Genomic DNA, 57,462 nt, shown 5'->3' on the forward strand with positions numbered 1-57,462 from the left:
CAGCGCAAGTAGAGTTATTACTCGTATACGCATGAATCCCGGTCACATGTTCATATGTGACCGGGATTCATGCGTATACGGCTCCCGACGATGTCCTGCTCGCCGGGAGCCGGCTTGGAGCCGCTTCTACTTATTGGAGTTGGTGAGAATACGTGGTCCGTTGGGGTCGCCGACTATCACCGTGTTCACCATATTGAGGAACAAGCCGTGCTCGACCACACCGACGGTGGTGATGAGGTCCTGCGCCAGCTCCTCAGGATGCTCGATACGCTCCAGATGCAGGTCGACCACATAGTTCTTCTCATCGGTGCGGACCGCTTGGCCGTCGGCATCGAGGCGCAGCACGGGTTTGTATCCCTTGGATTCAAAGAGCTTCACCACATGCCCCGCACCGAATGGGATGACTTCCACAGGCAGGGGGAAGGCCCCGATGGTGTCGACGACCTTGGATTCATCGACGATCCAAACGATCTTCGATGAATTGGTCGCCACGATCTTCTCCCACAGCAGTGCGGCGCCGCCGCCCTTGATGCCGTTGAAATCCTTATCCACCTCATCGGCCCCATCGACCGTGACGTCGATGTGGTCCACGTCATCGACGTCCACGATGGTGATCCCGTAGCCTTCGGCCTGTTCCTTGGTACGCACCGAAGTGGTCACCCCAGTGAAGGTCAAGCCTTCCTCCTGGACTCTGCGACCGAGTTCATCCACGAAGAAACGAACCGTTGAACCGGTGCCCAGGCCGGCGATCATGCCCGGCTCGATGAGTTTGGCCGCTTCGATTCCGGCAGCTTTCTTCAAAGCGTCCTGTTGTGCCTTGTCCATAATCATTCTCCTTGACCGTGATGATTACCGTTGTTCTGTGACATCAACAATAGTCACCATCGTTGTGTTGCACGCCCGCCGCGCATATGACCGAGGTCTCGTACCGGGCGCGCGGTGAAATCTATTCCGTCTGCGCTTCGGTAGCGCTGAACCAGTCCATGATGAAAACCGCGTCATGCAGATCAATATAGCCATCCGCGTCAATGGGGGCGTCGATCTGCAGATTCCCCGAAACATGCAACGAGGCTTGGGCGTATCGGCCACCGGAGGATGGGGGAGGTGATAAACGCAATCTCCCCGACGCTTTCAGATGGGGTTTGCGTTGCGCATCCCGCCGGATCGAGGGCTGTGTGCCATGCGAGGGTGCTGACTGTGCAGCCTCCCGCACCTGTGGGCGTTCGGAGGTATCGGAGGATGACGGAATCGGCGTCACCGGGTCTGTGACCTCGCCCGGCTCACGTGGCTGGGCGGAAGGGGTTTCGGATGTTCTTTCCGCATGGTGTTCGGCGCTTGCGCTCGTGGGGGCACCCACGGAAGACCTCTGCGTCATCTGTGACGCCGTGCCTCCACTTGCGCCCGACAGCTCCTGCCTGATCTCGTCCGGCAGGTCAAGACCCTCGGCATACGGTGATTCAAGCAAGGACTGCCACCCCTCGAGTGGAAGATAGCCGGATTCCTTGCCCTCACCGACGCGCGAGGCGTAGCCGTGGGCGAGATCATCCACCTTCTCGTTGAACTCGTTGCCCGCATGTCCCTTGACCCATTTGAACTTCACCGATCCGGATCGGCCCGATATCTCCGCATCGATGGCTTTGATCAGTGGCGCGTTCTTCACGCTCTGCTTCTTCGAGTTCTTCCAGCCGTTCCGTTTCCAGCCATGCACCCATTTGGTGGAGCAGTTGATCGCGTATTGCGAGTCGCTTTCGATGATCAGATCCTGGGATCCCGGATGGGCGCGGAGCGCCTGGAGCACGGCGCAGAGTTCACCGATCTGGTTGGTGCCGTTACTCGCACCGCCGGCATCGCTGCCGCCACCCTGATGATCGGCCCATCCCCAGCCCATCGGTCCGTTCGGATTCCCCAGCGCACTGCCATCCGTGGATACCGTCAGAGGTGAATCCGAACGGACCGTTCGCGACCCGTCGGGGCCGCTCACCTCTGCTCGGGAAAGACCGCCGGTCTTTCCCGTTGACGCTTCGGCATTCGGATTCCCCAATGCGCTGCCATCCGTCGATACGGTGAGTTCCCCCATGCGTCCAAATCTCCTCGTCTGCTTGCCTGCGGCGACGTCTGCCCGGTGCGGCCCACTGCACTGCTGCGCTGTAGCGCGAGCAGGTGTACCGCCCCAGGTTCTGACGGTAGCTATATAAAAGGGCCTGCCGTGCGTCTCGGCCTGGTGATGGTACCAGCTTCGAACACGCACACGACAAGCCCTCGGAATCGCTTGAGGCGCGAATCAGCCTTCCAACGCGGTATCGACGACCTGCGTCGCCTCATCCAGCACGGTGTCCAAGGCCTCGGGGGAGACGAAGGATTCGGCGTATACCTTGTAGATGTTCTCGGTGCCGGAAGGACGTGCGGCGAACCAGTTGTCCTTCGTGGTGACCTTCAGACCCCCGATCTTGGCGTGATTGCCCGGGGCTTCGGTCAGCTTTGCGGTGATGTCCTCACCGGCGAGCGTCGAGGCCGTCACCGCGTCACCTGAAAGACCGGCGAATTTCTGCTTCTGTTCGAGTGTGGTCGGTGTATCGACCCGCTTGTACCAGCTCTCGCCGAAACGCTGCACCTGCTCCTCATGGAGCTGGGATGGGTTCTTGCCGGTTTTTGCGGTGATTTCGGCGGCCAACAGATCCGGGATCAGACCATCCTTATCGGTGGTCCAGACACGACCGTTCTTGCGCAGGAAACTCATGCCGGAGCTTTCCTCGCCACCGAAGGCCACTTCGCCGCTGAAGAGCGGATCGACGAACCATTTGAATCCGACGGGGACCTCGACGAGTTTGGCGCCGATGGATGCGGCGACACGGTCGATCAGTGAGCTGGAAACCAGGGTCTTGCCGATGCCTGCACCCTCGGGCCATCCGGGGCGGTTGCCCGAGAAGAGGTATTCCACGCACACCGCGATGTAGTGGTTCGGGTTCATCACACCCGTGCCCGGGCACACGATGCCGTGCCTGTCCGCGTCGGGATCGGTGCCGCCGACGAGGTCGTACTTATCCCATGCGCCGGCGTTGAGCCTGTCGACCAAACCCTTCATCGCATAGGGGGAGCTGGGATCGATGCGGATCTTCCCATCATGGTCGATGGTCATGAAGCGCCAGGTGGGATCGGTCTCGGGGTTGATGACACCGATGTCCAAACCGTATTTTTCGTTCATCAGCGGCCAGTAGTGGACGCTTGCACCGCCGAGGGGATCGATACCGAGACGGACGCCCGAGGAACGGATCAGATCGAAATCGATGACGTTCGCCAGATCGGAAACATAGTGCTCGCGGTAATCGAAAGACTCCACGAGTTCGGATTTCACGGCCTGCTCAAAAGGTATGCGCTTGACCGAACGGTAACCGTCAAGCAGCTCGTTCGCACGGGTGGCGATGGCGTTCGTCGTCTCTTCCGGTGCGGGGCCGCCCGTCGGCGGATCGTATTTGAACCCGCCATCGGTTGGGGGGTTGTGCGATGGGGTCACCACGATGCCGTCCGCGATATCGGCACCATTGAAACGCTGCGTTCCGTCCGCCGCGCGGTTATGCGTCAGAATGGCCTGCGAGATCGTGGGGGTGGGGGTGAAGTCGTCATTGGCGTCGATGCGCACGCGCACGCCGTTGGCGACCAGCACTTCAACCGCGGTCTTCCATGCGGGAAGGCTCAGCGCATGCGTGTCGCGACCGATGTACAGCGGTCCGCTGATGCCTGCCGCTTTGCGATGCTCGGCAATCGCCTGGGTGATGGCTACGATGTGGGCCTCATTGAACGACGTTTTGAGGCTCGAACCTCGGTGACCGGACGTGCCGAAAATCACACGTTGGGCGGCAACCGCGGAGTCGGGGACGGCATCGTAGTATTTCCCGATGACGTCGTCGACGTTGATCAGATCTTCCGGGGTGGCGGGTAGTCCCGCATTGTTAGCAACCATGACACTTATGATGCCACAATTAAAAGACAACAAAAAAACACGCAAATGCACGAAATCTCACATTGCGGCACAGTATTGCTCAGCTTGGCTTCGTCGATTCGGAAACCATAGCGGACAGGCGCCTTACTATGCACCGTTCGTGATGTGCGTGCCCGTATGGATGCGGGCAGGGTATCAGCGGGAGTCGGCCTCGGGGACGCGGACGCAGAGTGCACGTGCCTCGATGGTGATGGCGATGTGGCGCGTCTCGCCAAGGACATCGCCATCGACCTGTGCCAAGGCGGGTTTCTCAAGTCGCAGCTCGGCCTTGGGCCCTTGCATCTGCTCGATGGTCGAATTCGTGGACAGGGGACTCTGCTTCGCTTTGCCGGTGATCGTCTGGTGAACCACATCCCCGAAAAGATTCGCCCAGCCGATCAGCCCGCCGGAGGTGTCGATGATTTCGAAATCCAACAGACCGTCGTCGAATGAGGCTTCCGGCATCAGCGAGAATCCCGGGATCTCACCGCAGTTGCCCGCCATGAAGGTTCTGAACGACAGGTCGGAGACCGAATGATCGTTGCCCTCGCTGTCAGTGAGGCTCAGGGAGGCTTTGAACTTGGGTGCGAAAAGATGCTTGACCCCACTGACGAAATATGCCAGCCAACTGATGTTCTTCTTCAATGTGGGATCGGTGTCGTCGATCATCAAGGCATCAAAGCCGATGCCGGCAATAATAAGGAAACCGTGCTTGTGGTCGGGCTCATCGGCATCGAGGAGGGCCACCCTGCCCATGTCTATCTGACGTGAACCGTGGGAGGTCGCCACGGCCAGGGCCGCGTCGACATCGTCCACGGGAATGCCCACATTGCGCGCGAATAGATTGCCGGTACCGATGGGGATGATGCCCATCGCATGATCGGTGGCGGCCAGCGCGCTGGCGACGGTGCGCACCGTGCCGTCACCTCCGACCGCGACCACCACTTCCGCACCCGCATCCAACGCCTCCCTCGCACACTCGGAACCGTCCTTTTCAAGTGTGGTCTCACTGAAATGGACGTCGTCGATGCCTTTGGCCGAGCAGTATTCGATGATGTGCTGCCTGAGTTCCTCGGCACGCGGTTTCGAAGGATTGATCACAAAGGCATACTGGACCTGATCATCGTTCCGTTGGGCTTCGTACCGCGTCCGTTTGCGGCGTTTGGCATCGCGGAGGAGGAATACGATCACGACGAGAATGATGATAAGCGCGACACAGGCACTCAGGGCTATGATCGCAGAAGTCGGCATGCCATCCATTGTGATATCCACCGCCCCGGTAGTGGCGGCACTCAGCCAAACATGAACGAATCCTGCACGATTTGTGGGAAGACCTCATCTCCGTGGACCGATGCACGCTCGGCAAAGCGCGCTGCCGCCACCAGGACGCGGCTTGGTGTCTCCTTGGAGCATTAGGCTTGGGGGCATGCTTGATATCCAATTTATTCGTGAACATACCGATGTCGTCAAGGAATCGCAGCGTAAACGCGGCGAATCCGTAGAGCTGGTCGACGAGGTGCTGAATTCCGACGCGGCACGCCGTGACGCGCTCAAGGATTTCGAAAGCACCCGCGCCCAGCAGAAGACCATCGGCAAGAAGGTCGCCGCGGCGCCCGCCGATCAGAAGGCAGCGTTGATCGCAGAGACGAAGGAACTCGCCGCAAAGGTCGGCGAATACAAATCCGCCGCGGATTCGGCCTCCGAGACCTTCACCACGGCGATGTGGAAACTCAGCAATATCGTCGAGGACGCCGCTCCCGAAGGTGGCGAGGACGATTACGTCGTGGTCAAGAAGGTCGGTACGCCGCGCGATTTCGCCGCTGAGGGTTTTGAGCCGAAGAACCATCTTGACCTGGGCGTCGGGGTCGCGGGCATTGATATGCGCCGTGGTGTGAAGGTATCGGGCTCGCGCTTCTACTTCCTGCGCGGCGCTATCGCCCGTATGGAAATCGCCATGTTGACGATGGCCGTCGACCATGCGGAGACCAAGGGCTTCGTAACGACGATCACACCCACGCTCGTCAGGCCTGAAGTCATGGCGGGAACAGGATTCCTGAATTCGCACGCAGATGAGATCTATCGTCTTCGCGAGCCAGATGAGCAGTATCTGGTCGGGACTTCGGAGGTCGCGCTCGCAGGCATGCATGAGAACGAGATTCTCGATCTGGGCAATGGTCCTCTGCGTTACTGCGGATGGTCAAGCTGCTACAGGCGTGAGGCGGGAGCCGCTGGGAAAGACACCGTGGGCATCATCCGCGTGCATCAGTTCAACAAGGTTGAGATGTTCGTGTACTGCCGTCAGGAGGATTCCCTCGATCAGCATCAGCAGTTGCTGGGGATGGAACAGGAGATGCTGGCGAAGGTCGAGGTGCCGTACCGCATCATCGACACCGCCGCAGGTGATCTGGGTTCTTCGGCCGCACGCAAATTCGACTGCGAGGCTTGGGTGCCGACCCAGGAACGCTACCGCGAGCTGACCTCCACTTCCAATTGCACGGAATACCAGGCGAGACGCCTCAATATCCGCGAGCGTCAGGAAGAGGGAGGCACCAGGCCTGTTGCGACGCTGAACGGCACACTCGCCACCACCCGCTGGCTGGTCTCGATTATGGAGAACCATCAGCAGAAGGATGGCTCGATCACTATTCCCAAGGCGATGCAGCCCTATATGGGCGGCCGTGAGGTCATCGAGCCAACCGCCTGGGAGGCCTGAGCCGCCGGAGCCGGACGCACCACGTTTCACGACGTGCGGCGTTTGGCAAAATCGCGTAGGCGGGTTTATGATGAAACTCGTGCCTGAGGGCTGTGTTGCCCGGCAGGCGCCATGGACGGGTGTCTGAGCGGTCTAAAGAGACGGTCTTGAAAACCGTTGAGCGAAAGCTCCGCGAGTTCGAATCTCGCCCCGTCCGCATTCAAGGGTTTTGGACTTCGGTCCAAAACCCTTTTCTCATTTCCGGGTCCATATGATTGCCCATCGATGAGCCGAGCCCTCTCTGAAATAAACCATTAATAAAGCACCGTCGCTTCGTAACTACTCCGTAACAGTGTGACCGCGATTCAAGCCCCGCCCTCTGCAAGAATTCAAATCACAGACGGCAATAGGGTGTGTGCACCGTTCTCAACAGGGGGTTCACGGGCGATGCGGGGTGATGGGCAGTATGCGTTCACCGTCGCTCCCAAAGGGCTTGATACCGAGGTACGGAGCGCAGCCCGGAGGGCTGGGGCCGGGTGGAACCCCGCATGAGCCGTCTGCATGGAATGGTCCGCACGAGACCGTCTGCACAGAATCGTCCATACAGAATCGGGGTCACGATGTCAGAAGTTATGCGTGTGCTTGATGAACCGGAGCAATCCGTCAGTCTCAATGCATTCAGCGATCTGAAGAAGGGGAACCCTGCGCCATACTGGCTCTTCCGAGGGGTGTGCGCATGCTGGGGGCTTGACACCGCGACTACCACACTGGATCTGATCACGGTTTCGGAAAACGCCACCTTCCTATTGCGCATAGACGGGGCCGACGAAGGCGTTGTCAGGGTATCCCAGCCGGGATATGTCGGCGGGCCGGAAGCGGTGGCGTCGGAGATCCTATGGCTGAACGCCCTGCACGACGTCGATGGGGTGAATCTGATCAACCCGGTGCCGACCATCCGTGGCACCTTCGTCGGTACGGTGCGCGACGGCAACGGTGTGGGCTGGACGGTCATCTCCACGAAATTCGTCAAGGGGACCGTGCTGGAGGACATGGACAACCCGGCACCGTATTACACCACCATCGGCGCTTGGGCCGCCAAATTCCACGAGCATTCCCGCCACTGGAAGCAGCCCAGGGGATTCAAACGCTTCAACTGGGACATCTCCGATATGGTGGGGCCTTCGCCTCGCTGGGGCAGGTGGGAGAACGCCGATCTCAACGATGATGAGCGCGCGTTATGCGAACAGGCATTGTGGAAGGCGATGGATGTGGTGATGAAGACGCCACGCACGCAGCAGACCTGGGGTCTGATTCACGCCGATCTGCGTCCCTCCAACATCATCAAAGGGGAGGATGGCACGCTGACCATCATCGATTTCGACGATGCCGGATACAGCTGGTACCTCTATGACTACGCCTCCTCCCTGAGTTTCATTGAACACATGCCCTACGCACCTGAACTCGCGAAATCCTGGGTCAAGGGATACACGGAGGTATCCGGGGCTTTCAGTGGTGCACAGCTTGAGGTGATGTCCGCCCTGTCGATGATCCGTCGTCTGCAGATGCTCGGATGGACGACCAATCACCGTGAGGATGCACTTCCCGAGGAGCTGGCCACCACACAGGCCAGCGGATCCGTGCAATGCGCCCGCAACTATCTCGGAAATTCCCTGTGGTTGCTTCAGTGAGGGGATTGCCGGCTCTCCCGGGCGGCATCCCTCATGACGGCGGCGGGCAATCCTCGGCGTCCTCCAACGGTCCGGCATCAATGAGCGTCGATGCGCGGCTACTCCAACACAACAGCAGTGACTACAAGAGCAGGGGAAGGTGAAGGCATGTCGACAACAGTGAGCGAAGACACGTCAAAAGGCCTCGGTGGCGTCACATACGTGACCACCGATAAGGATTACTTCAAGAAACGGCAACTGAAGCGGACCACAGGTGCATTCGGACTGTGGGCAATAGGTATCTCGGCCGTGATCTCCGGTGATTTCTCCGGTTGGAACGGAGGCATCGCCCAGGCGGGCTGGGGCGGTATGCTGATCGCCGCGCTGGTGGTCTACACGATGTATGTGCTGATGCTCAATGCGATCAGTGAGATGGCCTCGGCCATGCCCCACACGGGTGGGGCGTATTCCTTCGCCAGGGCCGCCATGGGTCCTTGGGGAGGGTTCTTCACCGGATTGGCCGAAACGATTGAATATGTGATGACGGCTGCCGTCGTCGTCTATTTCTCATCCGCCTACGCCGACGCGATCCTCTCCGACCTGGTCGGATACTCTCTTGACGCCCACGGTCTGATGTGGGTCTGGTGGCTTGCGCTCTATGTGATATTCGTGGCGATCAACTGGGCTGGTGCCGAGACCTCATTCCGTTTCGCGCAGATCGTGTCGATAGCCGCCTTGGCGATCGTGGCCATTTTCGGCATCGGTGCCTTTATCGCGGGCAAAGTCGATTTCGGCAGCCTGCTGAATATCGCACCCACTGCTGGTGGCTCGGCATTCCTTCCCTTCGGAGTGGGTGCCATCTTCTACGCGATGCCTTTCGCGATGTGGCTGTTCCTTGGCATAGAGCAGCTTCCTTTGGCGGCTGAGGAAGTCAGGGAACCTGAGCGCAACATTCCGAAGTCCTCGCGTCTGTGCATCTTCACGCTTGGCCTTTCCGCCCTGATCATCGTCTTCCTCAATCCTGCCGTTGTGGGCTCCAAAGCGCTCGCCGCTTCCGACGAACCGCTTCTGGATGGGTACCGTGCCATTCTGCCGGGCAATCTTGCGGCTGTGCTGTCAGCCTTCGCGCTGATCGGTCTGCTCGCCTCGGTGCAGGGCATCATGTTCGCCTATGGACGCAATCTCTACTCGCTGTCCCGTGCCGGTTACTATCCGGCCTTCCTCTCGCTCACCGGCAAGAAGAAGACGCCGTATTGGGGTCTGATCGTTGGCGCCGTCTTTGGGTTCGCAGCCCTGTTCATCGTCGCGTATGGTGGTCAAGGAGCAGGTTCCGTGGTGTTGAACATCGCGGTGTGGGGTGCGGTGCTCGCGTACCTGTTGCAGATGATCTCCTATGTGATACTGCGTAAGCGCATGCCGAACATCAAGAGACCATTCGTCAGCAGATTCGGCGTCCCCGGCGCGGTGATAGCGGGACTTGTCTCTTTGGTGATCTTCATAGCCGTGCTGCTCAACCCTGATTATCGTCTGGCCGTGTATGTGATGGTCGTGATCTATGCGATCGCTCTGGTGTTCTTCGCGGCGTATGGACGCAAGCATCTTGTACTCTCACCGGAGGAGGAGTTCGCGGCATCAGGAGGGGAAGCGGTGTATAAAACCGAAGAGTAGACATCATCCGATGTGTGAGCGGTGCATGAGATGCGTCTGCCGCGCAACGATGATCATGATTTGCAATACCAACGAGACAGAGAAGGCAACATGGCAGTTCGTTCGACGATTATGGATACGAATAGCTTCAGACCGGGGATGGAAGAGGGACTCGATCCGGAAACACGGGCAATGGCCCACGAGCGGGAGGTTCTGGGACCGGCTTACCGCTTGTTCTACCGTAAGCCGGTGCATCTGGTGAAGGGTAGGGGAAGCAGACTCTGGGACGCGGACGGCGTCGAATACCTTGATGTGTACAACAACGTCGCTTCGGTCGGGCATTGCCACCCGAGGGTTGTGGAGGCCATCACCCGCCAGGCCTCGATGTTGAACACCCACACCCGCTACCTGCATGAGAACGTGCTGGGTTATGCCGAGGACATCCTTTCGACGATGCCCGATGAGGTCAATCGCATCATGTTCCAGTGCACGGGCTCCGAGGCCAATGACCTCGCGATCCGGGTCGCACAGACCTATACCGGCGGTGAAGGCGTGATCGTGACACACGAGGCTTACCACGGCAATTCGGCGTTGACGTCGAAGCTCTCACCGGCTTTGGGGACCGCCCAGACCTTGGGTCTGACAATGCGGATGATTCCGACTCCGGACACCTATCGCGTCGATATCGATGGCACGACGGGCGGAGACTGCACTCCTGAGGCCTTCGGTGCGTGGATGGCCGGTGAGCTCAAGAAGCAGGTGGAGGATATGCAGCGTCACGGCATACCCTTCGCCGCCTTCCTCGCCGATTCCATCTTCTCTTCGGACGGCGTGTATCCCGGTCCTGTGGGTTATCTGAAGCCGGTCATCGATATGGTCCACGAACTCGGGGGCGTCTTCATCGCCGATGAGGTGCAGCCCGGATTCACCCGCACCGGGGATGCCTTCTGGGGATTCCAGCGCCATGGTGTGGTGCCCGATCTGGTCACGTCGGGCAAGCCGATGGCCAATGGTCTGCCGACATCGCTGATGGCCGCGAGGTCCGAGGTCCTCGAACCTTTTGCGGGCTCGATTCCGTACTTCAACACCTTCGGCGGCAATCCGGTCTGTATGGCGGCCTCGCAGGCGACCCTGGACGTCATGCGTGATGAGGATACGATGGGCAACGCCAAAAGGGTCGGCGGCATATTCATGCAGGCCCTTCGAGCCTTCCAGGCCGAACATCCATGCATAGGCGATCTGCGCGGTACCGGTCTGTACATCGCATGCGAAATCGTGAAACCCGGCACCAAGGAGGCCGATCAGCAGACGGCCCTGGATATCCTCGAAGCGCTCAGGGACAATCACGTGCTGACCTCGGTGTGCGGCCGTTACGGCAACATCCTCAAACTGCGGCCTCCGCTGGTGTTCAGCGAGGATGATGTGGACTGGTTCTCCGATGCATTCACCACGACATTGCGCCAACTCGGCATCTGAGGTGACGCAAGGGCCGGTCTGGTCAGGCAGGCTGGACCGACATCGATTCGGGCGATACAGATGGCATGGCGGCGTAAGGCCCTCAACCGTCCGCACCGCCTGGTGCCATATACAAGCCGTCACCGTCCGCCGTCATGAAGGATGCCGCCGTGTCGTCTGATGGTAATGCGGTCGTATTACCGTCAGAGGGAACGGGAATCGCATGCGGCGCGTCGGCTCGGTGCACCGGGCTTGTTCGCTTCGAGCTCGGAAGGGGGCGGTGGCTGCGATTATGACGGCATCATCACGTATGGAACCGGGCGGCGTCCCGCAGGGCAAACGCGGTCGGGCGAAGCGCTCGGACAATATCCGTCTGCTCAGGAATCTCATTCAGGAGAGGGAGCTGCTGCCCGGTGAGCGTCTGGGCTCCGAACGTGAGATCGCATCACTGCTGGGAACGACCCGCGCCGATCTGCGGCTTGCCTTGGCGGCGTTGGAATCCACCCATGAGGTGATTCGTCGCATCGGACGGGGTGGCGGCATCATCGTGTCGGACAGCCGGCTTGAACGCAATATCAATACCGTTGAGTCCCTGCCGATCATCGCCAGAAGGCAGGGGCTCGTACTGCAATCGGAGGTTCATTCGGCTGTTATCGCGCCGGCCTCCCAGTCCGATGTGCGCTTACTGGAACTCGACCGTTATGTGCAGGGCGGTATGCAGAACATCTACGACATCACCCGCGTGAGGTATGTGGACGGGCGCCCATTGTCTCTTGAGACCAGCCATCTGCCATCGGATATCTTCCCCTCCTTTCTGACGAAGGATCTCACCACCTCCTTCTACGCACGTTTCGCCTCCGATTATGGGATCCACCCTTCGGTCGTCGATGAAACCCTGGAATCCATCGAAGCGTCCGAGCAGCAGGCACGGCTGCTGCAAGTCGATGGGGGCACGCCGCTGATACGCATCCGTCGCATCGCACGCACCAGTGACGGCCGACCCTTTGAGCGGGCCACCGATGTCTATATCGCCTCGCGCATGCGCTTCACCATGCATCACTCGGGGTATGTGCGGCTATCGGCCACATCGGGATCGGATGCATCCGCCGAGCAGATGCGTAGACAGCAATGAAGCAAGATTCCCTCATCGGGTCGCTCCCGCCAACGGAGTTTTCCGGCGGTGCGGTTTGCGGGGTCTGGCTATGATGGGCGGCATGCGTGATGTGATCTTCGACTTTTGCGGGGTGCTGCTGGATTGGCGGCCGCGACTGACGCTGGAAGGCCAGTACCCCCAAGGCGTCATCGATATGTTCTTCGACGACAATGATCCAAGGGGTTTTGACTATTACGACCGCAAGTCGGATGAAGGGTGGACGCAGGAGCGCATCCTGGAGGAATACGAACAGTCGCACGGGCCTGCCGTGGCCTGGGTGTTCCGCACCTATTTCGAGCATTTCCGGAAGTCCCTGTACGGCATGATCCCCGGCATGCCGGAGCTGCTCACGGAACTCGACGCGCGGCACATACGGCTTTGGGGCCTGACGAATTTCACCACCGAGTATGTGGACGAGGTATATGGACGATTCCCCGAGTTCTCACTGTTACGGGATGTCGTGGTCTCCTCGCAGGAGCATCTGGTGAAGCCCGACCCGAGGATCTTCGAGCTGGCGGCCGAACGCTTCGGCGTGGCGGTCGAGTCATGTGTCTTCGTCGATGACACCCTCGCCAATGCCGAGGCCGCGGACGAGGTCGGCATGCAGGGCATCCACTTCACCGGTGCCGATGATCTGCGTGCACGTCTGCTGGGCGCCGGGTGATTCCGCACGCCTGGTGGATGGGCGCACCAGGCCGGTGCTGAAAGGACCATCGGACCCGACGGCTGCTTCGCTGCGTCCATGCGGGTCCATGGGTATCTATGCGGGTCTATACGGCCAGGACACGAGCGGGTTCATACGAGGCGGCGATCGGCGGCCCAACGGGTGAGTTCATTGCGGTTGGACAGCTGGAGTTTGCGCAGCACCTTGGATACGTGGGTCTCCACCGTCTTGATCGATATGAAGAGTTCGGCAGCGGTCTCCTTGTAGGTGTAGCCGCGTGCGATCAGGCGCATGACGTCCTGCTCCCGGGCGGAGAGGCTGTCCAGCTCGTCGTCACCGGCATCGCCGTAGCCTGGCGTCGTGCCTTGGAAGGTGGATAGGACGAAACCGGCCAGTTTCGGTGAGAACACGGCATATCCCTCATGCACCTGCCTGATTGACGACACCAGATCATCACCCGAAATCGTCTTGGTCACATAGCCACGGGCGCCTGCGCGGATGACGGATCCGACATCCTGCGGGGAATCGGAAACCGATAACGCCAGAAAGACGGAATCGGGGGAGAGGGGCTGGGATTTGAGCAGAATCTCCGTGCCGCCGCCGCCCGAACCGCCCGGCACATGCACATCCAGCAGTACCACGTCGGGCTTGCTGTCCGCGATCATCTGCTGGGCGCCTTCAACGTCCGCGGCCTGGGCGACCACATCGAAATAGGGTTGGAGGGTCGAGATGACACCGGTGCGAAACATCTCATGGTCATCGATGACAGCCACCCGGATGGAGGCGTCATCACTGTGCTCCATCGTGGTGTCCTTTGCGTTCATGATCCGTCCTTCCGGCTGGTGTTCTTCCGCATGCGCTGTTGCATATCGGTCTGTGCGGTCTTCGTCTGTTGGGCACCGTCCCGTTCCGACGGCTGCTGACGCTCATGGTCCGGCGCCAAGGGCATACGCATACGCACCTCAGTGCCCCAACGCGGTCGCGACACGATTTCAACAGTACCGCCTTTGCGCTGCACCCTGCCGATAATCGATTCGCGTATGCCAAGCCTGCCTTCGGGTATGTTCCTGACGTCGAAACCCACGCCATGATCGCGCACAAATATCTCCACCGCATCATGCTGAGCCTCGCAGTAAACGGATATGGGCTCTCCGCCGTGCGTGACGGCATTGAGCAGGGCCTGCCTGGTCGCATCCAACAAGGCCTCGGTCCGTTCTGATGGCTGGGCATCGGCAACCGTCACCACCTCGATGGCCTTTCCGCGCTCCACCTCGATGCCTGCGGCGATATCGCGCACACCCGAACTGACCGAGCGATCCGCCGGCGGTCGATCCTGGTACAGCCAATCGCGCAACGACCTCTCCTGCGAACGCGCGAGTGTGGAAACGGTCTGGGCATCGTCGCTATGAAGCTGGATCAGAGCCAGTGTCTGCAATACCCCGTCGTGCAGGTGGGCGGCCATATCGGCTCGCTCCTCCTCGCGTTCCTTCATTGCGCGTTCGGTGCTCAGGCGGCGTATCAGCGAATTGGCCCAGGGGATCAGAGCCACCGCGATGCCTGCAAGCAGCAAGGCCGCGACGAGTATGACCTGACCCGCCTGTGCGAATGGATAGGTGGTGAAGGCGTAGAGCGCCAGCGAGGCGACCATCAGCGCGATCCCGACGATCAGGACAGTCAGATCATTGCGTTCGGAATCGAATCTCAGCCAGGAGACCGCCATGCCGCATGCGGTAAGCAGCAGAGGCAGAATGATGTTGGCGGGAAGACCCGCCGCGGCAAGCAGCGTACCGAAGGACAGCAGTGCGAGCCCTGCGCCGAGGAGCAGCAAGGGTACCGGTGTCCGCCGTAATATTTCCGACAGTCCATTGTCGGAAGCTTCGTCATCGTCGTTGGGCAGGTTGCCTTTTGACAGCGGCTTCTCGCGCTGGGGCCGTCGATCCGATGCCTGCGTTCCCCGGCTTCCCCGAGCGTCGTCATACGGCTGTGGGTCTCCCGCCGGAAGCGCGATCACGAGGATGATGTATGCCACCGGGCCCGCACCGAAAAACGGTGTCAACGCCATTGCAAGCAGTCGTACCAGCCAGACCGGGATCCCTATATGCAGTGCTATGCCCCGGCACACGCCACAGAGCACCCGGCCGTGTCTGGGCCTCATCAACGGCAGTTTGGCGGGCATGATCGGCTGTGGATCGTAAGAAGGCACTGATGACTCCCACCCATTGCGGTTCGGTGGCGAAGCCTGATCGGTATCTCGGTGGAGAGGTGTCTGCATGAATGTCATTATCCGCCGAAGAACGATGGGATGAGGCTCTTCGACTGTTTTTCTGAGAGTTTTCAGGGAAGAATCAGGGTGTTCCCGGATGCTCCACGCGAAGCGGGTTTGCTGTAATTGAACTATGAACAATATGCATAATCCTCAGGATCATCCTCGCGACGGTCAACAGGGCAATCCACAGACACCTCCCAGCGCTGATGCCCGCTTTTTCGCATGGGTACGGGCATCGGGCATCAGACGATCCGATCCACGCTGGATCTCTGGCGTATGCGCCGGCTTGGCCCGGCGTCTGGGTTGGAATGAAGTGCTGGTCAGGGCCTTGATGCTGGCTTCGATACTCTGTTTCGGCATCGGAGCCGCCTTGTACGGTTTCGCCTGGTTCGTACTCCCGGACGACCGTAGTGATTCGATTCTCTTGGAGGACCTCATTGCGGGGCGTTGGGACTGGAGCTGTGTAGGTGTGTTCCTCTGCTTCGGAACGGCTCTGGTCTTTCCCGGTGTCGGTCTTTTCGTGCTTGCGCTCGCGGCCTTCGCGCTGTTCCTGCTCATGCAGTGGGGCAGACAGTCCGATCAGCGGAGGCAGCGGTCATCCGGACAATCAGGACCGGAACCGTATGGAAACCAGGGTTACGCTACATACGCCAACAATCCGGCCCGGAACGGCGGCGTGCCAGGCAATGGTACCGCACCTTCCACGGACGATGGCTATGATCCCTCCGGATACACCGGGGCGGATCGGAGCTCCTCGCCAGCGCAGCCCGCTGCGGACGGGGCTTCAGGATACAGGCCGTCTGAGCAGCGGGGATTTGTCGGACCGGATACGAATAGGCCTGGCCCCTCGTATGCTTCGCCATATTCCTCGGCGACACCTTCCTCCCAGCCTCCGATGGCAGCCGCGCAACCATATCCAAGCTATCGTTACCAATACCAGCCCAGGACGGTGTACGCACGCCGCCGCCCGGCGGGGCCGGTCATCGTGAGCGCGGTCGTCGGCGTGCTGCTCGTGTCGGCGGCAGCTATGTTGGTGGTGGCTTCCCGAGGGTCCTACAGTGTGGATCAGACCTTGGCGGTAGCCACGATGTGGTCATGCGCGGGCACCATCCTTCTGGGAGTCGTGCTGGTGCTTCTGGGGTGTGCGGGCCGACGTTCGGGTGGGCTCATCCCCTTCGCGCTGATCTCCGCACTGGTATCGATAACGCTGATGGGCATCTCAGGGGCATACGGGTACACGAACCTGGTCGCCCAACGCAACACCAGCGGGTACGAGCGCGTGCAACTCAGCTCGAACACCACGCTGGGATCCACTTCGGCCGACATGCGGCGCTACGCACGCGGGATCCTCATCGACGCAAGCGCCACAGGCGATGCGAAGGGGGATGTGGCCACCATCGATCTGAGTGGGTACCGGAACAACAACGGAACGCACGAAGTCACATCCGCTGATGGGAAAAGCATCCAGTCAGCCTGCCCGACAGGGAATGTGCGCCTGGCGGTCGTCCATGCGCAGGCCGTCGTCGTGATGCCCAGGAACTGCACATACAGCGTCAACGGGAACAGGGGGACGTCATATGCCGAGACCCATCTGAGTGGGACCTTCGTGCGGATCGGAGACTCCGGCTCGCTGTCGCTGAACGAGTCCTTCAGCATGAGCGATAACGGGGAGTCACAATCCCTCCCAGGGGATCTCGATACGGCCGAACTGAACATCGATGCCACAGCGCTCCTCGACGGGGAGGTGTCCGTTGTCTATACACGGTAACGAGCACATCGATGCGCGTAAGCACGGATGCCGGCGCGGCTGCGACGCAACAGCGCCAGGGATACGAATGACATGTGAATTGCAGAATCTGCGGGAACCAGACAACGGAGGACGGTCATGATGAACGACAAACGCGACGAGGACACCATCAGGCTTGGTACGGTGGCCGATGAAGACATCGAGGACACGGTCAGCATGGAAAGCACCTCCCAGACGGACGACGGGCAGGAGGGGCAGGGATCTTCATATGCCCAGTCCGCCGATACCGATGCCTCCCGCAATCACGCGGGAGCCGGGGGAGAGGCATCGCAGGATGCCCCCACGGCGCAACATGCATCTGCATCGCAGCAGGGAGTGCCCCTGTACGCCAAACCGGCCCCGGATGGGAGTGGGGAATTCGATGCCCACGGCAATCGCATCGTGCGAAAGCGAGGCGCCAGCATGGCGACCATCGTATTCGGATCGATGCTGATCGTCTGCGGGGTCATCGGCTTCGGCAGCGCGTGGTACGGACCGGGGACCCTATGGTCATCATTCGGTCTTGACTGGAGGATGGCTTTGGCACTCGCGCTCGCCGCAATCGGTGCCGTCCTGCTGGTCTCATCCATGATGTGGGCATTGAGCTCCGTGATCAGGGCATTCGCCCGGCACGATGACGAAGGGCGACCTCAAGGCTGAACGGACCCGAACGATGCCCCGGGTCGTTGGTCTGGAGCATCGTTCAGAAGGTATAGAGTCCCCAGAATGCCAGTGACACCATAACGAGCAGCGAGCCGAGAATACCGCACAGCATCACCCCGATATGGCCGGCTCCATGGAGCACGCGGATGGTTTGATGCCGCTCGGTGGCAGACGGCACGCGCTCATCATCATGCCTGCGCAGTGCGCTCCAGATGCCGGAGCACAGCCACCCGAACACCAGCACAAGGGCGATGGCGGCGATTCGCAGCATGATCCATCCATGCAGGAAGAGCGAGGCGTCTCGTTGCAGGCTCAAGGCCTTGATCGCGGTATTGCCCACATAGAGCAATGCGGCGGTAAGGCTGAGGCTCGCCAGCAGCACGGTCACGGTCAACGGCGCCTTGATGCCTCTGCCGAATCCGCCGAGCGACCGCTGTCTGTTCGCTGCCGACCTTGCCGCAGAGCCGACACCGATACCCAGTGCCAGGATTCCGGAAAGCAGACAGAATCCCAGGGCGGATACCATCAGCGCGATCAGCACACCCAGGGAGGCGACCAGCCCCGGGGGTGTCGTCAGGGGTGCCGCATAGCGCTGCGAAGGACGGGCACCCGCAATCTGCGGTGTGGTCCAACTGTCCGCGGTGGCGCCTGAGGTCACCGAGTTGATCCAGTCCTCAAGATTCCGCGTGTACGAGGTGTCGAGGGGCAGTCCGGGTTCCGAGAGATGGCTTCCTGTTCGCATCTGGTGGTTTGCCTGGTAGTACCGAACGGTCACGTTATCGTTTCCGGCCGAGGAAGCCTGTTTGAGTATCGTCTGCGTACCTTGCTCAATAGGCATGGAGAGGTCTTCGACGCCGTAATTCACCAGAACCGGTTGGGTCAGCTTACGTAGGTATGGTGTGGAGTCGAAATTCGCATAGTCGAGGCCGATCGCCGAAAAATCCATCGAGGTGAGTTTCGGCACATCCCTGATGAGGCTTTCCGGAGCCCCACTATCGGCGAAGTAGGCGCTCGCGGCCATTGACATCTGCTGGCGTCCGGAGACCACGGGAGCCGATGTCAGTATGCTGTACGCCACGTCCTTGCGTTCGGCCGTGATCAGGCTGGATATCCATGTGCCTTCGGATTCGGCGTACAATCCGACCTTTCCGGCATCCACACTCGGCCACTGTTTGAGCACATCGAATGAGGTGCCGTAGTCCTTGGCCATCTGTGGATAATCGCGATGCAGCATCGAATAGTTATCCAGACGCTTATCCGGCACGAGCGTCACGATTCCCGCCGAGGACATGGCCGAGGCGACATCTCCATAGACTTCCGAGGAGTCTCCGGTCCCGGCCCCGTGCAGGAAGAGGCAGGCGGGACGTTTGCCTGACGCCCCGATGGGTTCCCGGACAATCGCGTTGATGCTCACCGAATCGTTGAGCTTGATGGTGATACGACTTTCCTTCGTCCGGTAGCTGCCTTCGTGGGGGACGCTGATTCCCTTGGCGGCTATGGCGGTATTCGAGGATTGCACGCTCACATGATCCGTATACGGCGCGACGCTCCATTGCGGCGTCATCAACGACCCCAGCAGCATCAGTATCAGGAACATCACGAGCGATGAGCAGACGGCAGGTAGGAGTCGTTTTACAGCAAGCACCCGTTCACTCTACTCCACCCCATGATGCCCTTCGCGATGAATCGTGAACGCCTGCAAGCATCCGATGATGGGGATCCCACGCCTTGCGGGCGGTGGATCGGAAGGCATGGCCTAGGAGCGATCCCCCTGTTCGAGCGCCTGCTCCGCCTCCTGGAGTGTGCTGTATCCGGCCATGCGCATCGTATTGAGCACGATGGATTCCGTCAGATTGGAGCCACGTTCGATAAGCCTTTGCATCATGCTCTCATAGAGTGCCAGTGTGGCTTCGCTGTATGTTCCGAGCTCGCCCCGCAGATAGCTTTCGAATGAGGTCGTCTCAGCTGTGTCGTCAGCCGAACGAAGTGTGCGCATCGATGCTCCGAGAGCCCGGTACCGTTGCATGAAATCCTGGGCCCAGCCCAGCTGCATCACGATGATCCGCTCCTGCCTTGCCTGGCGAGCCGCGGAGATCTTCGGGATATAGGGCTCTATCGACCTGTGGAATTCATCGGGCACGGTGGATTCCATCATGCGTGCGTATTTCTCGGTGAGCAGGTTGCGCCCGGACCGCTCCGCCGCTTCCAGATCATGTGCGTAGCTCGTGAGCAGATCACGCGGCCATGCGAGGAACTGACTGAGTCTCATCTGGTGGAAGACCGGCCAGTTGCTTTGGCAGCTCGCCGGTCCGCCTTCGTTGTTGACCCGTTGGAATTGTGACCATTCATGCGCAACGATGCTTTCGGCCAGTTCCGCATTGCTGCCGGGTGCCACGCTGCTCGTCGTCGTTCCAGGAATCATAATCGTCCTTCCCTCATATGCTGTGCAGACATGGATCCGCACTGTGGATATGCGCTTCGATATATGGTCGCTGCCATTCGAGGAAGGTCTCATCGCTGTCGCTCAGCCCCTCCTGCCGCAGGGCCGTGACGATCTCGGAACAGACGGCTTCGATGGTGGCAATCGCCTGGCGTGCGGCCGGCTCCGAGCCCGCTTCCCCTTCGGCGGTACCGTGCCCACCGAAACACGCGGCCGAAGCGATGCGCATCAGCGATTCCAAGGGCCCAAACAGATGGGGTAGACGCGTGCCCATCCTTGAACCCAATCGGCGCAAGGCGGCGAAAGACCACTTGTAATAGGGAAGGTATCCTGCACGGATCGGCGTGTTCAGCAGGAACACCAGAGATGAGACGGCGCTGGTGAACTGTTCGATGCACAGCCAGGCCGCGGCTCCATCGCCCCTCGTCAGCATGCGTGGAAGATTGTATTGTCCCGACTGCGAGATCATGCCCAGGCGTTTCGAAATCAGGGCAAGCCTCACATCCTCCGGCATCAGCTTGAAGGCCTGCCGTGTGCGGGAGAGCCTTCCGAATGGATCGGCGAAGATCTCCCCATTCGTCGCCGCGGCCAGTGTGGCCTCGTCGAGCATCAGCCATTCGGCGTGGTGATCCTGGGGAGGGGCCTGTTCATAGCCCGTGATCGAGCGGAAGAAATCACCGATCTCGAACACCCCGACCCTGCGGCCGCTTCCTCGTGCCCGAACGCTTGTTTCGCGCGGACCGAAGCCCAGAAACTCCTGTGGCAGGGCCTCGTAGTCCTGCTGCAGCCTGGTGCCGATCCGACTGAAATCCTCATGGCTGAGCCACAGACAGAATCCGGGACCGAAATCATGATCCCGGGAGTGCGCATCATCGAAACCATAACATTCCGATCCGTGGCCGATCAGGCCTGCCGCGATGCGTCCCTGATAATCCGGGTAGCCTTCGGCCAACAGGCTTTTGCCATATCGTTCCCAGTACGCCCTGGAGAGTTCCATGCCGGTGATGCTGCGGGATCCTTCGCGTCCCCCACCGTCGGATCCCTTCCCTCCGTGTTGGATCGGGCGGGCACCATCGTGCGGGATGCGCCTCCTGGGACCATCCTTCGCATCGGGATGTGCCGGAACGTCCTGTGCCGCTTCGTGTGCCTGATCAGGTGAAGGAATGAGTGCGCGAACGGACTCCAGGTTCGCTTCGGTTGTTCTGTAGTACTCGCTGTTTGGGCCGTAATGCAGGGCGATCGTCTCCAGGGCCCGCTCATAGTAGGGAAGCGAATCGGCAGGACGGCCGGCATGGGCGAGCACCTGCGCATAAGCGGCCAGGGCCGCGGCGAAGTGGGCACGTGTTTCAAGCCCTCCCTGATGATAGATTTCCAGGGCTTTGGCGGCATGGTCGAGCGACTCCTGTGTGCGGGACGGCGTATTGAGCAGCAGCAAGGCGAGATTGCTGTGACTTGAAGCCACATCGATGTCTTCCGCAGGGTTCACACTCGCCTGTTCAAGGATGTTCAGGGCCTGATCGAGCTGGTGTTCCGCTTCCGAGTAGCGGCCCATCGAGGAATAGAGCATGGAGAGGTTGTTGTGCAACGCCGCCAGACGCCGGTCATTTCCTTCGAATATGCGGTCGGAGGATTTCAATGCAAGCAGATACAGGCGCTCCGAGTCATCCACGTTGCCCGCAGCCCGTTGGCTGGTGGCTGCGTTGATCAGCGTGCTCAGCCATGCCTCGCTGCCTTCGAGGTGCATCCGCTCGGTGAGCATGAGTGCCCGCTCAATGACCGGAGCGTTGTCGTCATGCCTGCCCTGTGAACGGTAGAATCCCATCAGTTCATTCAGGATGCTGAGTTCGGCGGCGTCATCGTCGGCATGACGGGCGATCCGCAGGGCGTTGAGCAAATAGGGTTCGGCCTTCGAGGGCGCTTCATTCGCCGCGAAGATGTCATCGAGCCCTTGGAGGAGGGCATCGATGTCAATGGCATCATCCGGCTGTCCACCTGTGCTGTGGTGATTCATTCAGGCCCCCTTGCCTGCGAATCCGGCATCGTGAGGACTCGCTGCATCTCCAAGTGTAGGCGAGGGTGCCCGGAAAGCCCGAATATGATCGCTGGTCTAGGCCTGTTCCGGCGTGGATCCGATCTCCGCACTGTGGATCTGACGCATGCGTTGCAGCGCGTCGGTATGTGTCTCGTGGCGCCACGAATAGACGATGAGCAGGACGACGGCAGCCACCGCGAAAGGCACTCCTGCCAGCGCAGGAAGATGATAATCGTTCCTCGCCGCCAAAGTGGCCCCTCCGACAATGGACCCCACCGCATTACCCAGGTTGAATGCCACCTGAACCGCGGCCCCGCCGATGAGCTCCCCACCGTCCTTGCCCGCTTCCACCATGAGTATCTGCTGCGGTGAGGAGATGAAGAAGAGCCCGAAGGCGACCCAGAAGGTGAACAGACCCGTGCTCAGCATGGATCCGGGAACGAGGAACACCAGAAGGAGACCGATGCCGGAAATGGCCTGCCCCAGAGCTGCCGTTCCGGCATGCCGCCACTTGTCGGTGAGTGTGCCGCCTGCCAGACCGCCGACGACCATGCCGAAACCTGCCAGCATCATCAGCAGAGGGACGATCTCAGCCGGATACCCTCCGACGGTGACCAGCCAGGGCGATACATAACTCCACCAGCAGAACACACCCGCATTGCCCAGGAACACGGCTCCGAGGATGAGCCAAGGCCCTCTGCGTCGGAGGAATCTGAATTGACCGGCGATCCCGGCGTCTTTGATGGCGGCGATGTCCGGAACCCATATCATCACCAGAAACAGGGTGAGCACCGCCCACGCCGACAATGCGGCGAAGGTCATGCGCCAACTGAGATATTGGGCCAGCAGGGTTCCTGCAGGAACACCCAGCATATTCGCTACGGTCTGGCCGGTGATCATCAGGGAGACGGCTTTGGCCTCCTTGCCTGGATCGGCCACGGATTTTGCGATCAGGGTCGCCGTGCCGAAGAAGGCACCATGGGGCAGCCCCGCAACGAAGCGCGCGAGGATCAGCATGGGTGCGTTCACTGATGCGGCTGACAGGAGATTGCCGATGATGATCAGGATCATGAAGATCACGATCAAGCGTTTCGGCGGGACCCTTCTGCCGAAGACGAGAATCAAGGTGCCGACGCACACGCCTATCGCGTATGCGGAAATGAAATGACCCGCCTCGGGTATGCTCACCTGCATGGCGTGAGCCGACTGGGGCAGTATGCCCATCATCACGAATTCCGCGGCACCGAGCGCGAATGCGCCGGAAGCCAGCGCAATAAGACTTTTCTTCATGGCTGCTCTCTTATGATTCATTTCCCCACGCTGGACCAAGAAAAAACGGCCCCACACCGTGGTGCGGAACCGTCGTTCTCATCACAGACATCATCCTGCGATGCGCTGATTGCGACGCGCACTCACATAGTATCGCGTGAGGGGGTGCCCGACACAGCCATATCGGGCATTCGATGGTGCATTGCGCTTCGCCCGTTCCGGGCATATACGGATGAAGCTTGGCGCGGATATAAAGTATCGCGTGATGACACATATGATCCATCGGATCACTGGTCGGGGTAGGGGGATTTGAACCCCCGGCCTCTTCGTCCCGAACGAAGCGCGCTACCAAGCTGCGCTATACCCCGATACAACGTGTCAGATGTTACACCGACCCCGGACCAAACGCCAAACACCGTGATTTGCGCGCGTGACGACGCCAAATAAAGCCATGTGGAGGGCGTCCCCGCATTCAGACGGTCTGGTGCGCACATCGTCGCCAGCGGAGCGCGGCTGTCCGTGAAGCCGTCGTCGCCGTGGTGTATCGCCTTCTGCGTACACTGTGGGCTTATGACCGAGTCGAATCAGAAGGCATTAGATGCCCAGGCAGCAGACCAGCAGAATGAGGGATCCGAAGCGGAGTCGACGGCTCCATCACCGATGACAACCGTTGAGCGCGCCCAACTGCTCCTTGATCAGGACGCAGCCATAGGCAAGCGCGTGGAGCAGGGTGCCGCGCTTGATGACGCCATCGACCCGAGCAATGCCGAATTCGGCGCGAACGCACACCCCGAGCAGGTGCAGATGCGTGTGGCCAAGCGTGCGATGATGCTCAAGGAGGGTCTGGAACCCTATCCGGTGCATCTCGATGTGACCACGACCATCGAGGCACTGCGTTCCCAGTATGATGGCACGCTTGAGGCGGGCGAGGAGACCCAGGACGTTGTGGGGATTGCGGGCCGGGTGCTGTTCCTCCGCAATGGGGGCGGTCTGTGCTTCGCGCAGCTGGCATCGGGTGATGGCACGAGAATTCAGGCGATGATCTCCAAGCGTGAGATCGGTGCGGATTCGCTCAAGCAGTTCAAGCAGCTTGTCGATCTGGGCGATCACCTCTTTGTGCGCGGACGTGTCATCGCATCCAAAACCGGTGAGCTTTCGGTATTCGCCACGGATTGGTCGATCGCAGCCAAATCCTTGCAGCCACTTCCAGCATTGCACAAGGAACTGAACGAGGAACAGCGTACGCGGAAGCCTTATATCGCGATGATCGCCGACGAGCATATTCGCAATATGGTGCGTAGGCGCTCGGCCACGGTGGCTTCCTTGCGCCGTACCTTCGGCGGGCATGATTTCCTGGAGGTCGAGACTCCGATGCTGCAGACGGTGCATGGTGGGGCGGCGGCACGTCCTTTCACCACACATATGAACGCTTTCGATATCGATCTCTTCCTGCGTATCGCCCCCGAACTCTTCCTCAAGCGGTGCCTGGTGGGTGGCATCGACCGCGTCTTCGAGATCAACCGCAATTTCCGCAATGAAGGCGTGGATGCCACCCATGCCCCTGAATTCACGATGCTCGAGGCGTACCAGGCCTATGGCACCTACGACACCATCGCCGATCTGGTGAAGGAGCTCATCCAGCAGTCAGCCAAGGACGCCTTCGGTTCCACCACGGTGACCCTTACGGATGGCAGCGAATACGACTTCGGTGGCGAATGGAAGACCATGACGATGTACGGCTCGCTTTCCGAGGCTCTCGGTGAAGAGATCACACCTGAGACGAGCGTCCAGCATCTGCGCGCGATTGCGGACAAACTTGGACTTGAGCGAGAAACGGCGGAGAACCACGGCAAACTGGTCGAGCATCTGTGGGAGCACTTCTGGGAGGACAAGCTCTATGAACCCACATTCGTGCGTGATTTCCCGGTGGAGACATCACCCTTGGTGAAGTCGCACCGCAGCATTCCGGGAGTCGTGGAGAAATGGGATCTGTATGTCCGCGGATTCGAGCTGGCTACCGGCTATTCGGAGCTGAACGATCCCGTGGTGCAGCGACAGCGCTTCGTCGAACAGGCGAAACTCGCCATGGCCGGCGATGTGGAGGCGATGGACATCGACGAGGACTTCCTTGAGGCTCTCGGAGTGGGGATGCCCCCGGCCGGTGGTATGGGCATGGGAATCGACCGTCTGCTCATCGCGCTGACGGGAGCGACGATTCGTGAGACGATAACATTCCCGTTGGTGAAGCCCAGGAACCAGATCTGAGGCGCTCCGCACAGCGCTCGTTGTGCCGGCTTCGCGGGCGATGGCCGTTGGGTAGACTGTGAAGCATGGATTGGAAGCTGTGGATCAGGGGAATTCGGCCCAGGACATTGCCTGCCAGCGTGGCCCCTGTGCTTGTCGGGGCTGCGTCGGCGTCAGGGGTTCTGAAACAGTCCACGATATGCCCGGCGATATATCCGGTGCCGGAGTTCTGCCGGGTCGCGGCCGAGCGTTACGAAGCGGCCTCGGTGATGTTCATGCCGGTGCTCACGGCCTGTATCCTGCTCGCCCTGTTCATGCAGATAGCCGTCAACTTCGCCAATGACTACTCGGATGGTGTGCGCGGCGTCGACGCTTCCAGGAATGATGCCGAAGTCGTCGTCGGGAAGCCCCAACGTCTGGTGGCCTCCGGCGTGAAACCCGGTGCCGTGCTCCTCGCCGCCGCGATCAGCGCCGGGATGGCCTGCATCGCCGGCGTGGTCGTCGTGGTGCTCTCGGGGCGCTTCTGGCTGCTGCCGGTAGGTGTCGCGTGCCTGATTGCCGGATGGTTCTACACGGGTGGCAAACATCCTTACGGCTATCTTGGTTTCGGCGAGGTGCTGGTCTTCATATGCTTCGGCGGCGTGGCCACTCTGGGAACCGAATATGCCCTGGCGGGTGAAGTCGAAATCTTCGGCATCATCGGTGCATGCTGCACCGGTCTGCTCTCCTGTGTGATGCTGATGGTGAATAATCTGCGTGACATCGAGGAGGATGAGGGGAGTGGCAAATATACGGTGGCCGTCCGTCTGGGGCGCCGGAATGCCGTGAAGCTCCTTTTCGCTGTGCTGATCGTTCCGACGCTCGCCGTGGCATACATCACCGGATATGCCCTGTATCTGGCCGTGGCATCGGGCGTATACGGGCTTTGGCCCGTGCCCGTGTTCGGATTCCTGTTCCTGGCCTTGGTCTGGGCGGTGATCCGTGCCATTCGCGCGGAACGCTATCAAAGCGCCCTGGGCAGGAGCGGGGCGCTGCTGCTGGCGTACGCGGCGACGCATATCACCTTGCTCCTCCTGATGGCCTGACGCATAAGGCCAATGGGATGCCCCGCGCATGTACCGTCGGGATGCCTGGTCCTGCCGCAGGAGACTGCCCTCATGGTCAAAGTGTCCGCATAGAATGCATGTATGACATACAAACTCATATTGCTCCGGCATGGCCAGAGCGCATGGAACAAAACCAATCAGTTCACCGGCTGGGTTGACGTCCCGCTGACCGAGCAAGGTGTCGAGGAGGCCAAGCACGGCGGCGACCTGCTCAAAGAGAAGAACATCCTGCCGGATATCGTCTTCACGTCGCTGCTGCGCCGCGCCATCAACACGGCGAATCTGGCACTTGACGAAGCGGATCGTCTGTGGATTCCCGTCAAGCGCAGCTGGCATCTCAACGAACGTCATTATGGAGCGCTGCAGGGCAAGAACAAGGCAGAGATCCGCGAGAAGTACGGCGATGAGAAGTTCATGATCTGGCGTCGCTCCTACGGCACTCCACCGCCGGAAATCGATCCTCAGGACGAGTTCTCCCAGAACGGCGATCCTCGTTATGCAGGCGAGCCCGTTCCCGAGACCGAGGCCCTTGCCAATGTGGTCGAGCGCGTCACACCATACTGGGAGAACGAGATCATTCCCGAGCTCAAGTCGGGCAAGACCGTGCTGATCGCAGCACACGGCAACTCCCTGCGTGCCATCGTCAAGATGCTGGATGGTCTGAGCGAGGAGGAAATCTCCAAGGTCAATATCCCGACGGCCATCCCGCTGCTGTATGAACTTGATGAGAACTTCAAGCCGATCAAGCCGCGTGGCGAGTACCTCGACCCAGAGGCCGCCGCAGCAGGTGCCGCTGCCGTCGCGGCCCAGGGCCAGAAGAAGTAGTAGTTTCACCCTGTGATACCGGATGCCGTGTTGCTTGGGGAGGGATCCCCGACCAACACGGCATCTTGTGTTATCAGGACGACCATATGCGATTGATGTGGTGATTGAAGGGTATCCATCCACCGCCCATGGTCGAACAAAACGCCCCGTACCGTCATCACATCGGACGGTACGGGGCGAAACTGTTCATATACGTGAATCAGTCGTCAGACTCAGTCGGGATCTTCGCCCGCAGGCTCCTTGGTCGGATCGAAACCGGAGACGATGTAGACGACGCGACGGGCCGCCGAAACCGCATGATCGCCCAGACGCTCCATGAAGCGTGCCAGCAGGACCATATCGATCATCTGCTGCTTGGAACCGGTCCACTCATCGGACAGCGCGAGATCGAAGGTCTGGTGGTGCAGCTGATCCAGCTGATCATCATCAACGATGATCCGTTCGGCTGTTTGGGCATCGCGGTCGGACAGCATGGAGACCAGGCGATCGGCCGTCATATCGAGGAACTCCTGCATCTCGGTGAAGAGCTGCTGGGTCTCCGGGGGCAGGGTGGGCTGCGGGTAGGTGCGTCGGGCTGTTTCCGCTATATGGCGGGCGAGATCACCCATACGCTCGAATGTTGCCGAAAGCCTGAGGGTCGATACGATCACCCTCAGATCGGTCGCCACCGGGCTCTGCTTGGCAAGCAGACGGATGCACTGATCAATGACGCTGGATTCCAGCGCATCGATCTCAATATCTCCGTCGATAACCGTCTGCGCGGCCTCCACATCGGATTTGAGCAGCGCATCGCCTGCACCGTGGATCGCTCGGCTGACATCCTGTGCCATTCGGTCTAGGTCGTCTGCGACCTGTTTCAACTCTTCGTTGAAAATAACGCGCATTGTTCCTATGCCCTCTCTCGTGACCAAACTATATCTCGACTCAAGTCTATAGGCAGAGGCCGTCCTCGTCATGCAAAAGGGGAGAAAAACACTGCGAGTTAGCTCACTGTTCATGCTTTCGTCCGATGTCATGAGCGCCGGGCGTGTATATCTGGGAGTGCGGTCATGAGTAGAATGTGACCGGGAAAGATGTCGGTATCAACGGTTTAAGCGTTCGGAGGCAGGCACCTCATGGGTTCTTTGACATCAAGGTTTCAACACATGCTCGGCAAAGGTGACGGGGATGACGAGTCGGGTGAGATCGACGATCTTGACGAATCCACCGCCGCATTGCTGGCGATGCTGCCGACGGCACCGATTATCGTCGACGGATCCAATGAGGTCGTACGCTCGAACCCGGAGGCATACCGACTGGGCGTGGTGCGCAATGACACGGTCATAGAGCCTGAAGTCCTTGCGGCCATCGAGAAGGTTCGCGCATCCGGTGGCAAATGCCATGTGGACGTCACGACCGATACACCGCAGGAGTTCCTGGCGAAGTCGGGGAAGAACGGGCAATCGAAGGGTAAAGGGCCGCATATCGAGGGCGACGAGGCCCTGCACAGCGAGGTGTCACGCCCGAATTGGCTGCATGTGACCGTGGGGCGCATCAACGACAGCTTCGTCGTCGTTCTGGTCGATGACGTCAGCGAGAACATCCGTTTCGCACAGACCCGCGACGCCTTCATCACGAATGTCTCCGAACAGTTGACCAAGCCGATACAGGCCCTGCAACAGCTGGCCTCCCGGTTGGAACATGGCGAGGAGCCCCAGGAGGCGATTGCAGCCGATGCCCGGTCATTGCGGCAGTATTGCCTCCACCTCGAGCACACCGTGGCCGACCTGATGCTGCTGATCAAAGCCCAGGAGAAGGTCGTCCCGAACGACACGAATCGGATCGCACCCTTGGAGCTGGCGAAGAAGGTCGCACGGTCATTGGAGCCGATGGCACAGGAGGCCGATGTGACCATCCAGGTCGGGGGAGACGGCGATGTGCTGGTGAATGCCGACACCGAGCAGATAACGGCGGCACTGAGGAAACTCGTCGAGAATGCCATCGGATATTCGTCCAAGGGCGGGCATGTGAATGTGGCCGTCGGCAAGACCTCGGAGGGGTCACATGCCGTGATCAGGGTCGTCGACCAGGGGACGGGAATCGCCAAGGCCCAGAGGGAGCATATCTTTGAGCGTTTCTATCGTGGGGACAACCAGAACGAACGCACCGCCGGAGGCGTGGGATTGGGCCTGGCGATCGTCAAACACGTGGCGTTGACGCATAACGGTTCCGTCACGCTCTGGAGCGCCCCGAGACAGGGCAGCACCTTCAGCCTGCTGCTGCCCTTGGCCAGATAGCGCCTTTGGCCAGATAGCGCCACTGTTGAATAGCGCCACTGTTGAATGGCACCCTCGTGCGGGATCGATTTCCGATTGGGGCTACTCGCCGAGTTGGCGGTACTCCTGACGTTTGATGTGTTCCCAGATCAGCAGCAACACACCGATGACCACCCCCGCCACGCAGACCAGGGCCGGACCCAGCGGCTGCAGGTCCGCGAGCCACAGGCAGACGAAGACGATCAGGGCGAGAATCCAGAGGCTCGTTCCGGCGACGAAGACCTTGCGCAAATCGACCTGCGTCGGTTTCGGGGATGGTCTGCGTGCCTCTGGCTTGAAGATTGGTGCGAACCTCATATCCATACAGTAGCGCGCAGGGTAACCTTGATTCGAGTTTGAGATTGTAGACCGGGGTCGAATACCATACGGTAGAAGCTTTGGAAGATGAATGGCGGAAGGGGCGTTGCGTGTATCGGATTCAGCCTGTGCAGAAAGCCTATGCATGGGGATCACGGGACCGGTTGCAGGCGATGTTCCATCTTCAGCGCGATGCTGAGGCGAAGACCCTTGCCGAAATGTGGTTCAGCGGTCACCGTCAGTCACCCTCGATGTTGCGGATGCCGGACGGGTCCAGCATCGACGTGCTGCAAGCCGTCCGCCAATCGCCACAGGAGATGCTCGGCGAAAGCAGTTCCCATCTTTTCGGTCCGGTCATGCCATATCTGTTCAAAGTGATATCCGCGAGGATTCCGCTTTCCCTGCAAGTGCACCCGCTCGATTTTCAGGCCCGTGCGGGTTTCAACCGGGAAAACGCCGCAGGCATCGCAGCCGACGCACCGGAGCGTTCCTTCAAGGATCCGCTGGCCAAAAACGAGATGGTGGTCGCATTGGAGCCTTTCACGGCCGCGGTCGGATTCGCGCCGCTTCTGTCGCAGATCAGATTGCTGGAAAGCGTGCGGCATCCTCTGGCGCAGCATATGGCCGAACTGCTGAGCGCCCCCAGACCGCGTACCCCGAATGCGGCATTCGATCCGGAGCACCAGGCATTCGACGCGTTGATGCCCTTGAGCGCCATCACATGGCCGGAGTCGAGACGGCGGATTTTCAGGGCCTTCACCTTGGCCATCACCGCAGCCGCCCAGGAGGGTTCAGGGCTCGAACCCGCGCTGAGGGATGCGGACCGTTCGGCCGATGGGAATTCGCATCTCGCTCTGGCGAATGCATTGGCTGCGGTCGAGGCTTTTCCCGATGATCCGTCGATCCTGTGCCTGCTCATGATGAATCCCGTGTCATTGGACGAGGGGGAATCGGTGTTCATCCCCGCAGGTACACCCCATGCCTACATACATGGGACGGCAGCGGAAATCATGAACAACTCGGATAACGTACTGAGAGCGGGCATGACGGCCAAGCACAAGGACATCCCCAATCTGCTGCATAGTCTGAACTGCCAGCCGGATTCCCCAATGGATCCGTCCAACACATCCTTCGGCATACTGTCGATGCAGAATCTGGTGACGTACAAACCGCATATCAACGAATTCATGCTGGCATACGGGCATGTGGATGTCGGTACCTCACCGTGGCCGATCGCCGGGCGTCTGATACAGCGATACGGGGAGCTGCTCCTGCGTTTGCGTCCGCAGCCTTTTCTTCGTCAGCGCAAACAATTGCCGGACCGCGGACCGCGCGTGTTGCTGTGCACGGACGGGGCGATCCACTGTTCCACGAAGCATGATGCGATGGATCTGCAGCAGGGGCAGGCGGTCTTCATCCCCTCCTGCGACGGGCAGGTTGACATCACTGCCGCAGCACCCGAACCAGCGGGGGAGCGAACCCTGGATATGGACAGTCCGCATCCAGATGCCACAGCGGCGCATGGATCGTATCTGCTCGCATCCACGCCCTTCTAAACCGACCGCATGCCCGTGACGCGACCATAGCCGGAGGGGGATGCGGCCCGATCAGAACAAGCGGCAGCAGTACGGATGCGACGCTGCATCCGTACATGGGGTCCGGTGATGGGCTTCCTGTCTACAGCCTGTCCACCACGTAATCGATGCATTGCGTGAGCTTCTCCACATCGCTTGGCTCCACGGAGGGGAACACGCCTACACGCAACTGGTTGCGTCCGAGCTTGCGGTATCCGGCGGTATCCACGATGCCGTTCTCCCTGAGTGCCGCGATGATCTGATCGGCGCTGTGGCGGTCGTCGATATCGATGGTCACCACGCTGTTTGATCGTGCCTGCTCATCCTTCACGAAGGGTGAGGCGAATGAGGAGCGTTCCGCCCAGGAATACAGCTTGGCGGCGGACTCGGAGCAGCGCGCCTGGGTCCACTGCATACCCCCGTTGTCATTCATCCAGGCTATCTGCTGGCTCATCAGTGCAAGATTGCTGACCGATGGGGTGTTCAAGGTCTGTTCCTTGCGGGAATTCGACAAGGCGGTGCTCAGCGAGAGGAAGGATGGAATCCATCGCTTGGACCCGGGGCGTTTCGCCTCAGCTTCGATGCGTGCCGCACGTTCTATGGCGGCCGGAGACAGCAATGCGAACCAGAGACCGCCATCGGCTCCGAAGGCTTTCTGCGGCGAGAAGTAATACACGTCGGCCTGTGTGATGTCTATGCCCAGCGCGCCCGCCGCGCTGGTTCCATCGATGATGGTGAGCGCGCCTTGCGCGGCGCTTCCTGCAACACGCATGATCGGGGCCGCCACGCCCGTCGAGGTTTCGTTATGTGCCCAGCAGTACGCGTCCACATCCTCGCGGAAGTCGGGGATTCTGTATGTTCCGGGATCTGATTCGAAGACGACGGTCTCGTCGATGAAGGGCGCGCCCGCCGCCTCTTGGGCGAATTTCCTGCTGAACGAGCCGTATACGCCGAAGGCGGCCTTATGCTCGATCAGACTTGCGCAGGCGATGCTCCAGAAGGCGCTCGCGCCTCCATTGCCGAGCGCGACCTCGTATCCTTCCGGAAGTGAAAAGAGTTCGGCGAGACCGGTGCGGATGGATGCGACGACTTGACGGACTGGCTGTTGGCGATGGGAGGTGCCGAGCAGTGTTTTCCATTCGCTTTCGAGGCTTTCGATCTGAGCGCGGCGAATCTTGCTCGGACCTGAACCAAATCTTCCGTCTTCCGGCAACAGTGCATCAGGAATTTCCACAGTATTGGTCATAGGGAACACCATATCCACACCGATGGATTGCTGTCGCGGGTGTCCGCGCATACCGAAGGACCCGAACCTGGATCGACGAAGGCGGGCGGCCGGGCGGCATCGTGCGATGGCGAAGCGGGGGAGGCACGGAGCCCCGTATCATCCAGGGTATGGATGCGCGCGGGAAATTTCTTCACAATTTTTCTCGCCACGGGCAAGCCCTACCGCAAGGCTTGCAATCCCAAGGGGTCCCGCCAGATGGGTATGACCCGGGTCGAAGGGATTCGAGGCCATCCCCGGTCATCGCATTGGACTTTGGTAACCGACTCGTTGTAACCTGCCTAATTGTGATGGTTACGTGACGCAGGTCACATGTAGCACCAATACGCCCTTACAGGAGATTTTTTATATGAAGCATGCCGCGCACAGCACGAGGAGAACCTCACATGCGCACGCAAGAACTTCTGCGATAACCACATTGGGTGAGCAGGGCCGCAGATCGATGACCCGGAGACGTTCCCAGGCAGCGGAAGTGCTGAACGCCGTTGATGCCGCGTTGGCCGACAAGCTGAATGAAGTAGCCCCTGAATCACGTCGTTCGATGAGGATCGCCGCCAAGCGCAATGCGCACAAGGCGCACCTGCTGGCCGGAACCGCAATGGCCGCCCTGGTCGGCACCGCCGCCGGCTCCATCGCCCTGGCCGGTCCGAGATCGGTGAACGCATCCTCTACTGATGGTGGCAGCACGACTTCCCTGGTCCGCAATGTCAGCGACAGCTCCACCTCTTCCTCCGATGCCTCCGCGGCTTCCCGCTCCCAATCCAGGGTCTCCCTGAACGAGGGCGTCTCATCCTCGGCCAATAACGGCAGCGAGGGTACGTGGGCTCTGGGCGACTCGAAGATCGATACCTCCCAACTCTCGCGGGCCAAAGCCGACAATGCCGTTGTGGCCAAGCTGCTCGACGCCAACAAGGACGTTTTGCCCTCCGGGTTCAATCCGGACCACGCCACAGGCGACAGCGGCAACGCGTATTCCTTCAGCCAATGCACATGGTGGGTGTACCTGCGCAGACACCAGCTGGGCCTGCCCGTCGGGTCGCATTTCGGTGACGGACACCAGTGGGCGAGTTCAGCCCAGGCCTTGGGGTACTGGGTCGACAACACCCCGCGCAATGTCGGGGACATCATGGTCTTCAGAACAGGGCAGGAAGGATCGTCTTCCGCCTATGGTCATGTCGCCATCGTGGAGAAGATCAACGCCGACGGTTCAGTGGTCACATCCGAATGCGGATCCTCGTACAACGGCAAGACCTTCTCGCGCACATTCACCAATGTGCATGATTTCCAGTACATTCACTACTGAGTCGTATTCCCGGACGAAGGTGTCGTCGTCATTTCCGGGTGCCCGTATCTTGGACATATGGCGTGTCGCCAAGAATTCCACTGCCTTGATGCCTATGGAGCCGTCTTTGTTGCTTCTGTGAAGGAATGCCGCAAGCTTCATATGCTATTGTGTGGGATTGATGAAGAGCACACGAAAGCATATTGTCATTCTTGCGACCGTTGCAGTCGCAGGTTCACTACTTTCCTTTACTGCGCCCATGGCAAATGCGGCCGATAAGGATGGCGTCACTTCTTCACGCTCCTTCCCCAAGGTCAACCAGACCAAGAAGGATCTGCTTGCGGAGTCGACTTCGGTGAGCGTCGAATCGAGCTCGAAATGGAGCCTTGGCACGATGAGCGTGCCGAAGACCAAATCGACGGCCGAACAGGCGGCGGAGCAGGCTGCACAGGAGCGCGCGGAGGCCGCGGCGGCAGCAGCGGCGGAAGCTGCCGAACAGTCGGCGGCCGCAAGCCGTAGTGAGACTCGCAGCGAGTCCACATCGACCGCTTCCGCATCGGCATCGGCAACAGCCACCACGGTGAGCGCCAGTTCGAGCGCAGTGGTCTCCTATGCCAACCAATTCGTGGGCATCTCTCCTTATGTGTATGGCGGCACCAGCCCGACGACCGGCTGGGACTGCTCAGGTTTCACCCAGTACGTCTTCGCCCACTTCGGTATTTCATTGCCGCGTACCTCGGGTGCGCAGGCTTCCGTGGGCACCGCTGTCGCCAGCCTCGCCGATGCTCAGCCCGGTGACCTCATCGCGAACTCGACCCACGTCGGCATCTATGCCGGAGGCGGCATGGTGGTCAATGCACTGAAGCCATCGGTCGGAACGGCCTACTCTTCAGTGGCCACATCCTTCACCGGAGGGTATTCCATCCGACGGGTGCTGTGACATCTTTCCGGAAGCATTCATGCATTGATATTGAGGCACCCCACGGGGTGCCTCAAACTTTTTCCCGATCTTTTTCCCCAGGCGAATCCGCAAAGGCGCGGATGAGCCTCGGAAACGCCGCTGATCACGCATCACGGCCGCGCGTGCGCCTGATTGCCGATTGTGCAGTATCCAGCGAACGGTACCGTTCTGACAGCTTGCCGCGCTATCCTGATAGTGAATGAACAGGGTTCAGTTGCACTGTTCACAGACCAGAGGGAGGTCGTCATGGTGAATGACAAGGCGATACTCGTCGGTGTCGACGGGTCGGATGCGAGCTATAAGGCAACATGGTGGGCGGCCAATTACGCCAAGCATGCCGGCCTGACGCTGCAGATCGTATGCGCATATTCATTGCCGAGCTATGCTGCGGTGTCGTTCGATGCCACATACACGGCTTTGGGAGACGACAATGCGGCTCATAACGATGCCCAGGAGATACTCTCCAAAGCGAAGGCGATAGCCGACGAACAGGGCGTGCAAGCGGCGACGCTGATCGTCACGGGGGATCCCGCATCAGTGTTCGTGGAGCTGTCAAGGAACTACAATCTGATCGTGATCGGCAACCGTGGCAAGGGTGGTCTGGCGGAGAGACTGCTCGGGACCACGAGTTCGAGTCTTCCGGCATACGCCTATTGCCCGATCATCGTGGTGCCATACACCGATGATGACGGTAAATTGATGCATTTGAACAATACGATCACCAAGGTGGCGGTGGGCTCCGACGAATCCCGTTGGGGAATCAAGGCGTTGGAAATAGCCGCATCATTCGCCGATAGTTGGGGAGCCGAGCTTGATGTGATGCTCGCGGTGCCCAGCATTGATGGTCTTACGGGTTCCGATTCGGACGAAGAGCACGGCATCATGGAATCCTATATGGAGGACCTGGATGTGAGAATCAAGCCCCTGCAGGCCGCATATCCTAATCTGCGCATCTTCAAGTCCATTGTTCCCGGATCGGCCGTGGACGCATTGACCAAGGCGAGTCACGAACACGACGTGGTTGTGGTCGGATCCCGCGGACGTGGCGGTTTCACCGGTCTGCTGCTCGGTTCCACCAGCCAGGGCCTGCTGCAGCATGCTGTGAGCCCGGTGTATGTGGTTCCGAGGAAGTATGTCGAGGCCGCGGAATCCGGCAAGGTGCCGAATTCGCCGGCGGATGTGCCGGTGATGTCGCTTGAGGAGATCAGCGGAGTCCAACAGATCGACATACCGCCGGCAGACGCCCAGTTGGCCCGGGACATCGATACGATCATCGATCCTCTGCGCCATGAAGAGGGGCAGGACAAGCCGGAGTAGCACCAGCATTCGCTACGATACGGCGAGGCCCCCGCTTCCATCATCCTCGAAGGATGTGTGGAAGCGGGGGCCTCGCCGTATCGAAGGACCTAGTGGCGGACGGTGACCTGCATGCGTACAGGGGTCTCGCGCTCATAGGTATGCTTCACCGTGCATGCCTTCTCGATGTGGCGGGTCATGCGATCCTTGAGCTTCTCGGCCTCTTCGTCGCTGAGATCCGCGTCGGTGGCGTCAACGGTCACCTGTTCGGTGAATGCCAGATAGGTATCGTTCTCGGCATCGTAGTTGCCGTCAATGACCACATGGGGTCCCTTGCCCTTGCCGAGCGAATGTTCCACGGCGAAGCTGCTTGAGAGCGCCGCGCAAGCGCCCAGGGCGATCTTCATCAGATCTCCGGGGGAGAACACACCTTTGCCTTTGCCGAACTTCAGATGGGCCCCATCCTCGGAAAAAGCGTCCCAAGAACCATCCTTATTGCGTTCGACCCACAGCCTCTTGCCCATGACTCCTCCAAACTCGTGTGATTCATCCTGTGATTCACCATGATGGATGTTGCTGTCACATCCTGACCTCTCCCAATCTAGTGTCCAACGTCGTCAAAAGGGATATTCTTCTCACAGCTGCGTCCGCGTGCCGGCTCCGCTCGGGCCGCCGGGACGGGGACGGCTTCCGGAAACATCCCACCGGAGGTGTGCCGCTGCGCCGCCCATATGGAAGTATCGTGAGCTGGAGGCTGAGTGCTGTGCGGTAGGCGGGGGATGCGTTAGATTAGACAGCATGGCTTTAACAGAACAAGAGTTGGCTGATATCCGTTCCAGAATCCCTGCGCGCCCCGAGACCGACATACCGATGCCTTATGAGGATCTGGTGCGCAGAATCCTCAATGAGGGGACGCTGAAGTCCGACCGTACCGGGACGGGAACGATTTCATTATTCGGTCAGCAGATGCGTTTTGATTTGCATGATTCCTTCCCCCTGCTGACCACCAAGACGGTGTTCTTCAAAGGTCTGGCCTATGAGCTGCTCTGGTTTTTGAAAGGCTCCAGCAACATACGTTGGTTGCAGGAGCACCAGGTGCATATCTGGGATGAGTGGGCCGATCCCGAAAGCGGCGATCTCGGACCCGTCTACGGCGTCCAGTGGAGGAGCTGGCCTGCGCCGACGGCGAACGATCCCGAGAGAACGATCGATCAGATCTCCAATGTATTGGATCTGGTGAAGCATCATCCCGATTCCCGCAGGATGGTCGTAAGCGCATGGAATCCGGCCGAAGTCGAGAACATGGCCCTCCCGCCGTGCCATGCGCTCTTCCAGTTCTACGTCGCCGACGGGAAGCTGAGCTGCCAGCTGTACCAGCGTTCCTGTGACATGTTCCTCGGGGTGCCCTTCAACATCGCCTCGTATTCGCTGCTGACCCTGATGATCGCCCAGCAGGCAGGACTCGAGCCGGGTGAATTCGTCTGGACCGGTGGCGATTGCCATGTGTACGACAACCACATCGATCAGGTCCTCGAACAGCTCTCACGCAAGCCCTATCCATATCCGAGCCTGCGGATCAGGAAGGCGGACTCCCTGTTCGATTACCGGTACGAGGATTTCAGCGTTGAGCACTATGAACATCACCCCACGATCAAGGCGCCTGTGGCGGTCTGAGGGCATCATTACAATACTTTTCGATACAGTTTGATAAGGAGCAATCTTTTAGATGGAGCATGACAGTAGCAGTCGTAGCGGCTATCACGAACCTAAGCCCGGTCGGACCGGGCATGATGATGACAATTCGGAGTGGGACAGATCGGGGACGTCTCGGCGAAAACCCTATTCCGTGAATCTGATATGGGCGCAGGCCCGCGATATGACCGGTCGTGAGGGTGCGATCGGCTACGAGGGCACGATGCCTTGGCATCTGTCCGAGGACCTGCGGCATTTCAAGGAACTCACGATTTCGCATCCGGTGATCATGGGGCGCAGAACATGGGAATCCCTTGAAGAGCGTTACCGCCCACTGACCAATCGGGACAACATAGTCGTGAGCCGGCAACCCCATTACCAGGCACCCGGAGCCACGGTGGTGAATGATTTCGAGGCGGCCCTGGACATCGCCCGGCAGGAGTCGATACCGGACGATGGGATGGATCGTTCGGAGATCTGGGTGATCGGAGGGGCCCAGCTCTTCGAGGCGATACTCAGCCAGGCCGACAAGGCTTTTGTCACGTTCATCGATGCGAAGGTCGATGCGGATACCTTCGCGCCGGATCTCGACGATCTTGTGGAGTCCGGTCTGTGGAGGGTCAGCGAGTCCGGGGACTGGCAGTCACCGCAACGGCAAAGCGACGCGGTGCGTCGTTTTCGCTTCGTCAACTATGAAAAAGCCCGCTGAGTGGGAACAAGCATCAGAAACGAGCCGTCCATGCAGCCCAAACAATATACGGTGATGACCGTATGCACCGGCAACATATGCAGATCGCCCATGGCGCAGATCGTGTTGGCCGACTTCTTCGCAAGGCAGGGGATCGGCACCGATCAGGTGCTTGTGGATTCCAGTGGCGTCAGCGACGAGGAGTACGGCAATCCCATCGATCGGCGTGCGCAGAAGGTGTTGCTCGAACGCGGATATAGTTTGCCCGAGCATCATTTCGCCCATAGGATCACTCATGAAGAGGCGGTCCAATCCGATCTGCTGCTGCCGATGACGCTCGCGCACAGGCGCTCTTTGCTGCATCTGCTGCCGGCCGATAAAAGGCCTGCGGTGCATATGTACCGCAGTTTCGATCCCGAGGTCGCCGCACGCGCATCCGGTGACGACAGTGTTCTTGATCTCGCCGACCCCTGGTATGGCGGTCCTGAGGAGTTCGAGACGGCAATAGACCAGATCGAGAGCGCCGCCCCGTACATCGTCGACTGGGTGACCAGGCAGCTCTGAGCCCAGGGATATGGATGGGCATAATGCGGATCCGCCGCGGCGCCGGCGATGGTGCGAACACGGGCATCGCAGCGGATGAAGGCGATTGCGTTAGATCGGGCGTGAAACGCTTCTGCTGTATTGATCCGGTCTTCGGTCGCGTAGCGGCGTATTGAAGTTGTTCCAGCACCGCTGGCGTCGTGCCGTGCCGGAATCGATATCCGCGTAGAGGATCTGTTCATGCTGATCCGAGGCCGGTCCGCTCAGCAGCCATCCGGTATGGTCCACAATGACGCTCTGACCGATGAACGGCTGCTCCCTCTCCACCCCGACGCGATCCGCGGCGATGACGAAGAGTCCGTTTTCATGGGCGTTCGACATGGCGAGGATGGTGGCCATGGCCTGTTCCCCTTCGCGCTGCCCGGGGATGGGGACCCAGTTCGTGGGCATGCAGATGATGTCCGCTCCTCCCAGCGCGCACTCCCGAAACGATTCGGGAAACCAGCCGTCATAGCATATCAGCATCGAAAGCTTGCCTATTTCGGTATTGACGACCGGAAAGCCCTTGTCTCCGGGCTCGAAGTAGAGAGCCTCCTCATTCCAGAGGTGATTCTTTCGATATACCCCGAGCAGCCCTGTGGGGCCGACCAGCGCGGCAGAATTGTATAGGGCATTGTCCTCGGAGCGTTCCGGGAAACCATAGACGACATACACGCCGAGTTGCGAGCATAGCTCTTGGATGATGCGGTATGTCTCGCCATTCGCGGGCTGGGCGTATGCATAGGCTTCCGACCGTGAGGAGAACATGTATCCGCTGGTGCACAGTTCAGGGAACACCACCAGCTTCGCCCCCTTCGCCGATGCCTCGCGTGTGAGCTTCTCCATGCGCTCGATATTCGAATCCACCGCTCCGAAGACCGGCTCGAATTGGACTGATGCGACTGTGGTAGACATGCAGGTCCCTTTCTTATCGCTGAGCTGCCGATGATGTGCTTGCGGATGTTGCATGGGCGGCTGTGAATCTGCGGCGCGTCGGCACGATGGCCTTTCTGCGCCACGGCGTCGAGGCTTTCTCCCATATCGAAACCAGGAAGAAGGCGATCAGACCCATCGCCGCGAACAGAATGATCGCCGCGAAGGTACCCTGCGTGTTCAGGCGAGAGGCCTGGGCCATCATGTATTGCCCAAGACCTCCCTGGCTCGAGGCCGTCTGTTCCGCAAGGACGGCTCCGGTCACGCTGAAGGTCGCGGACATCTTCAGTGCGGAGAAGAGCGGCACATAGGTGGCCGGAAGCTGCACCTGCTTGAAGGTCATGAACCAGCTGGCTCCCATCGCCTTGGTCAGATCAAGCATGTCCTTATCCACCGTATTCAGACCATCGAGCACATTCACCAGCACGGGGAAGAATACGACCAGCGCCACGATCACGAGTTTCGGCGCTATGCCGAAGCCCAGCCAGATGACCAGAGCGGCACCGATGGCGATGACGGGGATGGCCTGGCTGACGATCATTATCGGATAGAGCAGACGGTTCAGCAGCTTCGAATTCGCCATGCATATGGCCAGCAGGAATCCTGAGACCGATCCGATGATGAATCCAAAGAGGAAAACCTGCCCGGTCACCAGGAATCCCGACCAGAGTTCGGGCCAGTCCTCGATGATGGCCGCGAAGGTGGCCTCCGGTGTCGGCAGCACATACGCAGGGATGCTGAACACCTTGATAGCGGCCCACCACAACAGGAACAGGGCTCCTATTGAGATGACCGGATAGATGAATTTCGATTTCTCGGGTCTGTCTTCCCTGCTTGTTGTCTGGGACATGTCACTCATGGTCACTCCGATCCGGGTCCGTGTAGATGAGGTCGAGTATCTGGCGTTTGTATGCGATGAACGCTTCGGAGGTCAATATTCCACGTTCGCGTGGGCGTTCGATCTCAATGGGAATGATCTCTTCGATCCTGCCGGGGCGAGGTGACATCACGACAACCCGATCCGCCAGGAACACCGCCTCCTCAACGTCATGGGTGATGAAGAGGATGGTCCGTCGCTGCTCGCTCCAGACATCGAGCAGCCATTGCTGCATCGAGAATCGCGTCTGGCTGTCCAAGGCGCCGAAGGGCTCATCCAGCAGCAGCACATCCTTGTTGAACATCAGCGTGCGCAGGAAGGCGGCGCGCTGTCGCATGCCGCCGCTCATGGTGTGCGGGAAGTTGTTGAGGAATGTTCCCAGACCGTATCGTTCGGCCAACGTCGCCGCCCGCTCCTGCTCCTCCTTGCTCGCTTTCCGTGTCAGCGAGATACCCAGAAGGATGTTCTCGAATGTCGACTTCCAGGGGAGCAGCAGGTCCTTCTGCATCATGTACCCGACATGGCCAGGTGCGTTCGTCACATCCTTCTCGTCGATCAGCACATCGCCCTCGGTGGGGTTCAGGACTCCGGAGATGATGTTGAATAGGGTGCTTTTGCCGCAACCGGAGGGGCCGACGATCGTGATGAACTCGCCATCCGAAACGGTGAGGTTGGTGGGTGCCAGCGCATACGTTCCCGCGTACTGCTTGGACACGTTCTCGATGTTGAGTTTATGTGACATATCGATCACCTCAGTATTGTGCATGAATCGGGGCCGAACCACACGACGTCTTCGACCTTTCCGCCGTACAGATGGGTGCCTATGAAGGGTTCGAAAGCCCAGGCCCCGGTCATGACCGTGTTGTTCCAGCGGTTCAGGTATCCGTTGCTGTATGAATCGCCCCTGTCGAGGGAATGGCCGATGTTCTCAAGCCTGTCCAGGAGCCTGTATGGCGTGTTGTCCAGCAATGTTTCGAAGATCGCAAAGGCGTCACAGGCACGCATGCCGGGTTTCAGTGAGGACAGGACCTCATTGTGGATATCGGTCACGGTCTTCAGCAGTTCATGATGCCGCGGGTGCGCCCCGGTCACTATGCTCCGCGTGCAATCGCCCCACCAGCCATCCGCGGTGACGGGATGGACATCGACGTGCCCGATGTCCAGATCCCACAGTGGGCGATCGCTCGGTCTGTCGGTCGGGAAGCAGCTCAGCGAGCCGGGCCCGAAGCCCACGATGGTGGGGGTCCAGAAATCGACCGCACCCAATGAGCGTGCATACGCTTCGAGATGGTCAAATACCGCTTGCTCGCTTTCACCCGCGCAGGCTGTGGCGACTGTCTGTTCGGCGGCGGTGACGGCGATGTGCTGGGCCTCCACAAGCCCTGGGGGAGGTGTGTTGCTCAGGCTTGATGTATATTCTGTCGACATGATTTGGCGTCCTTAGCGTTGGGTCATCCAGGTCAGGATTGCATTCCACAATGCGGGGTAGTGTTTCCACCCCATGAATTCCGCTGATAGCCAGTGCGGGCCCATATCGCTGGTGAATGCGGCGGTGCGCCCTTGTCCGTATCGGCCCACGACGAGCAGAGGATCTCCGGTCTCCTCGACGGAGAGGATCAGATCGCTGTCATCTTTGGGTCTGACGGATTGGTATCCGAGGATGCAGGGCCACTCATCGTCGATGCCGGTGAAGAACTCGTTATTCTCCACCTTCGGATGAAGTCCCTCGGGGGATTCGACCCGGTCGTCACCTGTTTGCATCGTGACGGGCAGCAGCTGCTCGATCGGGCTGTTGTGGTAATTCGCTTTGCCTTCGATGCCTTGGAAGCTGAGATAACCGCCTACCATCATCAGATTGCCTCCGGATATGACCCACTGTTCAAGCAGTTTGAGCCGATTCGGGAAACGTTGCTGCCCAACGAAAACCGCGGGTGGCAGCAGCAGGGTGTTTGCGCCGATGTCGCTGAGGACCACGGCGTCGTACCCGCTGAGCTGCTCGAGTGTGGTGGGGAACTCCGTCGGCGCGAGATGGTTGGGCATGAAGTCCAACTCATCGCCGTGGGATCTCACCGCTTTGATGAATTCGGTGCCGCCCTCTTCATACACCGATGTGGTGAAGGTGTCGAAACCTTTGACATGGGTGGAGAATGTGGTCCAGGATTCCCCGACAAGCAGTACTTTCATGGATGCATCACTCCTTGACGAGATCGTTGCTGAAGTATTCGGATACCGCTTTGCTCTGATCGCTGACCTTGTACTGCTTGGCTGCGGTGACCAGCTCCTTCCAGACGGCACTCTCCTGAGCGAGGTCGGAGACGGTCACTTCAGTGGAGCTCGGGCCGAACAGGGTCGAGACATCCTTCCACTGTTGTGTGGCGAAGGCTTTGGTCTCCGCTTTCGGGTAGTTCTTCAGGAAGATGCTTACGGCCTCGTCGGGATGCGAACGGGCGTAGTTGAGTCCTTTGACGGTCGCCTGCATGAATTTCTCGCCCAGGGCCTTGTTGTTCTTGAGCCATGTCGTATTCGCCGCGATATTGAGGACCGGTGCGTTCGGCACGCCGAAGTCCTTGCTGTAGGTGAATTCGTAGTCGGAGACACCAAGGGAACTCAGTTCCGAACCTTCGGCCATCTGCGTGCCGGTGATGGCGTCCACTTTTTTCTCCATCAGCAGCGGAACATCATCATCGGTGGCTGTGACGAGTTTGACGTCGTCCAGTGAGAGACCTGCGTGTTTGAACATGATCTCAAGCTGCGCCTTGCTCCATGCGTCACCATAGGTGCCGATCGTCTTGCCGACGAGTTCCTTGGGATCCGTGGGATTGCCCTTCAACGCGAAGATGCCGCCGTTGTTCAGATTCCCGTATCTCGCGATGCTGGTCACCGGGGCGTCCTGCCCTACGGCGGAAACCACGTCAATGGTGCCGGAAAAGGCGATGTCGGAACGTCCCGTTCCCAGATATTGCATGGTCGCCGCGGTATTCGGGGGCACCTGAATATCAAGATCGATACCGGCCGCCTTGTAATATCCCTTTTCCTTCGCGACGACCCAAGGGATCCACTGCGCATCCCCGGTAGGCCATTCCTGAACCATCTTGATCGTGGTGAGCCCTGACTCGGAGGAGGAGCCTGTGCTGCCACCTCCGCACGCGGTAAGACTCACGATTGCCGTCACGGATAATACAGCTCCGAGGATTCTTTTGGTGGGAAGCATCATGTTCTCCATTTCTGTAATCGTTTTCTCAAATCGAAAAGATATAAGTCAATGGTTTCGTTGCTATTTCAACTTTGTTACGAGGAAAAAATCAGAAAATTCTGTCATGTTAATGTATTTGGGTAAATGTTTTCAGGATTTTCGCCTCATGTTGCCGGTCAGGGGAGGCGTGCGATCCCTGGAATGCCGAAAGCCCCGAACTTGTTAGAATGCGTTTCATTATGGAAAAAGTTGATGTTGCGGACAAAGTTTCTATTGCCGATGTGGCTCAACTCGCACAAGTCTCGGTGGCGACCGTTTCACGCGTGCTCTCCGGCAAACGGAGTAAGCACGATCTCGTCGAAAGCAGGGTGCTGCAGGCATCGAAAGAGTTGAACTATTCCAGGAATCCCTTTGCCAGCGCCTTGCGGTCGCAGAACTCGCTTACCGTGGGTTTGGTCATTCCCACGATGGAGAACCCCTTCTTCGCCTCTCTTGCCGAGAACATCGAGCATCAGGTCAGCCGTGAGGGATACAACCTGTTCATATGCTCATCCAACAATGATCCGCAGATCGAAAAGTCGAAAATCGAGACTTTGATCAGCCAGCATGTGATGGGTATCGCCATCGTGCCCTGTGACAAGACCAGAAGCCGTTCCTCCCTGCTGAAGGCCGCTTCGGAGATACCCGTCGTGCAGATCGATCAGAGGATGGATGCGGTGAATCTCAGCTGGGTGGGGGTCGATGACGATTACGCCATGCAGCTGATAGTCGATCGCCTGGTCGAGCAGGGGCATGAAAGCGTGGCCTTCTTCGGATCGGAACTGACCGATTCATCCGCGGACGACCGTTTCGGGATGTTCCAGAAACATGTGGCGAAAGCGGGTGTGCGCACGAAAGAGGAATGGACCATGCTGGGGACCCACTCCCTGGAGTGGGGATCCCGTGCCGCGAAGAGGCTTCTCGATGCGGGTGATCTGCCGCAGGCCGTGGTCTGCACCAGTGATCTGATCGCACTCGGAGCGATGAACGCCTTTCACAACGCCGGGCTGTCGATCCCCGATCAGATCGCGGTCTCCGGTTTCGATGACACCCCGTTCGCGGAACTCGCGACACCAAAGTTGACCACGATCAGGCAGCCCACGTTGGAAATGGCGATGGAGGCATGGCACATCCTATCCGGTGCGGCGAAGGCATCCGCGGTACCCGTGCGCATGTCGCTCGCACCCTCATTGGTGCGGCGTGAATCCTTGTGATGCGATGAAGAAGAGGAAAGGGGACGGCATGGCGGTACCGGAGGATGACGCGGCTGATCTGCTGCGACGGATGCTGTCCTTCCGCAGCGTAAGCGGCGCCGACGGCCATCGGGAGCAGCGACGCTTTCTCGATTTTCTGCTTGATTGGCTGGGCACACTGCCGGGGTATTCATTGCTTCACTATCAGGGATGCGAATCGGGGCAGCACCCCTTCGCGCATGTGCGCATCGATGGGCAGCCGTCTCCGGCGGGCCGCGTCCTCTTCGCATGTCATCTCGATGTGGTTCCTATCGGGATGGAGGACATGTGGGCGCACGATCCCTGGGGGACGGACGGCGAGAAGGACGGTCGGTATTTCGGCAGAGGATCCTGCGATATGAAGGGTCCTATCGTCTCCTTGTGCCTGGCCCTACGCAGCCTTGCCTCTCACGGGATAGGGGCGGAGATTCTGTTCACCTCCGATGAGGAGAGCGGTTCCGCCGGTGCCGAATCCCAGATCGATTACCTCAGGGGCATCGAAAGACCGGCGGGAATCATCGTTTGCGAGCCGACCGAGGGGAGAATCAGACTCGGCCATCGCGGAGCCTATTGGATCGAGGTGACGGCGACGGGCAAGGCGGCCCATGGCAGCACCCCGGAACTCGGTGTTTCCGCCATCTACCGCCTGATGGACTGCATCGCACTCTGCCGGGAAGGTCAGGGGCCGAAGCTCAGATCCGATCCTTTTCTTGGTAAGGAGAGCTGGAATCTCGGAGTGGTGAGGGCCGGTGGAGAGTCTCCGAATCTGGTGCCCGACCGTGCCACAGGGATTATCGATTACAGGATCGTTTCGGATGATGTTGACGATATCACCGACTGGTGGGAGGGGCAGGAGGGGATTTCCCAGGTTACGCGGCATCTGCTGCTCTCTCCGGTGAGCACAGACCGATCCGATCCGTGGCTGGGGAAGCTCTCGGGCCCCGTCGATTCCGAGCCATGCTTCTGCTACACGGATGCATCGATTATCACGAAGGCTCTTCCGGGAATTCCGATCGTGATCTGGGGTCCCGGCGAGTCCTCTGAAATGCATACCATCGATGAATCCATAGAGATTCCTGCGATCTGCCATATGGCTGAGCGCTATGCGCAATCCCTGGTGGATGCATGTGCACCCGAAGGGTGTCGAGAGACCCCTGAATCCGCGGATATCCAATGAAACGGTGACTGCCATATCCCGGCGCTTCCTGTGCTGTTCCTGTAGAATGGAGGCAAGGCAGCCAAAGGGGGTGGACACGATGAGGTGCGATCCGTTCTATGTAGCTTATGGCATGCGTTCCAAGTTCTACCACGATGATGACGAGTGCCCTTTCGGTAAACGCATCAAGCCCTGTGACAGGGTTCCCGGCCAGGGGTCGCGCTTCCATTGCTGGGTCTGTGAAAGCCTGCACGCCGACGAAGGGCCTGATGGTGCGAGAATGGATCCTCCGGTGCTGTGAGACCTGTTTTCGTGGTGTTCCGTCTGTCGGTCACATTCTGTTCGAGCTGTGCACTTCCCGGGCTTTCGTCCAGCCGTCTCCATGAGGGTGGCATCTCAGGACCCTACGGGCTTGAAGCGTCGTCTGGTGATGAAGTAGTTGGTGAGAACGGCCAGCAGCGCGGCGGCGATGCCGAAGGCCGCGAGGTGAAGACCGTCGCCCGTGTTGGACTGCTGGAGAATCAGGGAGAGCCCGGCTCCCATGTTCATCGCGCCTATGGTGAACAACACGCTTGAGAGGATGAGACCAGGCATGCGCGCCTTGCGTTCCTTGATCCGTGCCTTTCTGATCGCTCTGCGTTGCTGGCGCAGATGTCCCTTCCACATCGCGTTCACGGTGCGTTGGTCATCCACCGTCATGGCCAGGTCGTCCATCTTGTTCCCCTTGCATTCCCCGGAATCTGTGCCTGTTGGGATTCGGCTTCCTCGGTATGCCCGAATATACGGAAGGACTATTTGACGAATGTTGAAGAAGTATTTGGGAAGTATTAATGCGCTGGCTGGCCCGTCGAGGGGATATGAGTCCGGCAGTGATATGAAGAACCCCTCACGCGACTGTTGCCGGTCGGCGAGGGGTTCTTTCCAGTGGCTCCGAGCGGCATCGATCCGCTGACCTAGCGATTTTCAGTCGCTCGCTCTACCAACTGAGCTACAGAGCCATTGAATAGTCGAAAAAACCCGGCGAACCGGGTTTCCTATTACTACTCAAGCGACCCCGGCCGGACTTGAACCGGTGACCTCCGCCGTGACAGGGCGGCGCTCTAACCAACTGAGCTACGGGGCCGTGGCCGCAAAAAGCAGCCAAGTGGATATCTTACAAGAAACTGCGCGACATGCAAACTCAAGCCGCTTTTGCGCGGTTCGGCGTGTCGCATGCCGGTGGGAAAGGGCTATTTTTCAGTGATATGTCCGCCAAATTGGCCGCGAAGCGCGGAGACGACCTTCAGTGCGTCGTCGCTGCCACCACGGGAGGTCTGGCGTGCGAACAGTGCCGCTGTGGTTGCCGGGACGGGTACGCCCAGTTCCAGCGCCACCTCGACCATCCAACGCGCTTCACCGGATTCGTTAGCCACGGGGGGCATCGAATCCAGATCAGGATCCTGCTCGAGAGCGATGGTCAGCAGATCCAGCAGCCACGACTGCACGACGCTGCCAGCGCGCCAGGAGGCGATGACCTCCGAGGGATTGCCGATCAGCTCACTGTGCTTCAGTGTGGCGTAGCCCTCACCAAGTGCCTGCATCATGCCGTATTCGATGCCATTGTGCACCATCTTGGAGAAATGACCTGCCCCGACGGGTCCCGCGAGCACCAGTCCCGCTTCACCTGCCGGTTTCAGCGCCTCGAATATCGGCAGGGCGCGATCGAAATCCTCCTGCTCGCCGCCGGCCATCAGTGCATAGCCGTTTTTGGGGCCCCAGACACCTCCTGAAACCCCGACCTCCAGGAAATGCACGCCACGTGCTCCGAGCTCTTCGGCATGTGCCTTGTCATCGATGAATCGGGTGTTGCCCCCATCGATCACCAGATCCCCGGGAGCCAGCAGGGAGGCGAGTGCCGTGATTGTGGAATCGGTCGGCGCTCCTGCCGGGAGCATGACCCAGATGACGCGTGGTGCGGCCAATGCGGATACCAGATCCTCCAGTGAGGCCACATCCCGTCCCGAATCAGGGGCGCGGTCGAATCCCACGATGCTGTGTCCGGCTTCGCGGATGCGTGAAGCCATATTGCCGCCCATGCGGCCTAGTCCAATCATGCCGAGTTGCATTGTTTCCTCTTTCCCATCGGTGTTGTTCAGTGTGGTGGAGTGTTGCGGACGCTTAGACGACGAGCGAAAGCAGCAGCGTGAATATGAGTCCGACGACGGAGAGCACGGTTTCCATCAGTGTCCAGGTTTTGAAGGTCTGGCCTACGCTCATGCCGAAATATTCCTTGACCAGCCAGAAACCAGCGTCGTTGAGGTGCGAGAAGATCACCGATCCGGCGCCGATGGCAAGGACGAGCAGGCAGAGGTGTGTCGGGCTGAGTCCTGTTGCCAGTGGGACCATGATGCCCGAGGCGGTTACCGTGGCAACGGTTGCCGAGCCGGTGGCAACGCGGATGAGCACGGCGACAAGCCATCCGGCGATCAGTGGGTTCAGTGAGGAGCTGGTGATCCCCTGGGCGATGACATCACCTATGCCCGAATCAACCAGTGTCTGTTTGAAGCCACCGCCGGCGCCGACGATGAGCAGGATGCCGGAAACGGAGCCTATGGATGTTCCGACGATCGAGTTCAGCTTGTCGCGTCCCGCTCCGTGCATGGTTCCGAGCACGATCATGGCGACGAGTGTGGTGATCAGCAGCGCCTCCAGGGGCTGACCGATGAAGACGAAGAATCTGCCGATGGTATTGCCGGTCTGCCCGGTCAGGTCGATGATGCTGCCCGCAAGCATCAATACCACGGGAAGCAGAATGACGCTGAGCGCCGCACCGAATGAAGGTTTGCTGCTCTGCGATTCCGCGGTTTCGGCCACCTTTGTATTGTCCGGGGCCATGATGGGGACCCAGCGGACCATGACTTTGGCCAGCAGCGGGCCCGAGATGATGACCGTCGGGATGGCGACGAGCAGACCGAGACCGAGTGTGAGTCCGAGGTTGGCGTTCAGGGCGCTGATGGCCGCCAGCGGTCCGGGATGCGGTGGCAGGAATGCATGCAGGGTGGAAAGACCAGCCAAGGCCGGAATGCCGAGCAGGATCACGGGTTTGTTCGCTCTGTGGGCGGCGAAGATCACCACGGGGATGAGGATGACCACGCCGACCTCGAAGAACAGTGGGATGCCCACCGCGAATGCGATCAGCGCCATGGCCCAGGGGAGCAGGTGCGAGGGTGTTCTGCTCAGGATCGTGTCGACGATCACATCGGCACCTCCTGAGACGGTGAGCAGCGTGCCGATGATGCCTCCCAATGCGATCAGGATGCCCACGCTGGATACTGTGGACCCCAATCCATCGGTGAAGCTGGTGAAGGATTTGTCATAGCTGATTCCCGCGCTTACGGCCATGACGAATGAACCGATCATCAGCGCGAGGAAAGGATGCAGTTTGACCACTGAGATCAACAGTACGATGACGATGATGCCGACTATCGCGGCAATAATGAGGTTCATGGAATCACTCCTTTGTGTTCAATGAGATGCGGTGTTGTATGGATGGGTGGGCGTGCGACAACTCACGCCTCTTCCTTGGCGGCGTGCTCCTTGACGGCTTCGATGGCGCGCTCGACCATGTCCTCCTGGCTTCCTGCCACGGATACCTCAATGCCGGGTTCGTCCTCCTGCAAGGGTTCGAGGATCGCGAATTGACTGGGGAGCAGGGACGGCGGCATGAAGTGGCCTTTGCGCTGTGAAAGCCGATCCTGGATGAGTTCCTGGGAGCCGACGAGATGCACGAAGAACACGGGCACGTCCTTGCGCAGGATGTCACGGTATGAGCGTTTCAGGGCGGAGCTTGAAACCACAGTGGATTCGCCCAGGCTCTGCCGTCCGAGCATCCACCGGTTGATCACTTCCAGCCAGGGGCGACGGTCCTCGTCGGTGAGGGGGATGCCTTGGGACATCTTGCGAATATTGGCTTCCGGGTGGAAATCGTCGCCTTCCGCCATGGTGAATCCGAGTCTGTCGCGTATCGCCTCGGCGACCGTCGACTTGCCGCAACCCGCCACGCCCATCACCACGACATGCACCGGATGATTGTTTAGCTGTGTCTGACTAACCATCGTTGACCTTACCTGCCTTCTGCTTCATTGCAGTACCTGTGATGCCGGAGATGTGGGCGACTGCGCCGGGAATCCGTCATCGATTACAAGCAATAAGTGTAGTCGAATAAGTAGTACCAATCAAATTAAAAAGAGTACTTAATGATCTACATCACATGTTTTACCCTCATTGGTAGTCTCTAAGCTATGACGAAGTATGGGGAAGAGAAATCCGAGGGATCGGTGCTGATGCATATGCCGGTGGCGGAGGAGCTTGCCATCGACATCCTTGAAGGGCGTTGGGAGACAGGCAAGGCCATCACCCTGGAAGACATGCAGCGACGCTTCTCGATTTCCAGGACCGTGGCTAGAGAGGTGGCCCGGCAGCTCGAATCCGTGGGCGCCGTGCAGGTCAAGAAGCGCCTCGGGATCGTCGCCCAGCCCGTCGATCTGTGGGCCGCGCTGAATCCGGAGGTCGTCAACTGGAAACTCCATTCGAATCAACGACGCGATCAGTTGATATCGCTGACGGAGCTGCGCCTGGCCGTCGAACCGGCAGCTGCGGCCGGAGCGGCGACCAACGCACCGGTGGATGTCCGTACCAAAATCGGCGTTCTGGCCGTGCAGATGCGAAATATGGGGGAGTCCGGGCACCTGGAGGAATTCCATCAACTGGATATTGAATTCCACTCCCTACTGCTCAAATACAGCGGGAATGAACTCTTCGCAGCCCTTGCGGACATCGTCTCCACGATCCTCCGTGGCAGGGTCGAGATCGGCATGTACCCCCAAAAGCCCGAACCCGAAGCCTTGGACGCTCATCAGGAGGTGGCCGACGGCATTGTCAAGGGTGATGCCGCGATGGCCAGGGAAGGTATGAGACGCATCGTCGACGAGGTCGATGAGGCGGTCTCCAGCAGTATCTAGCGCCGCTTCCTTGTTCTGAGTCCGCCGTCTGGGACAATGTCGTCCCTTTCGTATCCCCGCTCCAGCTCGGTACGGGGCAGGCTTTGGCATGCAGCCCTTCAAACCCTGGGTGCGGGTAATCACGCTTGGAACGGGTCCTATGCCTCGGGCCGTGGTGGCTTCTTGGATTCCTGAAGGCAACGGCGGCGGCCATTGTCGCAATTGTCGGTGTGTCGAATTTTTTGCATAACGTCGTTAATGAATTAGCATAGTTAACAAGAAGTGATAATTTATACATACAGACTTGTTTTCAGAGTTGAAGACCGTGGCTCGGGCGGAGAAGACCGATCCTCAAGGCTTTCGCTCACTGCACTGCAATCCGGTTCAACGATGTGCGGGAAAGGAGAGGGAGATGTCCTCAAATGTTGCGACACGAGACAATATCTTGGAGATGAAGGGAATCACCAAAGAATTCACTGGTGTCCGGGCGCTCGATAAAGTCACCTTGGAGGTGAAAAGAGGAGAGGTCCACGCCATCTGCGGTGAGAACGGAGCGGGAAAATCAACGCTGATGAAGGTGCTGTCCGGGGTGTATCCCTATGGCACTTACACGGGAGACGTCGTATTCTCCGGCCAGGTGGCGAAATTCGCTACCATCAAGGAGTCAGAGCGATCGGGAATCGTCATCATCCATCAGGAGTTGGCCCTGATCCCCGAGCTCTCGATAGCGGAGAACATCTTCCTTGGCAACGAGCTGATGTCCGCAGGGCTCATCGACTGGCAGAACACGCAGATGCGTACCCGCGATCTGCTGGCGCGTGTGGGGCTGGAAGCGGACCCTTCCACCCCGATCAAGAATCTCGGTGTCGGTCAGCAGCAACTCGTCGAGATAGCCAAGGCATTATCCAAGAACGTGAGCCTGCTGATCCTGGATGAACCCACATCGGCATTGAACGAGGAGGATTCCGCGAATCTGCTGGATTTGATGCGGTCGCTGCGCAGCAAGGGAATCACCTGCATCATGATTTCCCATAAGCTCAATGAGATCGCTGAGATTTCCGACTCGATCACCGTGATCCGTGATGGGAAAACCGTCGACCGTATATCGGTTGATGACGGGCATGTGGATGAAGACACCATCATTCGCGCGATGGTGGGGCGGTCGCTCGACAACCGTTATCCGGAGCATCAGCCATCGATCGGTGATGTCATCTTCAAAGTCGAGGACTGGACGGTCGAAGATCCCAATGTCCCGGGGCGCCTGTTGTGCGACCATATCGACTTCAATATCAGAGCCGGGGAGATTGTCGGCTTTGCAGGGCTTATGGGTGCCGGTCGCACGGAGATGGCCCGTTCGCTCTTCGGCAGGAACTATGGCATATACAGGGGCGGATCCATCACGATCAGAGGCAGGAAAACGGTTTTCCGCTCGGTGAGCGAAGCGATCAGGAACGGTCTGGCATATGTGCCGGAAGATCGCAAACTCCTCGGCCTCAATCTTCTGGACAGTATCGAGGAGACCACGGTCTCCGCGAATATGCGTGAGATCCTGACCCATCGTCTGATTGATTTTTCGAAGCAGCGCAGTGTGGCAGAGAAATTCCGTGACAGCTTGCGAATCAAGGCGCAAGCAGTCGATGTGGGAGTCTCCACGCTGTCCGGAGGCAACCAGCAGAAGGTGGTGCTTTCAAAATGGATGTTCCCCAATCCCGATGTATTGATTCTTGATGAACCGACCAGAGGCATTGATGTCGGTGCGAAATACGAAATATACAAACTCGTCCATCAATTGGCTGACGAAGGCAAGGCCGTGATCTTCATATCCTCCGAGCTCCCCGAAATCCTCGGCATGACCGACAGGATCTACACCATCTGCGAGGGGCGCATCTCCGGTGAAATGAATACGCAGGATGCGGACCAGGAATCCCTGATGCGTCTGATGACCACCACCTTGGTCGCCTGACACCTATTGCATATTCAGGGTCGTCGTAGTGATTCCCCATTCCCAGTTGTTAATAGAGAGAGGTTTATTCGCATGAAATATCTGAAGCAGGTACTCGGCAACGATCTGCGTCAAATACCCATGGTGCTTGCGCTGCTCGTGCTCCTGATCGGGTTCCACATCATATCCGGAGGCAGAATGCTGACCTCCTCCAATATGCAGAACCTGATTTCGGGCAATGCCTACGTGCTGATTCTCGCCATCGGTATGCTGATGGTCATCGTCATAGGGCAGATCGATTTGTCTGTGGGCTCGGTCGCAGGTTTCGTCGCCATGGTGGTGGCGATGTCGGCGCGGGATCTGCATCTTCCCTGGTACCTGGCAGTGTTGCTGGGCTTCGCTCTGGGTCTTGCCATCGGTGCCTGGCAGGGGTTCTGGCTCTCCAAAATGGGTATACCCGGCTTCATCTCAACACTTGCGGGAATGATGATCTTCCGTGGTGCGGTCATCTGGCTCTCGGGTTCGATTTCGGTTCCCGCTCCCAAGGAGTTGCAGTTCTTTGGTGCCGGATATCTTCCTGAATGGGGTCCGGCATGGACGAATATGAATAATTCCACGCTTCTGCTGGGATTGGTGGCGATAGGGCTCCTGGTCTGGTCGCAGCTCAGCGCATACCAGAAGGCGAAGCGTGGTGCTGTAGGAGCGAATCCCGCACTGTGGCCAACGCTGGTGAGGACCATCGGTGGCGGTGTGGTTATCGCCTATGTCACATGGCTCTTCGGATCCGGCCGCCCGGGAACCTCTTTCCCGATTCCGGGATTGGTTCTCGTCGCGCTGATCGTCATCTACCACATCGTCACTGAGCGCACGCGTTTCGGCCGTCACCTGTATGCGGTCGGGGGCAACAAGCAGGCAGCCGCGCTCTCCGGCGTTAACGTATCGAGAACCTACTTCGCGGCGATGGCCAATATGTCCTTCCTGGCCGCTCTGGCAGGCGTGATGTTCCTGGGAAGAGCCACCGCCGCGGGTCCGGGTGACGGAACGAACTGGGAGCTTGATGCGATCTCCGCCGTATTCATCGGAGGGGCGGCGGTTTCGGGAGGCGTCGGCACGATTATGGCGACCATGGTCGGCGGTGTGCTGATTGCGGTGTTGAATTCCGGGCTCATGCTCATGGGCGTGGGGGCCGACAAGACCCAGGTCATCAAAGGTTTGGTATTGCTGCTGGCAGTGGCGATTGATGCGCTGAACAAACAACAAGGACGGCCATCGATCATCGGGAAAATCATGGAGTCCTTCCAGAAGAAGGACAAGTGACCGCAGCGGACCATCGCACGCTTCAATGCTGAAGCGATTCATGCGAAGTGCGAAGCAAAAGTAATGGAAATAGAAAGGAAGACAGATGAAGGTCAGGAAAGTAGTTACAGCGATCGCGGCAATACTGGCAGTAGGCACTCTGGCGGCTTGTGGCGGCGGCAGCCGTTCCGATGACGCCAAGGTATCGGGAGGGAAAGGTTTCGCAGCCGATGCGACCATCGGCGTTTCGTTGCCGTGGCTTGGCACCCAGAATTGGAAAGAAGCCGAGACCATGTTCAACGATCAGTTGACGGCGTCAGGTTTCAAGCCGCTGATTCAGGCGGCCGATCAGAAGGTCCCCCAGCAGCAACAACAGATTGAGGCGATGATCGAGCAGGGTGCGAAGGTGATCGTCGTCGGTCCGATCGATGGCACGCAGCTTGGGTCGGTGCTCAGCAAGGCGAAGGAGGCAGGCGTCTCAATAATCGGGTATGACCGTCTGATCGAGAATACGGATGCCGTTGATGCCGTTGTCCAGTTCGGCTCAGTCAGGACAGGCGAGCTGCAGGCAGAGTCCTTGCTGGAAGGTCTCAAGGCGAAGAAAGGCGATGGTCCGTACAACATCGAACTCTTCGGCGGCGGTCCCGCGGACCCCAATGCTCCGAACTTCTTCAAGGGTGCCATGTCGGTGTTGCAGCCGAAAATCGATGACGGCACACTCACCGTCGTATCCGGCCAAGTCGAATTCACCCAGGTCGCCACACCGGACTGGGATAACAGCAAGGCCCAGCAGCGTATGGATTCTCTGCTTTCCGGAAACTATTCCGATAAGAAGATCGATGGTGTCCTTTCCCCGAATGACGGCATAGCGCGTGCGATCATAACCGCGTGCAAGCAGGCGGGTCAGGATATCCCAGTGGTTACCGGATTGGATGCCGAGAACGAATCGGTGACTTGGGTATGGGAAGGCAAGCAATGGTCGACTGTCGCGAAGCCGACCGACGCCCTGGTCGCCAAAAGCGTTGAACTCATTCAGGCCCTGCAGCAGGGCAAGGAGCTTCCCGCGGCTGATTACAAGGCCGACAACGGTTCCATCGAGGTGCCTCTCTATGAGCTCTCGCCTGTGGTGGTGACCAGGGACAACGCGAAGCAGGTCTTCGCGGATGATCCCGATCGTATGGCACTGCTCAAATAACAGTCAACAGTGGTCAGTGGTGACTATAGACGCCCCGAGCATTATCGGTGCAGTTGTGGATTCCCCCGACCAACAGAGATGAAACAGGCGAGAGCCGGAATGCATGGTATGCGAATATATTCCGGCTCTCGCCGACGCACGGATCGTCAACGGTGATGATGGCCTTGCAGCAATCCTCCTCATGCTTACTCGCTATTCAATGATGAACAACTTCAGTGGTATTGGAAGGAGCAATAGAATGAAACGATTCATGACATCTGCGATTGCGGGTGTTGCGGTTTTGTGCATCGGAGCCGGATTCGTGGGTACTGCTACGGCGCAGACGGCCACGGATTTCACTGATCGACCGGGTGGTGCTTCACTGATCGCAAACAACAACGAGATATCCGTTCCTCAACAACCCGGCGATCATTTCATTACATGGGATGACAGTCCGTCAAACGCCAAGGCCTTCGTTTATGAGGCTGATGTGGCGCTCCGCGATGTTGGCAGCCGTAGCGCCGCTCTGCTGTTCGGCGTTCAGGAGGCCGGTGATCCAGGCAACAGCACTTGGTATGCCGCAAACTTTGACAAGGATGCCGAGTCCAATAAATCGCGCGTATTCCGGGTATCACCCGGGCAGGGTCTTCAGGAATGGGTGGTGCCGGGCGGCGACTGGTCCGCTTTGGATTTCGATGACGCAGTGCATCTGCGATTGCAGGTCAGCGAGAACGGCAGATTCAACTACGCCATCACCAACATAGGTGCTGAATTGGATGGTGGA

51 protein-coding genes and 4 tRNA genes (2 of these 55 running past the window's edge) are annotated in these 57,462 nt (G+C 59.2%); 28 read left to right on the top strand and 27 right to left on the bottom strand.

The window, feature by feature from the left end; translation table 11 throughout:
* Nucleotides 1-12: the 3' portion of a 30S ribosomal protein bS22 gene (locus BPSY_RS11410; protein ID WP_003817716.1), read on the top strand. 78 nt of this gene lie to the left of the window's left edge; only the last 12 of its 90 coding nucleotides appear in the window; the start codon falls outside the window, past its left edge; it ends in the stop codon at nt 10-12.
* 114 nt (nt 13-126) lie between these two features.
* On the opposite strand, the gene rpiA is transcribed toward BPSY_RS11410, so the two are convergent.
* The 4 genes from rpiA to BPSY_RS05410 form a co-directional block, all read right to left on the bottom strand.
* Nucleotides 127-825, bottom strand: a complete 699-nt coding sequence (rpiA, locus tag BPSY_RS05395) for a ribose-5-phosphate isomerase RpiA (RefSeq protein ID WP_033494804.1) — start codon at nt 823-825, stop codon at nt 127-129.
* 121 nt (nt 826-946) lie between these two features.
* Complete coding sequence (locus tag BPSY_RS05400) at nt 947-2,077, bottom strand: ribonuclease H family protein (protein WP_081884263.1); 1,131 nt, start codon at nt 2,075-2,077, stop codon at nt 947-949.
* Nucleotides 2,078-2,281: 204 nt separating this feature from the next.
* Nucleotides 2,282-3,958: a phosphoglucomutase (alpha-D-glucose-1,6-bisphosphate-dependent) gene (pgm, locus tag BPSY_RS05405; protein WP_033494806.1), complete on the bottom strand. Its 1,677-nt coding sequence runs from the start codon at nt 3,956-3,958 to the stop codon at nt 2,282-2,284.
* Nucleotides 3,959-4,132: 174 nt separating this feature from the next.
* Nucleotides 4,133-5,227: a diacylglycerol/lipid kinase family protein gene (locus BPSY_RS05410; protein WP_033494808.1), complete on the bottom strand. Its 1,095-nt coding sequence runs from the start codon at nt 5,225-5,227 to the stop codon at nt 4,133-4,135.
* A 175-nt stretch (nt 5,228-5,402) separates the two neighbouring features.
* Here BPSY_RS05410 and serS point away from each other — a divergent pair, with 175 nt between their 5' ends.
* The 7 genes from serS (at nt 5,403) to BPSY_RS05445 (ending at nt 13,254) form a co-directional block, all read left to right on the top strand.
* Nucleotides 5,403-6,689: a serine--tRNA ligase gene (gene serS, locus BPSY_RS05415; RefSeq protein WP_033494810.1), complete on the top strand. Its 1,287-nt coding sequence runs from the start codon at nt 5,403-5,405 to the stop codon at nt 6,687-6,689.
* 113 nt (nt 6,690-6,802) lie between these two features.
* A tRNA-Ser gene (locus tag BPSY_RS05420) sits at nt 6,803-6,885 on the top strand.
* 403 nt (nt 6,886-7,288) lie between these two features.
* Nucleotides 7,289-8,356 carry a phosphotransferase enzyme family protein gene (locus BPSY_RS05425; protein WP_033494813.1) on the top strand — a complete coding sequence of 356 codons (1,068 nt, stop codon included), beginning with the start codon at nt 7,289-7,291 and terminating at the stop codon, nt 8,354-8,356.
* A gap of 147 nt (nt 8,357-8,503) precedes the next feature.
* Entirely contained in the window at nt 8,504-10,003 is a 1,500-nt protein-coding gene (locus BPSY_RS05430) for an amino acid permease (protein ID WP_051921735.1), read from the top strand.
* 90 nt (nt 10,004-10,093) lie between these two features.
* Nucleotides 10,094-11,458: an aspartate aminotransferase family protein gene (locus tag BPSY_RS05435; RefSeq protein WP_033495055.1), complete on the top strand. Its 1,365-nt coding sequence runs from the start codon at nt 10,094-10,096 to the stop codon at nt 11,456-11,458.
* A gap of 259 nt (nt 11,459-11,717) precedes the next feature.
* The gene (locus BPSY_RS05440) at nt 11,718-12,569 is read left to right on the top strand and encodes a GntR family transcriptional regulator (RefSeq protein WP_238556811.1); all 852 of its coding nucleotides are present in this window, start codon (nt 11,718-11,720) and stop codon (nt 12,567-12,569) included.
* A gap of 70 nt (nt 12,570-12,639) precedes the next feature.
* Nucleotides 12,640-13,254 carry an HAD family hydrolase gene (locus tag BPSY_RS05445; RefSeq protein ID WP_033494816.1) on the top strand — a complete coding sequence of 205 codons (615 nt, stop codon included), beginning with the start codon at nt 12,640-12,642 and terminating at the stop codon, nt 13,252-13,254.
* 131 nt (nt 13,255-13,385) lie between these two features.
* Here the strand turns inward: BPSY_RS05445 and BPSY_RS05450 are convergent, their stop codons facing one another.
* Together BPSY_RS05450 and BPSY_RS05455 are read right to left on the bottom strand one after the other, a co-directional pair.
* Nucleotides 13,386-14,078, bottom strand: a complete 693-nt coding sequence (locus tag BPSY_RS05450; protein ID WP_100841080.1) for a LuxR C-terminal-related transcriptional regulator — start codon at nt 14,076-14,078, stop codon at nt 13,386-13,388.
* A complete protein-coding gene (locus BPSY_RS05455) occupies nt 14,075-15,457 on the bottom strand; it encodes an ATP-binding protein (protein WP_238556812.1) in 1,383 nt (460 codons plus the stop codon). Before BPSY_RS05455 ends, BPSY_RS05450 begins: the two co-directional genes overlap by 4 nt.
* A 193-nt stretch (nt 15,458-15,650) precedes the next feature.
* Here BPSY_RS05455 and BPSY_RS05460 point away from each other — a divergent pair, with 193 nt between their 5' ends.
* Entirely contained in the window at nt 15,651-17,288 is a 1,638-nt protein-coding gene (locus BPSY_RS05460) for a PspC domain-containing protein (RefSeq protein WP_033494819.1), read from the top strand.
* 117 nt (nt 17,289-17,405) lie between these two features.
* Nucleotides 17,406-17,966 (top strand): hypothetical protein, encoded by a 561-nt coding sequence (locus BPSY_RS05465; protein WP_033494820.1) that lies wholly within the window; start codon nt 17,406-17,408, stop codon nt 17,964-17,966.
* A gap of 43 nt (nt 17,967-18,009) precedes the next feature.
* On the opposite strand, the gene BPSY_RS05470 is transcribed toward BPSY_RS05465, so the two are convergent.
* From BPSY_RS05470 to BPSY_RS05490, 5 genes are all read right to left on the bottom strand, one after another.
* A complete protein-coding gene (locus BPSY_RS05470; protein WP_162178439.1) occupies nt 18,010-19,569 on the bottom strand; it encodes an alpha/beta hydrolase family protein in 1,560 nt (519 codons plus the stop codon).
* Between the two features lie 156 nt (nt 19,570-19,725).
* Nucleotides 19,726-20,391 carry a DUF4125 family protein gene (locus BPSY_RS05475; RefSeq protein ID WP_051921738.1) on the bottom strand — a complete coding sequence of 222 codons (666 nt, stop codon included), beginning with the start codon at nt 20,389-20,391 and terminating at the stop codon, nt 19,726-19,728.
* Between the two features lie 13 nt (nt 20,392-20,404).
* Nucleotides 20,405-22,420 carry a DUF4037 domain-containing protein gene (locus BPSY_RS05480; protein WP_051921739.1) on the bottom strand — a complete coding sequence of 672 codons (2,016 nt, stop codon included), beginning with the start codon at nt 22,418-22,420 and terminating at the stop codon, nt 20,405-20,407.
* Between the two features lie 96 nt (nt 22,421-22,516).
* Nucleotides 22,517-23,731, bottom strand: coding sequence for an MFS transporter (locus BPSY_RS05485; RefSeq protein ID WP_051921740.1), 1,215 nt, complete (start codon nt 23,729-23,731; stop codon nt 22,517-22,519).
* 270 nt (nt 23,732-24,001) lie between these two features.
* Nucleotides 24,002-24,078: transfer RNA gene (locus tag BPSY_RS05490), tRNA-Pro, on the bottom strand.
* 292 nt (nt 24,079-24,370) lie between these two features.
* On the opposite strand from BPSY_RS05490, the gene lysS reads away from it, so the two are divergent.
* The 3 genes from lysS (at nt 24,371) to BPSY_RS05505 (ending at nt 27,885) form a co-directional block, all read left to right on the top strand.
* Nucleotides 24,371-25,975 carry a lysine--tRNA ligase gene (gene lysS, locus BPSY_RS05495; RefSeq protein WP_415478168.1) on the top strand — a complete coding sequence of 535 codons (1,605 nt, stop codon included), beginning with the start codon at nt 24,371-24,373 and terminating at the stop codon, nt 25,973-25,975.
* A gap of 65 nt (nt 25,976-26,040) precedes the next feature.
* Nucleotides 26,041-27,039: a 1,4-dihydroxy-2-naphthoate octaprenyltransferase gene (menA, locus tag BPSY_RS05500; RefSeq protein WP_051921741.1), complete on the top strand. Its 999-nt coding sequence runs from the start codon at nt 26,041-26,043 to the stop codon at nt 27,037-27,039.
* 102 nt (nt 27,040-27,141) lie between these two features.
* A complete protein-coding gene (locus BPSY_RS05505; protein ID WP_033494826.1) occupies nt 27,142-27,885 on the top strand; it encodes a phosphoglyceromutase in 744 nt (247 codons plus the stop codon).
* A 212-nt stretch (nt 27,886-28,097) separates the two neighbouring features.
* On the opposite strand, the gene phoU is transcribed toward BPSY_RS05505, so the two are convergent.
* Entirely contained in the window at nt 28,098-28,769 is a 672-nt protein-coding gene (gene phoU, locus BPSY_RS05510; protein ID WP_033494828.1) for a phosphate signaling complex protein PhoU, read from the bottom strand.
* Nucleotides 28,770-29,030: 261 nt separating this feature from the next.
* On the opposite strand from phoU, the gene BPSY_RS05515 reads away from it, so the two are divergent.
* Nucleotides 29,031-30,161, top strand: a complete 1,131-nt coding sequence (locus BPSY_RS05515; RefSeq protein WP_033494831.1) for a sensor histidine kinase — start codon at nt 29,031-29,033, stop codon at nt 30,159-30,161.
* Between the two features lie 81 nt (nt 30,162-30,242).
* On the opposite strand, the gene BPSY_RS05520 is transcribed toward BPSY_RS05515, so the two are convergent.
* Entirely contained in the window at nt 30,243-30,497 is a 255-nt protein-coding gene (locus tag BPSY_RS05520) for a DUF2530 domain-containing protein (protein ID WP_033495069.1), read from the bottom strand.
* Between the two features lie 110 nt (nt 30,498-30,607).
* Between BPSY_RS05520 and manA the strand changes: the two genes are divergently transcribed.
* Nucleotides 30,608-32,053: a mannose-6-phosphate isomerase, class I gene (gene manA / locus BPSY_RS05525; protein WP_033494833.1), complete on the top strand. Its 1,446-nt coding sequence runs from the start codon at nt 30,608-30,610 to the stop codon at nt 32,051-32,053.
* Between the two features lie 121 nt (nt 32,054-32,174).
* On the opposite strand, the gene serC is transcribed toward manA, so the two are convergent.
* Complete coding sequence (serC, locus tag BPSY_RS05530) at nt 32,175-33,317, bottom strand: phosphoserine transaminase (RefSeq protein WP_033494835.1); 1,143 nt, start codon at nt 33,315-33,317, stop codon at nt 32,175-32,177.
* 388 nt (nt 33,318-33,705) lie between these two features.
* On the opposite strand from serC, the gene BPSY_RS05535 reads away from it, so the two are divergent.
* The 3 genes from BPSY_RS05535 to BPSY_RS05545 all read left to right on the top strand — a co-directional run bounded on the left by BPSY_RS05535 (nt 33,706) and on the right by BPSY_RS05545 (nt 36,916).
* The gene (locus BPSY_RS05535; RefSeq protein ID WP_033494837.1) at nt 33,706-34,659 is read left to right on the top strand and encodes a CHAP domain-containing protein; all 954 of its coding nucleotides are present in this window, start codon (nt 33,706-33,708) and stop codon (nt 34,657-34,659) included.
* A gap of 160 nt (nt 34,660-34,819) precedes the next feature.
* Complete coding sequence (locus BPSY_RS05540) at nt 34,820-35,578, top strand: C40 family peptidase (RefSeq protein ID WP_033495071.1); 759 nt, start codon at nt 34,820-34,822, stop codon at nt 35,576-35,578.
* 267 nt (nt 35,579-35,845) lie between these two features.
* Nucleotides 35,846-36,916 carry a universal stress protein gene (locus BPSY_RS05545; RefSeq protein WP_033495072.1) on the top strand — a complete coding sequence of 357 codons (1,071 nt, stop codon included), beginning with the start codon at nt 35,846-35,848 and terminating at the stop codon, nt 36,914-36,916.
* Nucleotides 36,917-37,005: 89 nt separating this feature from the next.
* On the opposite strand, the gene BPSY_RS05550 is transcribed toward BPSY_RS05545, so the two are convergent.
* The gene (locus BPSY_RS05550) at nt 37,006-37,419 is read right to left on the bottom strand and encodes an OsmC family protein (RefSeq protein ID WP_033494839.1); all 414 of its coding nucleotides are present in this window, start codon (nt 37,417-37,419) and stop codon (nt 37,006-37,008) included.
* 274 nt (nt 37,420-37,693) lie between these two features.
* Here BPSY_RS05550 and BPSY_RS05555 point away from each other — a divergent pair, with 274 nt between their 5' ends.
* The 3 genes from BPSY_RS05555 to BPSY_RS05565 are packed head-to-tail and all read left to right on the top strand — an operon-like array spanning nt 37,694 to nt 39,839.
* On the top strand, nt 37,694-38,569 hold the full coding sequence (locus BPSY_RS05555; RefSeq protein WP_033494841.1) for a thymidylate synthase: 876 nt from the start codon (nt 37,694-37,696) through the stop codon (nt 38,567-38,569).
* A gap of 52 nt (nt 38,570-38,621) precedes the next feature.
* Nucleotides 38,622-39,296, top strand: a complete 675-nt coding sequence (locus BPSY_RS05560) for a dihydrofolate reductase (protein WP_033494843.1) — start codon at nt 38,622-38,624, stop codon at nt 39,294-39,296.
* Between the two features lie 30 nt (nt 39,297-39,326).
* Nucleotides 39,327-39,839, top strand: a complete 513-nt coding sequence (locus BPSY_RS05565) for a low molecular weight protein-tyrosine-phosphatase (RefSeq protein WP_033494846.1) — start codon at nt 39,327-39,329, stop codon at nt 39,837-39,839.
* Nucleotides 39,840-39,929: 90 nt separating this feature from the next.
* Here BPSY_RS05565 and BPSY_RS05570 read toward each other — a convergent pair whose 3' ends face one another.
* From BPSY_RS05570 to BPSY_RS05595, 6 genes are read right to left on the bottom strand one after another with little or no spacing between them, the layout of a single operon-like run.
* Nucleotides 39,930-40,772: a nitrilase family protein gene (locus BPSY_RS05570; protein WP_033494848.1), complete on the bottom strand. Its 843-nt coding sequence runs from the start codon at nt 40,770-40,772 to the stop codon at nt 39,930-39,932.
* Between the two features lie 13 nt (nt 40,773-40,785).
* Nucleotides 40,786-41,649 carry an ABC transporter permease gene (locus BPSY_RS05575; protein ID WP_051921742.1) on the bottom strand — a complete coding sequence of 288 codons (864 nt, stop codon included), beginning with the start codon at nt 41,647-41,649 and terminating at the stop codon, nt 40,786-40,788.
* On the bottom strand, nt 41,642-42,409 hold the full coding sequence (locus BPSY_RS05580; protein WP_033495077.1) for an ABC transporter ATP-binding protein: 768 nt from the start codon (nt 42,407-42,409) through the stop codon (nt 41,642-41,644). The genes BPSY_RS05575 and BPSY_RS05580 overlap by 8 nt, the downstream gene beginning before the upstream one ends.
* Nucleotides 42,410-42,414: 5 nt before the next feature.
* A complete protein-coding gene (locus BPSY_RS05585) occupies nt 42,415-43,095 on the bottom strand; it encodes a M24 family metallopeptidase (RefSeq protein ID WP_033494850.1) in 681 nt (226 codons plus the stop codon).
* Nucleotides 43,096-43,107: 12 nt separating this feature from the next.
* The gene (locus BPSY_RS05590; protein WP_033494852.1) at nt 43,108-43,851 is read right to left on the bottom strand and encodes a glutamine amidotransferase; all 744 of its coding nucleotides are present in this window, start codon (nt 43,849-43,851) and stop codon (nt 43,108-43,110) included.
* 7 nt (nt 43,852-43,858) lie between these two features.
* A complete protein-coding gene (locus BPSY_RS05595) occupies nt 43,859-44,881 on the bottom strand; it encodes an ABC transporter substrate-binding protein (RefSeq protein ID WP_202961778.1) in 1,023 nt (340 codons plus the stop codon).
* 218 nt (nt 44,882-45,099) lie between these two features.
* On the opposite strand from BPSY_RS05595, the gene BPSY_RS05600 reads away from it, so the two are divergent.
* Together BPSY_RS05600 and BPSY_RS05605 are read left to right on the top strand one after the other, a co-directional pair.
* Nucleotides 45,100-46,113: a LacI family DNA-binding transcriptional regulator gene (locus BPSY_RS05600; RefSeq protein ID WP_033495081.1), complete on the top strand. Its 1,014-nt coding sequence runs from the start codon at nt 45,100-45,102 to the stop codon at nt 46,111-46,113.
* A gap of 4 nt (nt 46,114-46,117) precedes the next feature.
* Complete coding sequence (locus BPSY_RS05605; RefSeq protein ID WP_052118872.1) at nt 46,118-47,308, top strand: M20 family metallopeptidase; 1,191 nt, start codon at nt 46,118-46,120, stop codon at nt 47,306-47,308.
* 375 nt (nt 47,309-47,683) lie between these two features.
* Here BPSY_RS05605 and BPSY_RS05610 read toward each other — a convergent pair whose 3' ends face one another.
* From BPSY_RS05610 to BPSY_RS05635, 6 genes are all read right to left on the bottom strand, one after another.
* Nucleotides 47,684-48,001, bottom strand: a complete 318-nt coding sequence (locus tag BPSY_RS05610) for a hypothetical protein (protein WP_033494853.1) — start codon at nt 47,999-48,001, stop codon at nt 47,684-47,686.
* 211 nt (nt 48,002-48,212) lie between these two features.
* Nucleotides 48,213-48,285, bottom strand: a tRNA-Phe gene (locus BPSY_RS05615).
* A 51-nt stretch (nt 48,286-48,336) separates the two neighbouring features.
* Nucleotides 48,337-48,410 (bottom strand) — tRNA-Asp (locus BPSY_RS05620).
* A 106-nt stretch (nt 48,411-48,516) separates the two neighbouring features.
* Nucleotides 48,517-49,392, bottom strand: a complete 876-nt coding sequence (gene gnd, locus BPSY_RS05625; protein ID WP_033494855.1) for a phosphogluconate dehydrogenase (NAD(+)-dependent, decarboxylating) — start codon at nt 49,390-49,392, stop codon at nt 48,517-48,519.
* A gap of 52 nt (nt 49,393-49,444) precedes the next feature.
* Entirely contained in the window at nt 49,445-50,773 is a 1,329-nt protein-coding gene (locus tag BPSY_RS05630) for a GntP family permease (protein WP_033494857.1), read from the bottom strand.
* A 62-nt stretch (nt 50,774-50,835) separates the two neighbouring features.
* A complete protein-coding gene (locus BPSY_RS05635; RefSeq protein ID WP_033494860.1) occupies nt 50,836-51,381 on the bottom strand; it encodes a gluconokinase in 546 nt (181 codons plus the stop codon).
* Between the two features lie 186 nt (nt 51,382-51,567).
* Between BPSY_RS05635 and BPSY_RS05640 the strand changes: the two genes are divergently transcribed.
* From BPSY_RS05640 to BPSY_RS11010, 5 genes are all read left to right on the top strand, one after another.
* The gene (locus BPSY_RS05640) at nt 51,568-52,287 is read left to right on the top strand and encodes a FadR/GntR family transcriptional regulator (protein WP_033494862.1); all 720 of its coding nucleotides are present in this window, start codon (nt 51,568-51,570) and stop codon (nt 52,285-52,287) included.
* Between the two features lie 391 nt (nt 52,288-52,678).
* On the top strand, nt 52,679-54,229 hold the full coding sequence (locus tag BPSY_RS05645; protein ID WP_033494864.1) for an ATP-binding cassette domain-containing protein: 1,551 nt from the start codon (nt 52,679-52,681) through the stop codon (nt 54,227-54,229).
* Between the two features lie 72 nt (nt 54,230-54,301).
* Nucleotides 54,302-55,525, top strand: a complete 1,224-nt coding sequence (locus BPSY_RS05650) for a sugar ABC transporter permease (RefSeq protein WP_033494866.1) — start codon at nt 54,302-54,304, stop codon at nt 55,523-55,525.
* A gap of 85 nt (nt 55,526-55,610) precedes the next feature.
* Nucleotides 55,611-56,699, top strand: a complete 1,089-nt coding sequence (locus BPSY_RS05655; RefSeq protein WP_033494867.1) for a substrate-binding domain-containing protein — start codon at nt 55,611-55,613, stop codon at nt 56,697-56,699.
* Nucleotides 56,700-56,937: 238 nt separating this feature from the next.
* A protein-coding gene (locus tag BPSY_RS11010) for a GH32 C-terminal domain-containing protein (RefSeq protein ID WP_162178440.1) crosses the window boundary here: on the top strand, nt 56,938-57,462 show its 5' end (the start). 3,288 nt of this gene lie beyond the right edge of the window; the window shows 525 of its 3,813 coding nt (coding positions 1-525); its start codon is at nt 56,938-56,940; its stop codon lies beyond the right edge, outside the window.

Source organism: Bifidobacterium psychraerophilum (assembly GCF_000741705.1).
Lineage (GTDB): Bacteria > Actinomycetota > Actinomycetes > Actinomycetales > Bifidobacteriaceae > Bombiscardovia > Bombiscardovia psychraerophila.

Excerpts from the sequence above, each read along its gene's own strand:
- BPSY_RS05575 (WP_051921742.1), bottom strand. The coding sequence starts at position 41,649 with ATGAGTGACATGTCCCAGACAACAAGCAGGGAAGACAGACCCGAGAAA.
- BPSY_RS05585 (WP_033494850.1), bottom strand. The coding sequence starts at position 43,095 with ATGTCGACAGAATATACATCAAGCCTGAGCAACACACCTCCCCCAGGG.
- BPSY_RS05535 (WP_033494837.1), top strand. The coding sequence starts at position 33,706 with ATGAAGCATGCCGCGCACAGCACGAGGAGAACCTCACATGCGCACGCA.
- BPSY_RS05400 (WP_081884263.1), bottom strand. The coding sequence starts at position 2,077 with ATGGGGGAACTCACCGTATCGACGGATGGCAGCGCATTGGGGAATCCG.
- gnd (WP_033494855.1), bottom strand. The coding sequence starts at position 49,392 with ATGCAACTCGGCATGATTGGACTAGGCCGCATGGGCGGCAATATGGCT.
- BPSY_RS05410 (WP_033494808.1), bottom strand. The coding sequence starts at position 5,227 with ATGCCGACTTCTGCGATCATAGCCCTGAGTGCCTGTGTCGCGCTTATC.
- BPSY_RS05520 (WP_033495069.1), bottom strand. The coding sequence starts at position 30,497 with ATGAGGTTCGCACCAATCTTCAAGCCAGAGGCACGCAGACCATCCCCG.
- BPSY_RS05570 (WP_033494848.1), bottom strand. The coding sequence starts at position 40,772 with ATGTCTACCACAGTCGCATCAGTCCAATTCGAGCCGGTCTTCGGAGCG.
- BPSY_RS05480 (WP_051921739.1), bottom strand. The coding sequence starts at position 22,420 with ATGAATCACCACAGCACAGGTGGACAGCCGGATGATGCCATTGACATC.
- BPSY_RS05610 (WP_033494853.1), bottom strand. The coding sequence starts at position 48,001 with ATGGACGACCTGGCCATGACGGTGGATGACCAACGCACCGTGAACGCG.
- BPSY_RS05635 (WP_033494860.1), bottom strand. The coding sequence starts at position 51,381 with ATGGTTAGTCAGACACAGCTAAACAATCATCCGGTGCATGTCGTGGTG.
- BPSY_RS05475 (WP_051921738.1), bottom strand. The coding sequence starts at position 20,391 with ATGATTCCTGGAACGACGACGAGCAGCGTGGCACCCGGCAGCAATGCG.
- BPSY_RS05630 (WP_033494857.1), bottom strand. The coding sequence starts at position 50,773 with ATGAACCTCATTATTGCCGCGATAGTCGGCATCATCGTCATCGTACTG.
- BPSY_RS05430 (WP_051921735.1), top strand. The coding sequence starts at position 8,504 with ATGTCGACAACAGTGAGCGAAGACACGTCAAAAGGCCTCGGTGGCGTC.
- BPSY_RS05600 (WP_033495081.1), top strand. The coding sequence starts at position 45,100 with ATGGAAAAAGTTGATGTTGCGGACAAAGTTTCTATTGCCGATGTGGCT.
- BPSY_RS05555 (WP_033494841.1), top strand. The coding sequence starts at position 37,694 with ATGGCTTTAACAGAACAAGAGTTGGCTGATATCCGTTCCAGAATCCCT.
- BPSY_RS05445 (WP_033494816.1), top strand. The coding sequence starts at position 12,640 with ATGATGGGCGGCATGCGTGATGTGATCTTCGACTTTTGCGGGGTGCTG.
- phoU (WP_033494828.1), bottom strand. The coding sequence starts at position 28,769 with ATGCGCGTTATTTTCAACGAAGAGTTGAAACAGGTCGCAGACGACCTA.
- BPSY_RS05595 (WP_202961778.1), bottom strand. The coding sequence starts at position 44,881 with ATGATGCTTCCCACCAAAAGAATCCTCGGAGCTGTATTATCCGTGACG.
- BPSY_RS05550 (WP_033494839.1), bottom strand. The coding sequence starts at position 37,419 with ATGGGCAAGAGGCTGTGGGTCGAACGCAATAAGGATGGTTCTTGGGAC.
- BPSY_RS05450 (WP_100841080.1), bottom strand. The coding sequence starts at position 14,078 with ATGAACGCAAAGGACACCACGATGGAGCACAGTGATGACGCCTCCATC.
- BPSY_RS05655 (WP_033494867.1), top strand. The coding sequence starts at position 55,611 with ATGAAGGTCAGGAAAGTAGTTACAGCGATCGCGGCAATACTGGCAGTA.
- BPSY_RS05505 (WP_033494826.1), top strand. The coding sequence starts at position 27,142 with ATGACATACAAACTCATATTGCTCCGGCATGGCCAGAGCGCATGGAAC.
- lysS (WP_415478168.1), top strand. The coding sequence starts at position 24,371 with ATGACAACCGTTGAGCGCGCCCAACTGCTCCTTGATCAGGACGCAGCC.
- serS (WP_033494810.1), top strand. The coding sequence starts at position 5,403 with ATGCTTGATATCCAATTTATTCGTGAACATACCGATGTCGTCAAGGAA.
- rpiA (WP_033494804.1), bottom strand. The coding sequence starts at position 825 with ATGGACAAGGCACAACAGGACGCTTTGAAGAAAGCTGCCGGAATCGAA.
- BPSY_RS05565 (WP_033494846.1), top strand. The coding sequence starts at position 39,327 with ATGCAGCCCAAACAATATACGGTGATGACCGTATGCACCGGCAACATA.
- BPSY_RS05650 (WP_033494866.1), top strand. The coding sequence starts at position 54,302 with ATGAAATATCTGAAGCAGGTACTCGGCAACGATCTGCGTCAAATACCC.
- BPSY_RS05640 (WP_033494862.1), top strand. The coding sequence starts at position 51,568 with ATGACGAAGTATGGGGAAGAGAAATCCGAGGGATCGGTGCTGATGCAT.
- serC (WP_033494835.1), bottom strand. The coding sequence starts at position 33,317 with ATGACCAATACTGTGGAAATTCCTGATGCACTGTTGCCGGAAGACGGA.
- BPSY_RS05425 (WP_033494813.1), top strand. The coding sequence starts at position 7,289 with ATGTCAGAAGTTATGCGTGTGCTTGATGAACCGGAGCAATCCGTCAGT.
- BPSY_RS05605 (WP_052118872.1), top strand. The coding sequence starts at position 46,118 with ATGAAGAAGAGGAAAGGGGACGGCATGGCGGTACCGGAGGATGACGCG.
- BPSY_RS05540 (WP_033495071.1), top strand. The coding sequence starts at position 34,820 with ATGAAGAGCACACGAAAGCATATTGTCATTCTTGCGACCGTTGCAGTC.
- pgm (WP_033494806.1), bottom strand. The coding sequence starts at position 3,958 with ATGGTTGCTAACAATGCGGGACTACCCGCCACCCCGGAAGATCTGATC.
- BPSY_RS05465 (WP_033494820.1), top strand. The coding sequence starts at position 17,406 with ATGATGAACGACAAACGCGACGAGGACACCATCAGGCTTGGTACGGTG.
- BPSY_RS05580 (WP_033495077.1), bottom strand. The coding sequence starts at position 42,409 with ATGTCACATAAACTCAACATCGAGAACGTGTCCAAGCAGTACGCGGGA.
- BPSY_RS05485 (WP_051921740.1), bottom strand. The coding sequence starts at position 23,731 with ATGAAGAAAAGTCTTATTGCGCTGGCTTCCGGCGCATTCGCGCTCGGT.
- BPSY_RS05590 (WP_033494852.1), bottom strand. The coding sequence starts at position 43,851 with ATGAAAGTACTGCTTGTCGGGGAATCCTGGACCACATTCTCCACCCAT.
- BPSY_RS05435 (WP_033495055.1), top strand. The coding sequence starts at position 10,094 with ATGGCAGTTCGTTCGACGATTATGGATACGAATAGCTTCAGACCGGGG.
- BPSY_RS05460 (WP_033494819.1), top strand. The coding sequence starts at position 15,651 with ATGAACAATATGCATAATCCTCAGGATCATCCTCGCGACGGTCAACAG.
- BPSY_RS05515 (WP_033494831.1), top strand. The coding sequence starts at position 29,031 with ATGCTCGGCAAAGGTGACGGGGATGACGAGTCGGGTGAGATCGACGAT.
- menA (WP_051921741.1), top strand. The coding sequence starts at position 26,041 with ATGGATTGGAAGCTGTGGATCAGGGGAATTCGGCCCAGGACATTGCCT.
- BPSY_RS05645 (WP_033494864.1), top strand. The coding sequence starts at position 52,679 with ATGTCCTCAAATGTTGCGACACGAGACAATATCTTGGAGATGAAGGGA.
- BPSY_RS05545 (WP_033495072.1), top strand. The coding sequence starts at position 35,846 with ATGGTGAATGACAAGGCGATACTCGTCGGTGTCGACGGGTCGGATGCG.
- BPSY_RS05560 (WP_033494843.1), top strand. The coding sequence starts at position 38,622 with ATGGAGCATGACAGTAGCAGTCGTAGCGGCTATCACGAACCTAAGCCC.